Source organism: Shewanella sp. Isolate11 (genome assembly GCF_022398315.1).
Lineage (GTDB): Bacteria > Pseudomonadota > Gammaproteobacteria > Enterobacterales > Shewanellaceae > Shewanella.
In genome coordinates this window covers 1-57,138 of record NZ_JAKEVF010000002.1, presented here as the reverse complement: position 1 = coordinate 57,138, position 57,138 = coordinate 1, and the positions used below count along the sequence as shown (strand labels likewise).

Annotated in this window: 61 protein-coding genes and 1 rRNA gene (1 of these 62 only partly in view); 14 read left to right on the top strand and 48 right to left on the bottom strand. The window is 44.0% G+C overall.

Annotation, left to right across the window (positions count from 1 at the left end):
- From L1D21_RS05480 to L1D21_RS05460, 5 genes are all read right to left on the bottom strand, one after another.
- On the bottom strand, positions 1-164 hold the start of the coding sequence (locus tag L1D21_RS05480; RefSeq protein WP_239844257.1) for a molybdopterin cofactor-binding domain-containing protein. Its footprint begins 2,080 nt before the window's first position; 164 of the gene's 2,244 nt are visible here — the first part of the coding sequence; the start codon lies at positions 162-164; its stop codon lies beyond the left edge, outside the window.
- Positions 161-655: a (2Fe-2S)-binding protein gene (locus L1D21_RS05475; RefSeq protein ID WP_239844256.1), complete on the bottom strand. Its 495-nt coding sequence runs from the start codon at positions 653-655 to the stop codon at positions 161-163. The genes L1D21_RS05480 and L1D21_RS05475 overlap by 4 nt, the downstream gene beginning before the upstream one ends.
- A gap of 18 nt (positions 656-673) precedes the next feature.
- Complete coding sequence (locus L1D21_RS05470; protein ID WP_239844255.1) at positions 674-1,312, bottom strand: nucleotidyltransferase family protein; 639 nt, start codon at positions 1,310-1,312, stop codon at positions 674-676.
- The gene (locus tag L1D21_RS05465) at positions 1,309-2,346 is read right to left on the bottom strand and encodes an XdhC family protein (protein ID WP_239844254.1); all 1,038 of its coding nucleotides are present in this window, start codon (positions 2,344-2,346) and stop codon (positions 1,309-1,311) included. Before L1D21_RS05465 ends, L1D21_RS05470 begins: the two co-directional genes overlap by 4 nt.
- 268 nt (positions 2,347-2,614) lie before the next feature.
- A complete protein-coding gene (locus tag L1D21_RS05460) occupies positions 2,615-3,259 on the bottom strand; it encodes an MBL fold metallo-hydrolase (RefSeq protein WP_239844253.1) in 645 nt (214 codons plus the stop codon).
- A 158-nt stretch (positions 3,260-3,417) separates the two neighbouring features.
- Here L1D21_RS05460 and L1D21_RS05455 point away from each other — a divergent pair, with 158 nt between their 5' ends.
- Positions 3,418-4,707: an alpha/beta fold hydrolase gene (locus L1D21_RS05455; RefSeq protein WP_239844252.1), complete on the top strand. Its 1,290-nt coding sequence runs from the start codon at positions 3,418-3,420 to the stop codon at positions 4,705-4,707.
- 27 nt (positions 4,708-4,734) lie between these two features.
- Here L1D21_RS05455 and L1D21_RS05450 read toward each other — a convergent pair whose 3' ends face one another.
- From L1D21_RS05450 to L1D21_RS05440, 3 genes are all read right to left on the bottom strand, one after another.
- The gene (locus L1D21_RS05450) at positions 4,735-5,532 is read right to left on the bottom strand and encodes a class III extradiol ring-cleavage dioxygenase (RefSeq protein WP_239844251.1); all 798 of its coding nucleotides are present in this window, start codon (positions 5,530-5,532) and stop codon (positions 4,735-4,737) included.
- 51 nt (positions 5,533-5,583) lie between these two features.
- On the bottom strand, positions 5,584-6,027 hold the full coding sequence (locus tag L1D21_RS05445) for a DoxX family protein (protein WP_239844250.1): 444 nt from the start codon (positions 6,025-6,027) through the stop codon (positions 5,584-5,586).
- A 160-nt stretch (positions 6,028-6,187) separates the two neighbouring features.
- A complete protein-coding gene (locus L1D21_RS05440) occupies positions 6,188-7,093 on the bottom strand; it encodes a LysR family transcriptional regulator (RefSeq protein WP_239844249.1) in 906 nt (301 codons plus the stop codon).
- 202 nt (positions 7,094-7,295) lie between these two features.
- On the opposite strand from L1D21_RS05440, the gene L1D21_RS05435 reads away from it, so the two are divergent.
- Complete coding sequence (locus tag L1D21_RS05435; protein ID WP_345773505.1) at positions 7,296-7,490, top strand: DUF4250 domain-containing protein; 195 nt, start codon at positions 7,296-7,298, stop codon at positions 7,488-7,490.
- A 78-nt stretch (positions 7,491-7,568) separates the two neighbouring features.
- Here L1D21_RS05435 and L1D21_RS05430 read toward each other — a convergent pair whose 3' ends face one another.
- The gene (locus L1D21_RS05430) at positions 7,569-9,527 is read right to left on the bottom strand and encodes a DNA topoisomerase III (RefSeq protein WP_239844247.1); all 1,959 of its coding nucleotides are present in this window, start codon (positions 9,525-9,527) and stop codon (positions 7,569-7,571) included.
- A gap of 181 nt (positions 9,528-9,708) precedes the next feature.
- Between L1D21_RS05430 and L1D21_RS05425 the strand changes: the two genes are divergently transcribed.
- Positions 9,709-9,972 (top strand): hypothetical protein, encoded by a 264-nt coding sequence (locus tag L1D21_RS05425; RefSeq protein ID WP_239844246.1) that lies wholly within the window; start codon positions 9,709-9,711, stop codon positions 9,970-9,972.
- A 25-nt stretch (positions 9,973-9,997) separates the two neighbouring features.
- Here the strand turns inward: L1D21_RS05425 and L1D21_RS05420 are convergent, their stop codons facing one another.
- From L1D21_RS05420 to trmJ, 20 genes are all read right to left on the bottom strand, one after another.
- Positions 9,998-11,617 carry a methyl-accepting chemotaxis protein gene (locus L1D21_RS05420; protein ID WP_239844245.1) on the bottom strand — a complete coding sequence of 540 codons (1,620 nt, stop codon included), beginning with the start codon at positions 11,615-11,617 and terminating at the stop codon, positions 9,998-10,000.
- Positions 11,618-12,005: 388 nt separating this feature from the next.
- Positions 12,006-13,520 carry an amidophosphoribosyltransferase gene (gene purF / locus L1D21_RS05415; RefSeq protein ID WP_239844244.1) on the bottom strand — a complete coding sequence of 505 codons (1,515 nt, stop codon included), beginning with the start codon at positions 13,518-13,520 and terminating at the stop codon, positions 12,006-12,008.
- 111 nt (positions 13,521-13,631) lie between these two features.
- Entirely contained in the window at positions 13,632-14,120 is a 489-nt protein-coding gene (locus L1D21_RS05410) for a CvpA family protein (RefSeq protein WP_239844243.1), read from the bottom strand.
- Positions 14,121-14,339: 219 nt separating this feature from the next.
- On the bottom strand, positions 14,340-14,972 hold the full coding sequence (locus L1D21_RS05405; protein ID WP_239844242.1) for an SPOR domain-containing protein: 633 nt from the start codon (positions 14,970-14,972) through the stop codon (positions 14,340-14,342).
- A 6-nt stretch (positions 14,973-14,978) separates the two neighbouring features.
- On the bottom strand, positions 14,979-16,232 hold the full coding sequence (gene folC, locus L1D21_RS05400; protein WP_239844241.1) for a bifunctional tetrahydrofolate synthase/dihydrofolate synthase: 1,254 nt from the start codon (positions 16,230-16,232) through the stop codon (positions 14,979-14,981).
- A 70-nt stretch (positions 16,233-16,302) separates the two neighbouring features.
- Entirely contained in the window at positions 16,303-17,088 is a 786-nt protein-coding gene (truA, locus tag L1D21_RS05395) for a tRNA pseudouridine(38-40) synthase TruA (protein ID WP_239844240.1), read from the bottom strand.
- Positions 17,089-17,300: 212 nt separating this feature from the next.
- Entirely contained in the window at positions 17,301-19,838 is a 2,538-nt protein-coding gene (locus tag L1D21_RS05390; RefSeq protein WP_239844239.1) for a FimV/HubP family polar landmark protein, read from the bottom strand.
- A 187-nt stretch (positions 19,839-20,025) separates the two neighbouring features.
- Entirely contained in the window at positions 20,026-21,042 is a 1,017-nt protein-coding gene (locus L1D21_RS05385) for an aspartate-semialdehyde dehydrogenase (protein ID WP_239844238.1), read from the bottom strand.
- A gap of 2 nt (positions 21,043-21,044) precedes the next feature.
- Positions 21,045-22,175: a 4-phosphoerythronate dehydrogenase gene (locus tag L1D21_RS05380; protein WP_239844237.1), complete on the bottom strand. Its 1,131-nt coding sequence runs from the start codon at positions 22,173-22,175 to the stop codon at positions 21,045-21,047.
- Between the two features lie 99 nt (positions 22,176-22,274).
- On the bottom strand, positions 22,275-22,706 hold the full coding sequence (ndk, locus tag L1D21_RS05375; RefSeq protein WP_239844236.1) for a nucleoside-diphosphate kinase: 432 nt from the start codon (positions 22,704-22,706) through the stop codon (positions 22,275-22,277).
- 187 nt (positions 22,707-22,893) lie between these two features.
- Entirely contained in the window at positions 22,894-23,112 is a 219-nt protein-coding gene (gene iscX / locus L1D21_RS05370) for a Fe-S cluster assembly protein IscX (protein WP_239844234.1), read from the bottom strand.
- Between the two features lie 80 nt (positions 23,113-23,192).
- Positions 23,193-23,528: an ISC system 2Fe-2S type ferredoxin gene (fdx, locus tag L1D21_RS05365; RefSeq protein WP_239844233.1), complete on the bottom strand. Its 336-nt coding sequence runs from the start codon at positions 23,526-23,528 to the stop codon at positions 23,193-23,195.
- 11 nt (positions 23,529-23,539) lie between these two features.
- The gene (hscA, locus tag L1D21_RS05360; protein ID WP_239844232.1) at positions 23,540-25,402 is read right to left on the bottom strand and encodes a Fe-S protein assembly chaperone HscA; all 1,863 of its coding nucleotides are present in this window, start codon (positions 25,400-25,402) and stop codon (positions 23,540-23,542) included.
- Between the two features lie 78 nt (positions 25,403-25,480).
- Entirely contained in the window at positions 25,481-26,002 is a 522-nt protein-coding gene (gene hscB / locus L1D21_RS05355; RefSeq protein WP_239844231.1) for a co-chaperone HscB, read from the bottom strand.
- A gap of 16 nt (positions 26,003-26,018) precedes the next feature.
- Complete coding sequence (gene iscA, locus L1D21_RS05350) at positions 26,019-26,342, bottom strand: iron-sulfur cluster assembly protein IscA (protein WP_239844230.1); 324 nt, start codon at positions 26,340-26,342, stop codon at positions 26,019-26,021.
- A 14-nt stretch (positions 26,343-26,356) separates the two neighbouring features.
- Entirely contained in the window at positions 26,357-26,740 is a 384-nt protein-coding gene (gene iscU, locus L1D21_RS05345) for a Fe-S cluster assembly scaffold IscU (RefSeq protein WP_239844229.1), read from the bottom strand.
- Positions 26,741-26,776: 36 nt separating this feature from the next.
- Positions 26,777-27,991 carry an IscS subfamily cysteine desulfurase gene (locus L1D21_RS05340; RefSeq protein ID WP_239844228.1) on the bottom strand — a complete coding sequence of 405 codons (1,215 nt, stop codon included), beginning with the start codon at positions 27,989-27,991 and terminating at the stop codon, positions 26,777-26,779.
- 74 nt (positions 27,992-28,065) lie between these two features.
- Positions 28,066-28,527, bottom strand: a complete 462-nt coding sequence (gene iscR / locus L1D21_RS05335) for a Fe-S cluster assembly transcriptional regulator IscR (RefSeq protein ID WP_239844227.1) — start codon at positions 28,525-28,527, stop codon at positions 28,066-28,068.
- A 194-nt stretch (positions 28,528-28,721) separates the two neighbouring features.
- Entirely contained in the window at positions 28,722-29,543 is an 822-nt protein-coding gene (gene cysE, locus L1D21_RS05330) for a serine O-acetyltransferase (protein ID WP_239844226.1), read from the bottom strand.
- A 31-nt stretch (positions 29,544-29,574) separates the two neighbouring features.
- Entirely contained in the window at positions 29,575-30,324 is a 750-nt protein-coding gene (trmJ, locus tag L1D21_RS05325; protein ID WP_239844225.1) for a tRNA (cytosine(32)/uridine(32)-2'-O)-methyltransferase TrmJ, read from the bottom strand.
- Between the two features lie 157 nt (positions 30,325-30,481).
- On the opposite strand from trmJ, the gene suhB reads away from it, so the two are divergent.
- The 4 genes from suhB to L1D21_RS05305 all read left to right on the top strand — a co-directional run bounded on the left by suhB (position 30,482) and on the right by L1D21_RS05305 (position 33,293).
- Positions 30,482-31,285 (top strand): inositol-1-monophosphatase, encoded by an 804-nt coding sequence (gene suhB, locus L1D21_RS05320; protein WP_239844224.1) that lies wholly within the window; start codon positions 30,482-30,484, stop codon positions 31,283-31,285.
- Positions 31,286-31,553: 268 nt separating this feature from the next.
- Entirely contained in the window at positions 31,554-31,961 is a 408-nt protein-coding gene (locus L1D21_RS05315; RefSeq protein WP_239844223.1) for a phosphate-starvation-inducible PsiE family protein, read from the top strand.
- 223 nt (positions 31,962-32,184) lie between these two features.
- Positions 32,185-32,493, top strand: coding sequence for a PilZ domain-containing protein (locus L1D21_RS05310; RefSeq protein ID WP_239844222.1), 309 nt, complete (start codon positions 32,185-32,187; stop codon positions 32,491-32,493).
- Positions 32,494-32,606: 113 nt separating this feature from the next.
- Positions 32,607-33,293, top strand: coding sequence for an AAA family ATPase (locus L1D21_RS05305; RefSeq protein WP_239844221.1), 687 nt, complete (start codon positions 32,607-32,609; stop codon positions 33,291-33,293).
- A 7-nt stretch (positions 33,294-33,300) separates the two neighbouring features.
- On the opposite strand, the gene L1D21_RS05300 is transcribed toward L1D21_RS05305, so the two are convergent.
- The 10 genes from L1D21_RS05300 to L1D21_RS05255 all read right to left on the bottom strand — a co-directional run bounded on the left by L1D21_RS05300 (position 33,301) and on the right by L1D21_RS05255 (position 41,765).
- A complete protein-coding gene (locus L1D21_RS05300; RefSeq protein ID WP_239844220.1) occupies positions 33,301-33,555 on the bottom strand; it encodes a YecH family metal-binding protein in 255 nt (84 codons plus the stop codon).
- A 104-nt stretch (positions 33,556-33,659) separates the two neighbouring features.
- The gene (locus L1D21_RS05295) at positions 33,660-34,199 is read right to left on the bottom strand and encodes a YaeQ family protein (protein WP_239844219.1); all 540 of its coding nucleotides are present in this window, start codon (positions 34,197-34,199) and stop codon (positions 33,660-33,662) included.
- 97 nt (positions 34,200-34,296) lie between these two features.
- The gene (locus L1D21_RS05290) at positions 34,297-35,208 is read right to left on the bottom strand and encodes a bifunctional precorrin-2 dehydrogenase/sirohydrochlorin ferrochelatase (protein ID WP_239844218.1); all 912 of its coding nucleotides are present in this window, start codon (positions 35,206-35,208) and stop codon (positions 34,297-34,299) included.
- A 75-nt stretch (positions 35,209-35,283) separates the two neighbouring features.
- The gene (locus L1D21_RS05285; protein WP_239844217.1) at positions 35,284-35,601 is read right to left on the bottom strand and encodes a DUF2007 domain-containing protein; all 318 of its coding nucleotides are present in this window, start codon (positions 35,599-35,601) and stop codon (positions 35,284-35,286) included.
- A gap of 393 nt (positions 35,602-35,994) precedes the next feature.
- A complete protein-coding gene (gene secF, locus L1D21_RS05280; RefSeq protein ID WP_239844216.1) occupies positions 35,995-36,942 on the bottom strand; it encodes a protein translocase subunit SecF in 948 nt (315 codons plus the stop codon).
- A gap of 13 nt (positions 36,943-36,955) precedes the next feature.
- Complete coding sequence (secD, locus tag L1D21_RS05275) at positions 36,956-38,806, bottom strand: protein translocase subunit SecD (protein ID WP_239844215.1); 1,851 nt, start codon at positions 38,804-38,806, stop codon at positions 36,956-36,958.
- 38 nt (positions 38,807-38,844) lie between these two features.
- Positions 38,845-39,177 carry a preprotein translocase subunit YajC gene (gene yajC, locus L1D21_RS05270; protein WP_239844214.1) on the bottom strand — a complete coding sequence of 111 codons (333 nt, stop codon included), beginning with the start codon at positions 39,175-39,177 and terminating at the stop codon, positions 38,845-38,847.
- 27 nt (positions 39,178-39,204) lie between these two features.
- The gene (gene tgt / locus L1D21_RS05265) at positions 39,205-40,329 is read right to left on the bottom strand and encodes a tRNA guanosine(34) transglycosylase Tgt (RefSeq protein ID WP_239844213.1); all 1,125 of its coding nucleotides are present in this window, start codon (positions 40,327-40,329) and stop codon (positions 39,205-39,207) included.
- A 168-nt stretch (positions 40,330-40,497) separates the two neighbouring features.
- Positions 40,498-41,535 carry a tRNA preQ1(34) S-adenosylmethionine ribosyltransferase-isomerase QueA gene (gene queA / locus L1D21_RS05260; protein WP_239844212.1) on the bottom strand — a complete coding sequence of 346 codons (1,038 nt, stop codon included), beginning with the start codon at positions 41,533-41,535 and terminating at the stop codon, positions 40,498-40,500.
- Positions 41,536-41,606: 71 nt separating this feature from the next.
- Positions 41,607-41,765 carry a hypothetical protein gene (locus L1D21_RS05255; RefSeq protein WP_239844211.1) on the bottom strand — a complete coding sequence of 53 codons (159 nt, stop codon included), beginning with the start codon at positions 41,763-41,765 and terminating at the stop codon, positions 41,607-41,609.
- A 174-nt stretch (positions 41,766-41,939) separates the two neighbouring features.
- Between L1D21_RS05255 and L1D21_RS05250 the strand changes: the two genes are divergently transcribed.
- Both L1D21_RS05250 and L1D21_RS05245 read left to right on the top strand, forming a co-directional pair.
- Positions 41,940-42,533 carry an ACP phosphodiesterase gene (locus L1D21_RS05250; protein ID WP_239844210.1) on the top strand — a complete coding sequence of 198 codons (594 nt, stop codon included), beginning with the start codon at positions 41,940-41,942 and terminating at the stop codon, positions 42,531-42,533.
- Between the two features lie 25 nt (positions 42,534-42,558).
- On the top strand, positions 42,559-43,086 hold the full coding sequence (locus L1D21_RS05245; protein WP_239844209.1) for a protein disulfide oxidoreductase: 528 nt from the start codon (positions 42,559-42,561) through the stop codon (positions 43,084-43,086).
- A gap of 89 nt (positions 43,087-43,175) precedes the next feature.
- Here L1D21_RS05245 and L1D21_RS05240 read toward each other — a convergent pair whose 3' ends face one another.
- Positions 43,176-45,044 (bottom strand): methyl-accepting chemotaxis protein, encoded by a 1,869-nt coding sequence (locus L1D21_RS05240; protein ID WP_239844208.1) that lies wholly within the window; start codon positions 45,042-45,044, stop codon positions 43,176-43,178.
- A 395-nt stretch (positions 45,045-45,439) separates the two neighbouring features.
- On the opposite strand from L1D21_RS05240, the gene L1D21_RS05235 reads away from it, so the two are divergent.
- Complete coding sequence (locus L1D21_RS05235) at positions 45,440-45,769, top strand: hypothetical protein (protein ID WP_239844207.1); 330 nt, start codon at positions 45,440-45,442, stop codon at positions 45,767-45,769.
- Here L1D21_RS05235 and L1D21_RS05230 read toward each other — a convergent pair.
- Genes L1D21_RS05230 through L1D21_RS05220 form a run of 3 tightly spaced genes read right to left on the bottom strand, consistent with a single transcriptional unit; the run spans position 45,762 to position 48,815 of the window.
- Positions 45,762-47,285 (bottom strand): ABC transporter permease, encoded by a 1,524-nt coding sequence (locus L1D21_RS05230; RefSeq protein WP_239844206.1) that lies wholly within the window; start codon positions 47,283-47,285, stop codon positions 45,762-45,764. The genes L1D21_RS05235 and L1D21_RS05230 overlap by 8 nt on opposite strands.
- Positions 47,285-47,959, bottom strand: coding sequence for an ATP-binding cassette domain-containing protein (locus tag L1D21_RS05225; RefSeq protein ID WP_239844205.1), 675 nt, complete (start codon positions 47,957-47,959; stop codon positions 47,285-47,287). The genes L1D21_RS05230 and L1D21_RS05225 overlap by 1 nt, the downstream gene beginning before the upstream one ends.
- 1 nt (position 47,960) lies before the next feature.
- The gene (locus L1D21_RS05220; protein ID WP_239844204.1) at positions 47,961-48,815 is read right to left on the bottom strand and encodes a putative selenate ABC transporter substrate-binding protein; all 855 of its coding nucleotides are present in this window, start codon (positions 48,813-48,815) and stop codon (positions 47,961-47,963) included.
- A gap of 260 nt (positions 48,816-49,075) precedes the next feature.
- On the opposite strand from L1D21_RS05220, the gene L1D21_RS05215 reads away from it, so the two are divergent.
- Complete coding sequence (locus tag L1D21_RS05215) at positions 49,076-49,750, top strand: response regulator (RefSeq protein WP_239844203.1); 675 nt, start codon at positions 49,076-49,078, stop codon at positions 49,748-49,750.
- Entirely contained in the window at positions 49,741-51,090 is a 1,350-nt protein-coding gene (locus tag L1D21_RS05210) for an ATP-binding protein (RefSeq protein ID WP_239844202.1), read from the top strand. Before L1D21_RS05215 ends, L1D21_RS05210 begins: the two co-directional genes overlap by 10 nt.
- Positions 51,091-51,101: 11 nt before the next feature.
- On the opposite strand, the gene L1D21_RS05205 is transcribed toward L1D21_RS05210, so the two are convergent.
- Positions 51,102-51,797: a 2OG-Fe(II) oxygenase gene (locus L1D21_RS05205; protein ID WP_239844201.1), complete on the bottom strand. Its 696-nt coding sequence runs from the start codon at positions 51,795-51,797 to the stop codon at positions 51,102-51,104.
- A gap of 293 nt (positions 51,798-52,090) precedes the next feature.
- Here L1D21_RS05205 and L1D21_RS05200 point away from each other — a divergent pair, with 293 nt between their 5' ends.
- Complete coding sequence (locus L1D21_RS05200; protein ID WP_239844200.1) at positions 52,091-52,417, top strand: DUF3135 domain-containing protein; 327 nt, start codon at positions 52,091-52,093, stop codon at positions 52,415-52,417.
- Here the strand turns inward: L1D21_RS05200 and corA are convergent.
- Both corA and L1D21_RS05190 read right to left on the bottom strand, forming a co-directional pair.
- Positions 52,412-53,359, bottom strand: a complete 948-nt coding sequence (corA, locus tag L1D21_RS05195) for a magnesium/cobalt transporter CorA (RefSeq protein WP_239844199.1) — start codon at positions 53,357-53,359, stop codon at positions 52,412-52,414. The two genes, L1D21_RS05200 and corA, sit on opposite strands and share 6 nt — an antisense overlap.
- A 151-nt stretch (positions 53,360-53,510) precedes the next feature.
- Positions 53,511-53,876 (bottom strand): hypothetical protein, encoded by a 366-nt coding sequence (locus L1D21_RS05190; RefSeq protein ID WP_239844198.1) that lies wholly within the window; start codon positions 53,874-53,876, stop codon positions 53,511-53,513.
- A gap of 166 nt (positions 53,877-54,042) precedes the next feature.
- Here L1D21_RS05190 and L1D21_RS05185 point away from each other — a divergent pair, with 166 nt between their 5' ends.
- Positions 54,043-54,795 carry a DUF2057 domain-containing protein gene (locus tag L1D21_RS05185; RefSeq protein ID WP_239844197.1) on the top strand — a complete coding sequence of 251 codons (753 nt, stop codon included), beginning with the start codon at positions 54,043-54,045 and terminating at the stop codon, positions 54,793-54,795.
- 11 nt (positions 54,796-54,806) lie between these two features.
- On the opposite strand, the gene L1D21_RS05180 is transcribed toward L1D21_RS05185, so the two are convergent.
- Together L1D21_RS05180 and rrf are read right to left on the bottom strand one after the other, a co-directional pair.
- Complete coding sequence (locus L1D21_RS05180; RefSeq protein ID WP_239844196.1) at positions 54,807-55,790, bottom strand: patatin family protein; 984 nt, start codon at positions 55,788-55,790, stop codon at positions 54,807-54,809.
- A 937-nt stretch (positions 55,791-56,727) separates the two neighbouring features.
- Positions 56,728-56,843 (bottom strand): 5S ribosomal RNA (rrf, locus tag L1D21_RS05175).
- Positions 56,844-57,138 lie beyond the last annotated feature (295 nt).

The window sequence follows — 57,138 nt, the reverse complement described above, 5'->3', positions numbered from 1 at the left end:
CCTATGGCAATAAAAATATTTAATCTCGACGTTTGCCCTTGAGCAATCGCCATCGGACTCCAGCTCAAACCACTAGCGCCCAATGCTAAGCCACCACCCGTCGCGCCAAAAAGCTTCAACACATCACGACGACTAAAGTTTTGTACTGCAGTAAATGTGCTCATAGCTCAGCCTCCTGAGAATAGCTTGCTTGCTGCGCCACTTTCTGACCTGATGCAGTTTGAATCGCGGCCTTGATACGGGTATATGTCCCGCAGCGGCACAAATTGCCTACCATGGCATCTTCAATCTGTTTTTGTGTAGGCTTAGGATATTGACTCAATAATGCCGCAGCGGACATCAACTGCCCCGCCTGGCAATAACCACATTGAGGCACATTATGCTGCCGCCATGCTTGCTTGAGCTTGTCTTGGTCAAGGCCTTCAATAGTGGTTAGCTGTTTACCTTGAATTTGTTTAAGGCTGGTTAAACAGGCGCGAACGGGCTTACCATCGACATGGATAGTACAGGCGCCACATAGACCGGCTCCACAACCAAACTTAGTCCCCGTTAAGCCAATAATGTCACGGATAGCCCAAAGCACGGGCATATTGGGATCGGCATCTAAACTGTACTCTTTGCCATTGAGCTTGAGTGCTAACGGTTGACTCGCCATCCTTCTCTCCTTGAAAACTTAGTTCAGTTGCGACTGACAAAAGTGCGTTAATTGTTCTGGAGTGTCGATATCTATCTCCCCACGAGGTAGGTGTGTCGCAATCAATTTACCTTCTTGATAACGCTGTTGCAGTAAGCTTTTAGCGCCGGTATCACCGGATAACTGAGTTAAATCATCGAAGTCTTGCTGATGGAATATGGCCGGTACTGAAGGAGTTTGATCATAAAAAGCACTGACTCGGGTTTCTGGTCTATGACGTGCAATAAACAAGCGTAAATAATCATCTAATGTCAGCGCGACTTGATCGCCAAGGGCAATCATCAAAGAAGACGCCTGTTGCTGCTGAGCAAATTGCGCCGCTTTACCAATGGAATGACCTATACCTTTTTGCCAGTGCTCATTCTCTAGCACCTCGGCATCTTTAGGAAGACAGTCAATGACTTGTTCACTATGACCACCCACGACAACGACTAAACGTGCTCCGGTGATATCTGCCACCTGTGACAGGCGGTAATAAACCGTTCCAATCACGGTCTCTGTTGTTTCGGTCTCACCGGACATTGACGAACTTAAGGGCTGGGTTAATTTCACCCCGCCAAAACGCTGACTGGCTCCCGCCGCTAAAAGCGCGATCACATCGTTATTCGCATTTTTCACGCCATAACCTCCTGTAATGCTGTGAGTGAAGCGCCATGTAATACTCCGTGGCACTCAGATAAAATACTTAAAGCAACCGATTGCGGCAGTTCACCGCCTAGCGCTAACCCTGCCGGAGCAGAGAAAAATGGCTTAATCGATTGACGCTGTATATTAGCCAGTTGCAACACCTTATCGCGTCTATGTCCTGGCCCTAGTAAAGCCAGATAACGCAAGCTGCCACCATGACGATGAACTTCAACTAAGGCGTTGGCGTCTAGCTGCAAATTATGGTGCATAATAAACACCGCGTCTAAACCCCGCCAAAAATCTTCTTTTAATGAGTCAACCGATTGTTTAACAACTTGAGCTCCCTGAAAGTCATGCGATCTGGCATAACTCGTACGCGAGTCAACAACAGTGACATTCCAGCCAAGCCCTTGTGCTATTTGGCTCACAGGCTGTGCATCCAACCCTCCGCCCAAAATGGCAATACGATAGCGACTGCGCAAAGGAATAATCAACCAAGGTTTGCGCCCCTGTAAAACCCCTGTACGGCTAAAATCACTGAGCTGAATTCCCATTTCTCCAGTGTCGGCCTCGGCTTGATTGCAATAAACGGCGCTGTAAACCTGTTCCTGAGGAATATTGTGTTCAATCAGGCTCAATTGATAATAACAATGCCCTTGTTGAATTAAGGCTTGGGATAATGCAGCAAAATGCGCAAATTGATTCTCTTTACATAGCGGGATCAGCATCAAGTCAACAATTCCACCACAGCCAAGCTGATAACTGGCATCGGACTCATCACTGGCATCATAACAAACATGGATAGCTTGTTGAGTTTGCAATGCTTTTTTACTATGACGCTTAAGGTCGGCTTCTAAGCAGCCACCACTTACCAGACCAACACTTTTCCCCATGGCGTGGATCAACATCATGGCACCGGGCTTACGATAAGCTGATCCTTGCACTTTGCTCACCACCACCAAAACCCAATCATCTTCGGGAGCCTGCTGCCAAGCATTAAGCAAGTCTTCGATATGATACAACATCTTGTGAGCCTTCCCTGTTTTACTACGACTTTTATAACCTAACAAAGCTTAGTCGAAGATAACAAGCTAATCCTCTGAGAATACAACAAAAATCCCAATCTCCATCATGAGAAGTTTTAAAACGTAAGCAAAATGCAGAGCCAATGGCTACTGCTCGAAGATATTATGGAATGTGGTTTAAGGTAGGGATGACGATAAATATAACACCACCATCAACGCCCAATGCGCCGATGGTGAATAATAAAGTTGATAACTATTGGTATAATACTTAACTGAACAGTTGATCTGCCACAAAGGGGTTTTGTTCCCTTTCGATACCAAAACTGGAAATGGGTCCGTGGCCTGGAATAAAGCTCACCTCACGCCCTAGAGGCCAGAGAGTCTTAGTAATAGATTCAATCAAGTCTTTATGACTAGATTGGGGAAAGTCGGTACGGCCGATTGAGCCTTTAAATAAGACATCTCCCACCCAAGCGAGGTTATCCTGCGGGCTGAAAAACACGATATGTCCAGGAGTATGACCCGGGCAATGCAGTACCTGTAATGTTTGCTCGCCAACGGTAACGCTATCACCCGATTGCAAATATTGATCTGAGCTAAATGGCGCTACAGGCAAGAAGCCGAAATGCTTGCTCTGTTCACTCAGGGAGCTTAACCAAAACTCATCGTCTTTGTGAGGGCCAATAATGGGAACGCCTGTCGCTTCGCTCAACGCTTTGGCACCGCCGACATGATCAATATGACCATGGGTCAACAACACTTTTTCAATGGTTAACCCATGATGTTCAAGCTGTTGTTGAATACGCTCTATATCCCCACCGGGATCGACAACCGCCGCCAGTTTAGTTTTTTCACACCAAATAATACTGCAGTTTTGCTGAAACGGCGTGACTGGCACAATTTGATATTTCATCTTCGACTTCCACTCAATAAGGCTCACCCTAGGGTACGATAAGCCTACAATATTCTCTAACAACTCTTATCATAATATTGATCTAGGATAACCTATCGGGCTAAAAATTTTTTGTATACAATCGACTCGCGATTTACCTACACCCAATAAGGCTCAATATGATCCACACGCAAATTTTATCAGGCATCGAAGCAACAAAGCACACCTTTAAAATTCCTCTCGATCATCAAGCTCCCGATGGACAAACTATCGAAATATTTGCACGTGAATTGGTCGCACCTGAGCATAAAGACAAGCCGCTACCTTATATCGTTTACTTCCAAGGTGGCCCCGGTTTTGGTGCTCAGCGCCCTATTGCCAACAGTGGCTGGATTAAACGTGCATTACAAGAGTATCGAGTATTACTGTTAGATCAACGTGGCACCGGGCTATCTTCACCCATCAATTATGCCTCTTTGAGTCATTTGGATTCTGCCGAACAGGCACAATACCTGAGCCATTTTCGCGCAGATAGTATCGTTAAAGATGCCGAAATCATTCGTAAACAGCTAACCGATAATGATAAATGGAGCATTTTAGGCCAAAGCTTTGGTGGTTTCTGTGTATTAAAATACCTTAATGATGCACCAGAAGGCCTGCAAGAAGCCTATATTACCGGCGGCATTCCATCGCTGACTCGCAATGCCGATGAGGTTTATCAGGCGACATATCAACGTGTCTTAGCCAAAAACAATGACTTTTTTACCCGCTTCCCCGATGCACAGCAGTTGATCAAACAACTGGCCGATTATATTACCCAAAATGAAGTCCGTATCGCCACGGGTGAGCGGCTTAGCGTCGAAATGCTACAGCTTCTGGGGATCAATATAGGTATGGAGCAAGGTCCAGAGCAAGTCTATTACCTGCTTGAACAAGCTTTAATCGACACCGCTAGCGGCGTCCAGGTCAACCCACTTTTTATGGCGCACTTTTGCCAATTACTGGATTTTAATACCAATCCGATTTTTGCTTTACTGCATGAGAGTATCTATTGCCAGCAAGATGCCTCAAACTGGGCGGCTCAACGAGTCCGAGCACAATATAATGAATTCAACTACGGTGCCGACAAGCCATTCTTGTTTACCGGTGAAATGGTATACCCATGGTTTTTCGATCAATTTACCAATTTAAAACCACTCAAGCATGCCGCACATCTTTTAGCTGAAAAGGCAGATTGGCCTAAGTTATATGATCTGCAAAAGCTCAGCAGCAACACAGTCCCTGTGGCTGCAGCTATTTACAGTGAAGATATGTTTGTTGAGATGAAATACAGTCTAGAAACCGTCCAGCAAGTGGGCCAACTCAAATATTGGCTCACCTCTGAATATGAGCATAATGGCATACGTATCGATGGCGAACGTGTATTAGATAAACTGATCGCCCTCAATCGCGGCCAACAACTCAGGTAATGCTTAATCAAGCTTCTGAAGCTTGAGTTAAGCATCGAATCGATAGGCATCGAGGGCTAAAATCTCAAACTCGATGCCATCAAAAACCCGCTCAATCTCGCCGTTCAGCCCTTGGCTTCCAAGTACAGCAAACAGCGGAATGAAATGCTCAGGTGTAGGATGATTAAATTTCACGTGAGGCGCTAAATTTTCATAATCCAATAACGAATCAATATCTTGGCTCATCAACTTCTGATAGATCCAATCGGTAAAGGCGCTGACTTTAGCTTGCCGCCCCGATGCTGGATTAGGATTAAACACCTCTCTTAAGTTGTGACTGATCCCACCAGAGCCTAAGAGTAATATGTTCTCGCCTCTGAGCGACTTTAATGCCTCACCTATGCGATATAACTTCTCTGCTGGCGCACGACTGTTTATGGATATCTGCACCACAGGAATATCGGCAGCAGGATACATAAGACGCAGCGGGATCCAGACACCATGATCCCAACCTTGCTGATTATCAAGCTCGGCAGCGAATCCCATTGTCGCCAATAATTGAGCCACTTTATTGGCTAATTCAGGTGAACCCGGCGCGGGATACTCCAATTGATACAGCGGCTGTGGGAAACCATAAAAATCATGGATCGTTGCTGGCCGCTCACCACTGGTGATCACTATCTCATCGTCCCGGTCAAAATGAGCAGAGAAAACAACTATCGCATCTGGTTTTGGCAGTTTTGCACCTAACTGAGTGATGAAATCCCGATTATCTGACGGCTCAATGGCAAGCATCGGTGAACCATGAGAGACAAATAGCGCAGGATATTGGCTAAATTGCGGCATAAACTGCCCCCTTTTTACACGAGAGTGACTTCTTCTTTAACGGGCTTTGGCTTACTTTGCTAATCGAGCTTTAATAACATTATCGAGAGCGTAACGACCACCGCCTTGCAACACCAAAGATAATGATCCCACCAATAACATTAGGGCATATTCATACCCGTTATTGCTAACAAATAGTCCATTACCGATATGCACTTTCATCGCAACTAACATGGTAAATGCTGTTAATAAAGCTGCTGGGCGCGTCAATAAACCTAAGGCAATCGCAAGTCCTCCGAAGAATTCGGCACTACCAGCAAGTAACGCCATAAGGTAGCCTGGCTCAAAACCTATGCTCGCCATCCACTGCCCGGTACCTTCTAAACCATAGCCACCGAACCAAGCAAAAAGTTTTTGCGAACCATGGGCGGCAAAAATGAGTCCCATAGGCACACGTAGTACTAAAGGTGCGAAGCCTACTTTGCTATCGAGTAATTTAACTAAACTGTTTTTCATGATCTGTTCCTCACTTATCTATTAATAATGCCACTGCATAACTGTCAGTGTGCTAGCGATGAAGCTACTCTAACTCTCACCATTAAATTGATAAATATGAGTCTCGTTGCAAATTTAACAACAAAATGTTGTTAATAATGTTAAGCCTCATCAATAGGTCTTAGGCCAACTCATCCCAGTAGGGCTTATCTCCAAAGTATTGACTAAGAAAATTGATAAAACAGCGTACTTTACTGGCAAGAAATTTACGGTGAGCGTATACCCCATAAAGCCCTAGCGGCTCAGGAGTATAGTGCGGCATCAGTGTCTGTAATTGGCCGTTTTTCAATGCCTCGCAGACCAAAAAGGTTGGCTGCAGTGCAATACCACGACCTTTAATCGCCGCAGCAACTATCATATCCCCATTGTTACAGGAGAAATCACTCGGTACTTTCAACGCAGAGAATTGTTCACCAAAACGCGAAAACACATAATTGAGATCAGAATATTGGAAATGCAGAAAATTATGCTCAATCAAATCTTGTGGCGTTTCAGGCGTGCCATGCTGTTGCAGATAACTCGGTGAAGCACAGATCACCAACTTAATCGGCGCCAACTTCTTAGCCACCAATGAAGAACTGGCTAAACGACCTATGCGTAATGCCACATCGACACCATCTTCCAATAGATCGACCTTCTTATCGGTCAAGGTAATATGTAGTTTCACCTCAGGGTATTGCTGTTGAAACGCCGTTAACGCATCGGGAAGATGACCAATAGCAAAGGACATCGGCGCGCTAATCTTTAAGGTACCTGAGGCATTATCACTCAAATCCGTCAGCGCATTATCCATCTCTTCGATATCAATCAACACTTGCTGGCAACGCTCGAAATAAGCTAACCCCGCTTCGGTCACATTAACTCGCCTTGTGGTGCGGTTAAGCAAACGCACTTTCAGCTGCTCTTCCAGCTGCGACACATATTTACTCACCAGCTGTGGCGAGATGCCTAATTTTTCTGCAGCTTTGGCAAATGCACCCTCCTGCACAACCGCAGTGAAGGCTCTCATGGTATCTAATTTATCCATATCTTGGCTTATTTCGTTGTTAATATAACTATATATGAAGTATTAGCAACGAATCATTGGTAAATCAATGGCTAAATTGCCTCAAGGCGATAAAGAATTAAAGATAAGCCTAATAGTCTCCATACCGCTGAATCCAATGGCAGCTCCGCGGCATTTAGACTAAAACTAAAGGAGAAGTGTTAGTGAATTTGGGGAGTAAATGATGGACTATCAACTGTCACAATTAAGCGGTGAGATTCTAGTGGGTATCGTGAATGAACAACTGAGATTACACTGTGATAATAAACAGGCACTCTACTACGAGTTGGATATTCCCGTCGAAAGATTGGAACAAAAACTGTCAGAAGCAGGGTTTCGCTACGATCCTATCAGTAATCAATATCGTGAAATAAAATAGCGCTTAACAGCAAGCAATGTCGAGCCACATTTGATAAACCCGCTCAACGTTCGCTTGCTCATTTAGTCATTCTCGCTCTCATTTTCTAATTTTTTTATCATTATTATCCTTGCTTGTTGAGCTGCTTGTACGTTTATTAGTACTGCGACGTTTAGGAAAGCGTCCCTGTGGGGCCTTAACCCCCTGCAAGGATGTCGGCAACTGTTCACCAGCCTGGGTTATCAACTGAGTTAATGAATCAATCAACGGCATCATAAAACTTTGGTACTTGGTTTCTTTACGACAAATAGCATTAAGATGACTCTCCCATAACGCTGTCATATCCGGTGTCGTTGCCGATTGAGGCAGGCTATTAATCAGGCCTTGCCCAACTTGAGTCGAGATAATCGCCTTCCCCTGACGCTGCAAGTATCCTCGTTTGAAAAGCAACTCGATAATACCGGCACGAGTCGCTTCAGTGCCTAAACCGTCGGTTTCTTTCAAGATTTTTCTGATCTCAGGATCGGTAACATAGCGACCAATTCCCGTCATCGCACTCAGCAGCGTTGCATCAGTAAACGCCTTAGGCGGCTGGGTCTTTTTCTCAATCAGGCTAGCTTGGCCCGAATGTAATAGCTGATCTTTAATCAGATGAGGCAGCTTCTGCTGTGCCGATTCATCTTCCTTGTTACTTGATGCTGGAAACAGTTGTTTCCAACCCAAATACTTATCTTGTTTAGCCTTAGTTTTGAACTTCCCCTTTTGGATCTCAACTTCCACTTCAGTTTCATCAAACTGGTAAGCGGGATAAAACTGCGCTAAATATTGCCGTGCAACTTGCAGATAGATCTGTTTCTCCCCTTGAGATAATTGCCCTAAATTAGCCACTTTTTCGGTAGGTATAATCGCATGATGAGCATCGACTTTACTGTCATTCCAGGCCTTGGAGCGTAAAGTGGGATTAGGCTCGGCTACACCTTGAGTCAATTCACTCGCCCCTTTTTGCACCGCATCAATTACCTTAGGCGCCAAGGCAAACTGCTCTTTAGGAAGATAACGACTATCTGAGCGTGGATAAGTAATTAACTTATGCTTTTCATATAAAGCCTGGCAGGTATCCAGCACGGCTTTGGCACTCATGGAAAAGCGTTTGGCCGCATCAATCTGCAATGCCGACAAGCTATAGGGTAAAGGTGCCGCTTGTTGTTTACTTTTCGATATAACCTTAGTGACCCTTGCTGGCTGATCTGTGATCCTTTGCACCACGTTTTCAGCCAGTCCTTTGGCTAACACTCTACCTTCTTCATCCATATAAGGTTGACACGGTTCACTCGGTTGCCATTTCGCGGTAAAAGTCTGTTTTTCCTCAGTGATCAGATTGGCTAAGACTTCGTAAAAAGGTTTACTGACAAAATTAGCTATCTCCTGGTCACGGCGAACCACAAGACCTAACAATGGTGTCTGCACTCGCCCTACAGACAGCACACCTTGGTAACCCACCTTACGCCCTTGTATGGTATAAGCCCGTGTCATGTTCATACCATAGAGCCAATCGGCCCGAGAGCGGGCTAATGCCGAAGTCGATAACGGGATAAATTCACGATTCGAACGTAATTGACCTAAAGCTCTTTTCACCGCCTGAGGATTGAGATCGCTGATCAACAAGCGCTGTGTTTGATTTAGTTTGTCGCCTTTGACTCCTAGATGAGCAATAACTTCATCGACCAGAAGTTGGCCTTCTCTATCAGGATCGCCAGCATTTACCAATTGGCTGGCTTTTTTAACCAATCCGCGCAACACAGCTAATTGACTGCGAGTCTTGGGCTTAGGTTTCATTTTCCATTGCGTGGGAATAATAGGCAGATGTTCAAATTTCCAGGACTTATAAACGGCATCATAACTGTCGGGTTCAGCCTGCTCTAAAAGATGACCAACACACCAAGAAACACAGTCACCATTGGCGGCAGTAATAAATCCATCGCCTTTTTTTAATGGCTTAGGTAATACTTCGGCGATCGCTCTGCCTAAACTGGGTTTCTCTGCAATATAAAGGATCATGCTGAAATGAGACTCAATTAAACACTGTATAAATTAACAGTAACTGTAACTCAGCTTGGGCTTAGCTGCAAACAGGAAACGAACAATATCGCGCACTATAGCTCTCACATTGTAAATTTAGTTGATAACCATTCTCATTTAGGCGTAATGTGACAAGATAAAATTTGTAAGGAAAACCATTATGAATAGCCTAGCATTAACCGGACAACGCTTAGATAAGTTACTCATCTATCATTTTTTATTGGTTGCAGGCTTACTACTGCTATTAGCCCCCCTGCTACCGCTGTCTGCGGGGATGCAGATGTTGCTGCTGTTCAATTTACAGATACTACTCACCACCTTAACCACTATGCTTGCCATATTTAGTGGTCAAACTTTAGGTAAAAATGCCCTATCCAGCTTGTTTGGGATCTGGATACTGGTGTGGTTGCTTCACCTTGTCTAACCACACCAGCCTTATCCGCCTAAAGCTAGACCGAAAACTTCTGAATTTCCGCTTCTAAACCCTGAGTGAGCGATTGGATCTGATCGCTTGCCTCATGGGCACGTTGAGACACTAAAGTGGTGTTCTCCGCCGTTTCAGAAATGGTCACGATACGTTTAGCGCAATCTTCACCGGCTAACAGTTGCTCTGTCGCAGCTTGTGAGATCTGCTCGCTCATCGAAGATATTTCAGACAGAGAATGAGCAATATTTTTAAGCTCAGCAGCCACCTGATGCGATTTACTCACAGTGATCTCACTGGTACTAATACTTTCGCCAACTGAGCGGGTTGCATCTGACGCTGCCGATTGCAGCTTAGCGATCATCAATTTAATCTCTTCAGTACTGCTCTGAGTGCGCTGTGCCAGTTGCCTCACTTCATCGGCCACCACAGCAAAGCCGCGACCTTGCTCACCTGCTCTCGCCGCTTCAATGGCGGCATTGAGTGCTAATAGGTTGGTTTGTTCGGCAATACTCTGAATAACAGAAAGCACAGTAGCTATGCTATTGACCTCTTGATCTAAAATCTTAATGTTATGTCCTGCACTGTCAATTTGGCTTTCTAACAAGCTAATGGTTTTGCTCGCTTCTTGAGTTAACAAATATGCATTTCGCCCCTGTTTTTCAGCTGCTATCACTGAATCTGCCGCTTGCCTTGCATGTTCTGCAACGGTGGATGAAGATGCGGTTAACTCTGTAATAGTCGATGCCACCAGTTGAGTTTCTTCGTGCATTGATCCCGTCAAGCTATCGAGCTCGATAGCGCGCATCTCGGCATCCTGAGTCTGAACATTTAAAGTTTCAGTCACCGACTTAATACTTTGTACCACTCCTTGCAGCGCCACTTGCATGTAATTCATCGCACCGACAACGCTGTCATTTTTAGCCTGTTTAAAGTTGGCATTTTGTTTTAAGTCACCACGAGAAACACTCAAGACAAAACGGTGAACATCATCAATTTCCGCCCCAAGTGAATGATGAAGCTTCAAGCCAAAGCGTGCCAAGCTAAAAGCCATTAACAATGCAATAATAACCGACAGTGTTACTAACCATTTAGCCTGACTCCAGTAGCGTGCATCAGCTTCGGCATAGCTAATACCAGTGCCCACATACCAGCCCCAAACTGGAGTCTTCTGTACCACAGAAGTCAGATCAACCACTTTACCTTCGCGCTCTGAGTCCCAATGATAAGTGATTATCTGATCGGTTTTTTTACCCACCAGCTGCTGCACCATCTGGCCAATACTGTTACCCGATGCATCTTTAAAATCATTAAAGCTTGTGCCGTGTAACTGAGGATCATGAGGTGCTGCAACAAAATTCAAATCATTATCGACGATATAAACATACTCAGATTCATGGTATTTGTTTTCACGCAGAATTTGCGTGGCGTATTGTTTCGCCTGAGCTTCACTGAGTTCCCCCGATGAAGCCAAATGCTCGAACTGTTCAACAATATTCACCGTGCTTTTCATCAATTGATTGATACGTGCAATATTGTCACTCTCGCTCGACTGAGATAAGGCTTGTAAGCCCAATATGGCAATCACTAATAACGCCAGAAAAAGTGTACTGGCAAAAGCAATAATTTTGCTTCTCAATGTCATGGCTACGTCCTGTTATAAAAATTATTATTTTTTTGATAATAACAACTCACCTGTAGAAAGACACCAAAAACAACATACCGTTAACATTGACAGATTAATGCTATCAGCCTGTCTTTCCTAAGTCTTTATCGGCATTTCTGTGCTTAACATTAGGGTTTAAGTGCAAAAAAACCATCAATTTGTTAGCATTATGTTCTATTTTTTGCTGTTGCTGATTTCAAAAAAAGTGTGTTTTTACCACTATAGTCCCAAGCCCTCATCAAATCGCTCAGTAACATAATTGATGTCGCAATTAAGCCATCTCTGCTCAATCATTAACCATAAAAAAACCGACTACTATGAGTCGGTTTTTAATCACTGAAGTCGCTACAGTATTAGCGTTTATCGATTAAGGATGACAAACGTTATGTAGCTCTAAGTTAGTACCAATATCTTTGATGCGAATGGCTTTGGCATCATCATTGCGTAACTTAGTTAAGTGATCAAGGTAGGCTTGGTCAACATCGTTAGTGATGTACTTACCGTCAAATACCGATGTTTCGAAACGCTTAATTTCAGGGTTTTCCTGACGTACAGCTTCGATAAGATCGTGTAAGTCTTGGAAGATAATGCCATCGGCACCAATCAACTTACAGATTTCATCGGCGTCACGGCCGTGAGCAATCAATTCGCTTGAGGTAGGCATATCAATACCGTACACGTTAGGGAAGCGAATTTCAGGCGCTGCAGAAGCGAAATAAACCTTCTTCGCGCCCGCTTCACGTGCCATTTCAATGATCTGCTCAGAAGTGGTACCGCGAACAATCGAGTCATCCACTAACAACACATTTTTATCTTTAAACTCTGCATTAATGGCATTGAGCTTACGACGTACAGATTTCTTACGCTCTAGTTGACCGGGCATAATAAAAGTACGGCCGATATAGCGGTTTTTAACGAAACCTTGACGATATGGTAGGTCCATATGACGAGCTATCTCTAATGCGATATCACATGAAGTTTCTGGAATAGGAATAACCACATCAATATCGTTATCTTCCCACTCTTTCTTAATCTTTTCGCCAAGTAAAGTCCCCATGTTGACGCGACTACCATACACAGACACTTTATCTATGGTCGAATCTGGACGGGCAAAATAAACATACTCGAAGATACATGGAGAATAGCTTGGAGATGCTGCACACTGGCGAGTATAAAGCTGACCATCAAGCGAGATATAGATAGCTTCGCCCGGGGCCACGTCACGAACAGTTTCAAAACCAACTGCATCTAAAGCAACACTTTCTGAGGCTACCATATATTCGGTACCGTGCTCTGTCTCATGCTTACCAAGCACAAGTGGACGAATACCAAATGGGTCTCTGAATGCAACCAGACCTTGTCCGATGATCATTGCCGCAACCGCATATGCACCACGGGTAAAGGTGTGCAGATTAGTGATAGCTTCAAACACTTCATCGGCAGTCAGAAACTGGCTCTCGGTGGTTTGCAGTTCATCGGCAAGCAGGTTAAGCAAAACCTCTGAATCTGATGTGGTATTGACGTGACGACGTTTCTTAACCAAACGTTCTTGCAGCTCAAGGGTATTGGTTAAGTTACCGTTATGAGCCAATGAAATACCAAATGGAGAGTTCACATAAAATGGCTGTGCTTCAGAAGCACTGGAGCTACCCGCAGTAGGATAACGCACATGGCCAATACCCGCATTGCCTTGTAAACGTTGCATGTGCTTAGTTTCAAACACATCTTTAACCAACCCATTAGCCTTACGCAATCTAAATGCGTTGCCATCAACTGTGACAATACCCGCAGCGTCTTGGCCACGGTGTTGTAGTACAGTTAACGCATCATAGATTGTCTGATTAACCGAGCTTCGGCCAACTATTCCGACGATACCACACATGGGTAGCTTTCCTCATTTTAAGATGTTTTGATAATTATAATTGCTAATGTATCTGTATCTGCATGATCACCAGAGGCATTAACCAAGCACCAAGGTCTGTAACCTTGATATTTATATTTTGGGTACAAAGCTTGAGGTGTTTTCCACATAGTTAAAAAACCATTGGATAACCACTCCAAATTCAGGCACGAGTTGTGAACTTCGCCACCACTCAGTGTTGGGTGCTCCCGTAAAAGCATCCATAAAAAACAGTATCGCACTCGCGATAAGCGCACCACGTAACGCGCCAAAACAGAGGCCGAGCACCCTATCGGTACCGGATAAACCTGTTTTAGCCACAAGCTGGCCGACGAGATAATTAACGAGTGCCCCAATGATCAAGGTAGCAATAAATAAGATGGCAATGGCAACGCCATTACGCACGAGCTCATCTTGCATCTGGGTGAGATAAACGGCGAGGTCTTGATAAAACTGACTCGCAATGAAAAATGCTGCAAACCATACCACGAGTGACATAGCTTCTTTGGCAAAACCACGGAGTAAACTAATTAAAGTTGAAATTCCGATGACAGTAAGAATGGCGTAATCGATCCAAACCATTGAATTAGGTGATCCAGCATTAGCGTTAAGACGGCGCGATCTTATCAGAGACTGAGGATATTCTCACCCCTTTGTCCCATTTAAAATCAATTAAGTTTATTCGTAAAAATGGATACTGAATTTCCTATTTAAACTAATGCGAAATATAGTTAAATAGTGCATTAAAAAAGCCCAAAGTAACGACTTCGGGCTTCATCTATTTACCAGGATCAATTTCCTCTATTCAACCGGATTATAGCTAACTACCGCCGATTTCAATCCCGTCAATTGATCTACTTTCTTCTGTAACTTTTGCAGCTTACTCATCGACACATCTGGCCCCACAAAGACTTTAGTCAGGCTGCCATCCACAGGCTTATTGGGCAAGGTGTAAGCGCGAAAGCCATTATCTCTAAGACGTTTAACCAAGCCATTAACATTAGCCGCATTCTTAAAACTACCTAATTGCAGCGTATATGCTGGGCCTGAAATAGCCTCGGCTTGATGTTTTGGAGCAGTCTCTTTGGCTACAGGCTCTTGTGACTTAACCTTTTGCTGAGTGTTAGTCGGGGTTACTTGTGATTTATCTTCACTTAAGCTGACCTCATCACTGGTCTGCTCATTCTCAGGCTCAGAAAATTGCGCCTCGGTTTGACTCAAGTCGATAGCTTCGATATCGGGAGTTTCAGCAAATGAATCAGCTTGGGTTGGCCTAAGTGGAATTTCAGCAAACTGCTCTTCCTGATGCTGCTTTTTGCCATCGAGAATATCAGGTAAAAAAATCACCCCTAGCGCCACAATAACGATGACCCCAACGAGACGATTTTGAAACTGACTTGATACTTTTTTTTGCTTAACTTCTACTTCGTCCAAATTGATTCACCCAAGGTTTAATTGTTTAAACTCTGCCACAGTGTAAAAGGAGCCAAACACAATTACCACATCATCGGCACAGATTTTCTCTGCAAGTGCACCATAAGCTTGTGTAATTGATTCAAATGCATAACCCATTTTATCACTGGGTAAATAACTTAATAGCTGCATAGCACTTGCACTACGTTCACAATCAAGAGTAGTAAAATACCACTGGTCAATAATATCACTTAAGGTCGCAATAACTGCTTGGCTGTCTTTATCTTTTAGCATACCGCATAAGGCTATAATGTTACGCCCTTGATATTGAGCTAAACACTGCTTCAAATAGCTCGCTGCATGGGGATTATGCGCCACATCTAGCAAGGTCGTTGGGCTCTGCGAAAATAGTTCCAGCCGCCCAGTTAGCCGCGCCTTTTGCAAACCGCTTTTTACCATATCGGCACTTACACTTGGCAGCAGTTGTTCAATCACCGCGAGCGCTGTAACCGCATTTGGCAAAGGTAAACTGGGATAAGGCAGGTTGCTGAAACTTAAATGCTGACCTTTATAGCTCCAACTCTGCTGCTGTTGCTCAAGGTCGAAGTCTTCTGCCACTACCAATAACTCGGCACCGACTTGACTCGCCACCTCTCTCACCGAATCTGGCAACTGGCGATCGCCAGTAATCGCTGGACGACCACTTCTGAATATACCGGCTTTTTCTCTGCCGACTAACTCTCGGGTGTCGCCGAGGTATTCTTGATGATCGATATCAATAGCCGTTACCACACTAATATCGGCATCGATAATATTGGTCGCATCTAAGCGCCCTCCCAGACCGACCTCGAGTAATACCACATCCAAATGACTTCGCTTAAAAATAAACAAGGCCGCTAAGGTGGCATATTCAAAAAAGGTCAGCGAAATATCACCTCGAGCCTTATCGATAGCACAAAATGCCTCGATAAACTCGGCATCATTGGTATCTACTCCGGTGATACGGACTCGCTCGTTATAATGCAGTAGATGCGGAGAGCTATAAACCCCGACCGTTTTGCCTGCTTCGATCAGTATCTGTTCCACCATTGCGCAGGTAGTACCTTTACCGTTTGTTCCTGCGACCGTAATGACCTTGGTTTCACCAAGATTGAGCAAGTCGAGCTGTTTAGCCACAGCCGAAACTCGGGTTAATCCCATATCAATCTCAGTTGGATGGATTGATAACAGGTGCTCTAACCAGCAAGTTAAACTCGATTGATGATCAGGTGCTGTGGACATGGTTTTTACTCACACAAAATTTAAGTGACAAAAGTGGATACAGTAAAACGATAAAGTATGTCTGTTAGGGTTAATCCAGCATAAATAGCGGCCCCAGTGCCAACTTAGGCAACTGATAATCCTCAGGATAAGTCACGTCCACCAGATATAAACCATTAGGTTTGGCGGTCGCCGCAGCTTGAGTGCGATCTTTCAGGGCTAACAAGTCGTTAATCCATTCGATGGGTTGACGACCATAACCCACTTCCAGCAGCGAACCGACGATATTACGCACCATATGATGCAAGAAGGCATTAGCTTTAATATCGACGCAGATATACATGCCTTGCCGAGTGACATTGACCTCGTGCACACAACGAAATGGCGTATTTGATTGACACTGAATGGCACGAAAACTGGTAAAATCTTGCTCGCCCAAGAGGTATTGCGCCGCTTGATGCATCTTCTGTTCATCGATATCACCGGGATAGTGACTCACTCCAGAACGAAGAATACCTGGACGAAATTTGTGATTGTAAATCATATAACGATAACGACGTGCCGTGGCACTAAAGCGCGCGTGAAACTCATCATCGACATCTTTAGCCCAGCGTACGGCAATGTCATCGGGCAGATTAACATTAACCCCTAAGGTCCATGCACTCTCTTTACGCACGGCATTGGTTTCAAAATGAATCACCTGCCCTGTCGCATGCACACCAGCATCTGTTCGTCCAGCACATTGAATGACAATAGGCTCGTTGGCCACTACGGAAAGTGCCCGCTCTAGCTGTGCCTGAACTGAATCCACCTCAGCCTGACGTTGCCATCCAAAATAGCGACTACCATCATATTCAATGCCTAATGCGACGCGCATGCCATACAATCCTTAAAAGCTAAATTTATCAATAGGCGCGCGATTCTAGCACAGCGCAACCTCTTTGCAGATCTCAATGTCTGCATATATTGAAAATTATGCCGTTCCCCATCAAGTGATGAGTTGGCAGCCCTTCTCAACAGTAAATTGTTTTGATTATTGATAACGGATCAAAAACGGCGCCTAAGCGCCGTTTTATTATGCTAGCTGGATTATAATTTTTTCAACAACCCCAGAGCCTCTTCTTGCTGACGATCATTGCCATCCATTTCAACCTCTTTTAGTAAAGCGGTCGCACTGTCGATGTCATCAATTTCGATATAAGCCCGAGCTAAATCCAATTTGGCATTCACGGCGTTTTCTTCATCATCGACATCGACCATAGAGGTGTTGCTCATCAAGTCGTTGAGCTCGCCCATATCAACATCAATCTCTTTATACTGATCAACATCGGTTTGCTCTTCATCGGCTTCATTGAGCAGTTTGTCTATGTCGATAAAACCATTGTCTTGCTGGAATGCAGTTAAGTCATGCTCGGCAACACTAGCTCTTGGTTTGGTGTTGGCGGTTTTATCTAATGCGGCTAGCGCTTCATCGACCGATAGTTCGCTGTCATCAGATAGGTCTATTGCCGCTTCGTCGGCATCATCTACCACAACAGGATCAGAGCCTTCTGGTGTGATCCCTAAACTTTCCCAATCTAAACCACTTTCTTGGCTACGCTTGCTACCTTTGAGATCGTCAAAAAAGCCAGACTCTTTTTTATCACTCTCTTTTGGCTCTACCGACTCCAAATCTGCCAGTAAGGCATCAAGAGCAACATCTTCAGAGCTACCTTCGAGTTTCACCTCTACAGGATCTGTATCATGCTTATCATCGATAGCGAAAGATTCAAATTCAAGTGGGGCCTTATCAGCTGCAGTTTCTTGTGCTCCAAGTGTTTGTTCAGAGTCCTCTTCAGCAAGCTGTTCTTCAACCACTTCGGACTCAACTTCTACTTCATTCGCAGCAAGCAGACTATCCAAGTCATCTAATTCTTGCTTTGGTTCTGACTCTTGTTCTGGCTCAGCTTCCTGCTCTTGCTCTACTTGCTCAACGCTTGCAGTTGCTGAATCAAAACTTGCCAGTAAAGCATCTAAGTCTTCATCATCGACGTCATCTTCTTCTGACGCTAACTCAGCCGCAATTTGTGCGGCAATATCGTCATTATCATCCTGAGTTTCAGAGTATTGAGTGTCGACGTCTTGAATTTCAACATCTTGGCTGTCATCTTTAAGTTCTGGTTCTGAAGCCGTTTCAGGGAGATCAAAATCAGTTAAGAGTGCATCTAAATCTTCCGTCTGACTTTCGGTCTCAGTTGCAGTTTCTGGCGTAGGTTCAAAGTCAGCCAGTAAATCATCAAGCTCATTATCCGTAGCCGTCAACGGCTCTAGCTGGGCGGAAGCCTCCTCGGTATCGTCTGAAACGTCCAAGCTTTCAGATAATGATTCATCACTATTGGTATTATCTAATTCGGCTAATAATGAATCGAGATCATTGTCTTCCGGGTCAGAAGGCGTTTCATATTCATCTTGTTCGCCCATGGCTTCAGCCCATAAATCATCAAGTGACTGACCTTCTTCCTCTTCTGCCGATTTAATCGCTTCATAGGTTTCAGATAGTTCGGGCTCAAGCTGAGCAGGTAGCATATCGTCATCAAGATTTGCCGTATCGAGCTCTGTATCCATCACGGGGACGATGGGTTCTAAACTATCCGCTTCATCATCGGTATCAAGATGCACCGCCATTGATTCATCATTGCGATCTGCTGCGACAGCAAGATCATCAGGTGCCGATGGAGCAGTAACCTCTGGGGTAGTTTCTGGCGCAATAGTCGCTTCAGGCTGATTATTACGGCCTCGAATAAACAGCCAAAACAGGAAGAGGATCAACAAGCCTGGCACGGCAACCAATAAGGCAAGATACAATGGATTATCTAATAAGGAACGCCAAAAATCTGTAGACTGCTGCACTATGGGCTGCTTTGCCGTCGCAAGCTGCTGACCTAGTTGCTCAGCCCGCTGAGTTAATGCGGTGTTCTGTTCTTTTTGCTCTAATAAGGCTTGTTCAAGCTCTTCGATACGCTGATTAAGTTCATCAATTTTACTTTGGAACATATCAACGTCACTCAAACCGAGATTGAGCTTATCTTGCGCTCTGGCTAGTTCATCAGTTAACGCCAGATTTCTATTCTGCTGCGCTTCCAACTTAGCGGTCAGCTCTTCTATCTGTTTCTGACTCTCAACTGTGGCTTTCATCGCCGGAACATCAACTTGAGCGGCTGGAGGCTTAGGAGAGGTTTTGGCCACGGTATTTGAAGCTTGTTTCCAGCCTTTATCACTTAATTCGGCCTGTTTTTTTGCCAAGCTCTTAGGAATAGCAGCCATCACTTCTTTGCTAGGGATCAGCAAAATCATGCCTTTTTCAAGGCTATTATAATTATCACGGCTAAATGCATGAGGGTTCGCATCGTAAATCGCCGCCATGACTTGATAGATGGTAACGCTATTATCGGGGCGGGTTTTCTGAGCAATACTCCAGAAGGTATCACTGGGAGTCGTTGGGCCATATTGACTTAGTGTTTGGCGACTTTGTCCATCTGGACCGGTAATTTTTAGCGGTTCTGCCGCTGATAAAACCCCTGAGGTTGAAGAAAATATAACCAGCGAGCTGGCCAGAAGAGCAATAAGATGCGATGTGCGAAAGTTCATCAATCCTTCCCTTTCAAGCGATGTTATGCCGTAATACCACAGCATGCTTTAGGCAATTGTAATTATTGAGATTACTATAAACTAGAATTCAATGCCCTGCTACTGTTGCCATTTCAAAAGCCCGCATAAAATAAAAAAAGCCTGCCGAAGGCAAGCTTTTTAACTCAAATATTTGAAAAATCAGTAATTAGTAATAATCGCGGATCAAGACTTCAGCAATTTGAACACTGTTCAATGCCGCACCTTTACGGATATTGTCCGAGACTACCCAAAGGTTAATACCGTGAGAGTGGGAGATATCTTTACGCACACGACCAACATAAACAGGATCGTTACCCGCAGATTCTGTTACCGCAGTTGGATATTCGTCATCAGACTCAAATAGTTCAACCCCTGGTGCATCGCGCAATACCGCTTTAACATCTTCAGCATCGACTGGCTGTACTGTTTCGATATGTACCGCTTCCGAGTGTCCATAAAATACTGGAACACGCACCGCAGTTGGATTAACCACGATTTGATCATCGCCAAAAATCTTCTGGGTTTCCCACACCATCTTCATCTCTTCTTTGGTGTAGCCATTTTCCATAAACACATCAATTTGTGGCAAGACGTTAAATGCAATCTGCTTCGGATATGCTTTAGGCTTTACAGGAAGACCTTGTAGTAATTTAGCACATTGATTAGCAAGCTCTTCGATGGCTTGTTTCCCTGAGCCCGAAACCGACTGATAAGTTGCTACGTTAATACGTGAGATCCCAAATGCATCATAAATAGGCTTAAGTGCCACTAGCATTTGGATGGTCGAGCAATTTGGATTAGCAATAATATTACGATTACGGAAATCGGCTATCGCTTGAGGATTAACTTCAGGCACGACTAAGGGCACATCGATGTCATAACGGAAATGTGAAGTGTTATCGATAACCACACAGCCATGCTCTGCGGCAATCGGCGCCCACTTGGCAGAAACATCACCACCAGCAGAGAAGAAACCAATTTGGGCTTGAGACCAATCAAAGGTATCAACGTCTAAAATTTCGACCTGTTTACCGTGGAATGTGACCGTATTACCAGCACTGCGGCTACTTGCTAATGGGTACAAATTCGCAACGGGAAAGTTACGCTCCTCGAGGATCTCAATCATTGTTTGACCCACTGCGCCCGTTGCACCTAATACGACTACGTTAAATTCCTGCGACATAATTACAGACCGACTCCTGAAAATCCTAATTTGAGCAACCAATCTACATCAGAATGGCCAGTATTGGCTAGCCTTAACGCACTAAATTCACGTCGATGTTTGTGATTTTTTCTCATAAGGTCAAACCCATTGTTATTTAAGAAGCACTGACGGAAAACTTCATCATCGTCACGCACATCATAAACCAGTCTCGATAGGCTTAATAACGCCTGCTCTGTAGGTACAGAAAGCGGAGAAAGTTGATGACTCCACAACGGTGGTAACAAGCTGTCCATCGACTTATCCGCAGCCTTGCCAAGATGTGCCATTAAAGCCTGATAGAGCATAAATGTGCCTCGCGCTTTGCCCTCGAGGCTATAACCCGCAATGTGTGGTGTTGCAATCTCCACTAATGGCACTAACTCCGCCATAGGGTGAGGTTCGCCTTCCCAGACATCCAGCACCACTTTAATATCATCGCGTTGCCGCTTTATGCTGATTAAGGCCCGATTATCAATCACCTCTCCACGGCAACAATTTAGCAGCCACGTATTGGCTTTGAGAGAGCTCAATCGCTGCTGATCAAATAAATACCAAGTAGGGTAATCGCCTTGCTTAGTTAATGGTACGTGCAGAGAAATCACATCGCAGCGCTCAACTAATTCATCTAGGCTAACAAAAGCACGCTGGTCGTCACAGCTGGCTAAAATGGGATCGTGTAGTAACGTTGTGACGCCGTAAGCTTGAAGACATTTCTGTAATGCGCTGCCGGTATTGCCTGCACCTACTATTCCTACGGTTTTTTGCTTAAGTGGCTGCTGAAAACGTCTGGCTAATTCCAGCATGGCAATAAATGCGTACTCGCCTACGGCTGTTGCATTACAACCGGGAGCGTTAGTGTAGCTGATATTACGTTGGCGCAAATAATTTTGATCGAGATGATCTAACCCTATGGTCGCACTACCGACAAACTTTAACTGCGTGTTGTGCGCTAATAGCTGCTGATTGACCTTAGTAACCGAACGCACTAACAGTATATCGGCATCACGAACCTGCTCGCTGCTCAGATGACGGCCGTCAACTCGGATAATGTCACCCAGATCAGCAAACAATGCCTCGACATAAGGCATGTTTTCATCGGCTAAAATTTTCATTACATTCTCGATTAAAAAGCATTACGACTATTTTGCCCGAAAAAACAAATACAAAAAAGGAGCCATTAGGCTCCTTGTTTGTTTTGCAACACACTCAGATTAACGAGTACGTGGGCAAAGTTCTTCAGTGCTGAAGAAGTAAGCGATTTCACGCTCTGCAGAAGCTACAGCGTCAGAGCCGTGAACTGCGTTTTCGTCGATGCTGTCTGCGAAATCAGCACGCAGAGTACCGCGAGCAGCTTCAGCTGGGTTAGTTGCGCCCATGATTTCACGGTTAGCAAGAACAGCATTTTCGCCTTCTAGCACTTGAACAACAATTGGACCAGAAGTCATGAACTCAACAAGTGCACCGAAGAAAGGACGCTCGCTGTGCTCAGCGTAGAAACCTTCAGCTTGTTCTTTGCTTAGGTGAACCATTTTAGAAGCGATGATTTTAAGGCCAGCTGTTTCAAAACGGTTGTAGATAGCACCGATGTGGTTTTTAGCAACAGCATCAGGCTTAATGATAGAAAAAGTACGTTCGATAGCCATGTCTAGCTTCCTTTAGTAACAGGTTTAAAAAATTCGCGCGGATTATACGAAATTAAAAACAAAAAACCTACCTTTAAAGCTAGATGAATGAGAGATAGATCCCATCGACACTCGTGGCGCAGTTGAACTTACTCCGATTTTATTTCCAAATCCCTGTTTATGATGACTTGTGCTAACGTGTCTTAGGTTAATCACATTCATCTATCCAGCACTGCTGAATTGCTTCGAGAATACGTTCGTTACAATGAGCCGGATCATCATTAAACTCTTCCAGGGCGATAATCCAATCATAAAGATCGGTAAAACGTACCGAACTTGGGTCAACTTCGGGATGCGTTTCTAACAAGGTTAACGCGATATCCAGTGAATCTATCCATTTCATCGCTAACTCCAGCCAATTACTCATGCTATCAGCATAGCCGTTATCAAAATTGCGCGCATAAAAAAGCCAGTCATAATGACTGGCTTAATGAATACAGCGGAAAATTAACCTTCACTCACCATGTTAATGGTGTATTTAGGAATTTCGACCACCAAATCACTATCCGGCACTTTTGACTGACAAGAGAGACGGCTTTCAGGCTCTAGTCCCCACGCCTTATCTAGCATGTCATCTTCAAGTTCATCGCTTTCTTCTAGCTCGTCGAAGCCTTCACGAATAATTACATGACAAGTGGTACATGCACATGATTTTTCACAAGCATGCTCAATATGAATACCGTTACGCAATGCAACGTCTAATACCGACTCCCCTTGTTGCGCTTCGACAACTGCCCCATCTGGGCATAACTCTTCATGGGGTAAAAATACAACCTGTGGCATATAATATTGACCTATATATTGTCTACAGATTGGCCTTTAAGTGCCAATCGAATAGAGTTATCCATACGTTTTTCAGCGAAGGTTTGACTCGCATCATCGAGTGCTTCGATCGCCTTTTCTATTGCATCGACATCATCTTGAGTCGCAGTGTTTGCTAGATGAGCCATGCCTTGTTCAATCGTTTTTGTTTCTGCCTCACTGAGTAACTCACCATCTTTGGCCAGTGCAGCAGTTAAAGATTCTAATACCCGTGCAGCTTCGACTTGCTGCTCAGCTAACATACGACGCTCAATATCTTCTTTGGCATGAGCCATTGAGTCTTTGAGCATAGCGCCAATCTCTTCATCGGTCAGGCCAAATGAAGGTTTAACCTGGATAGTGGCCTGAACTTCAGATGATTTCTCCATCGCTGTCACGCTAAGCAAACCATCGGCATCTACTTGGAACGTCACGCGAATGTGTGCAGCACCTGCTGCCATTGGTGGAATACCTTTCAAGGTAAAACGTGCCAATGAACGACAATCATCGACTAACTCACGCTCGCCCTGCACGACATGAAATGCCATTGCGGTTTGACCATCTTTAAAAGTGGTAAACTCCTGCGCTCTAGCAACCGGGATTGTGGTATTACGCGAGACCACTTTTTCTACCAAACCGCCCATGGTTTCAATACCCAATGACAGCGGCAGCACGTCTAGCAGTAACAGATCAGAATCCGGCTTATTGCCAACTAAAATATCGGCTTGAATGGCAGCACCAATAGCGACGACGCGATCAGGATCGATTGAGGTTAATGGGGCTTTGCCGAAAAACTGCTCTACTTTTTCACGGACGAGAGGAACACGAGTAGAACCACCCACCATAACGGTTTCGAGGACTTCATCGGCTTTAATGCCCGCATCACGCAGGGCACGACGGCAACTGGCAATGGTCTGCTTAACCAGTGATTCGATAATACTATCAAAGGTTGCTTTCGACACCGTATAGTCAAATTGTTGTCCGCTCGCGCTTGTCAACTTAGCCACGACATTGTCTTCATGGGTTAGCGCTTCTTTTACTCGACGGCTTTCAATTAATAAAGCGCGGCGCTCTTGCGAGGTTAAACTTGCTAGTTCCCAAGCCTGTTGAAGGTATTCAGCCAGCCCGTGATCGAAGTCATCGCCACCTAGCGCAGTATCACCACCGGTCGCCATCACCTCAAACACCCCTTTATTGAGGCGTAAAATAGAAATATCGAAGGTACCACCACCTAAATCGTAGATGGCAATAATCCCTTCCTGGCCTGAATCCAAGCCATAAGCGATTGCTGCGGCAGTCGGTTCATTTAATAAACGCAACACTTTAACACCGAGTAAACCTGCGGCGTCTTTGGTACCTTGACGTTGTGCATCATCGAAATAAGCCGGTACAGTGATCACCACGCCTTCTAATGCACCACCTAAGGTTCGCTCAGCACGGTCAATTAGCGGCTTTAAGATTTCTGCAGAAATTTGGATAGGATTAAATTGACCTACGTCGGTATTAAACAGAGGTAAGCCATTTTCGCTGGCACTAAACTGATACGGCAAAGAGGCGTCTTTAGCTTGAATATCACTTAAGCTTCGGCCCATAAAACGTTTCACCGACACCACGGTATTCAATGGATCTTGTGCCGAATACTTTTCAGCCTCGACACCGACCTGAACACCATCGGCGGTATAACGCACCACGGAGGCTAGACCATGACGCTGAGATTCATCGGGAAGTGTATCAGCCACACCGCTTCGTACGGCTGCAACAAGAGAGTTGGTTGTACCTAAATCGATACCAACGGCGAGTCGATGTTGATGAGGGGCTGCGGTTTGTCCGGGTTCAGCAATCTGCAAAAGTGCCATATGTTTCCAACTTATAAAATAAAGGCTCAATCATCTATCAATCGGAAGACATTGAGCCAGTTCAGCATTAATCACACCTTAAAAAAGCGCGTCTTCGGCTCGAGCGAGTTCATCTTGTAATTTTGCCATAAATTTCATCTTGCGTATAAGATCTGCAGCCTGTTGTAGCACAGGCAGTTCGTCACTGGTGACGCGCTCACTCAACTGTGAAGTGAATTCGGCTTGATGTTCGCTAAATGAATCATGGAGCTGATCAATTAATTCACCTGGGTCATCGCTATGCTTGAGATCTTCAAGTGACTCACGCCACTCCATCTGTTGCATCAAAAACTGGGTATCTTTGACCGTAGTAGATTCATGGCTTAAATCGATCCCTTTTAGACTGAGCATATGCTCTGCCCGTAAAATAGGATGCTTTAAGGTGTTGTAGCCATCATTAATCTGCGCGGTACGCTGCACGGCAAGACGCTTATCTTGTTCGCTAGCGTTGGCAAATTTATCGGGGTGAACAGCCCGTTGCAGATCGCGATAGCGTTCTGCAAGTAAGGCAGTATCAATGTCGTATCGGGGCGATAAACTAAACAGCTCGAAATAGTTCATGTATTAGATTCGGTAGTTAGACTGTAAAGCTTTCGCCGCAGCCACACTCCCCTTTCGCGTTAGGGTTGTTGAACTGAAATCCTTCGTTAAGGCCTTCCTTAACAAAATCGAGTTCGATACCTTGCAGGTAGATAAAGCTTTTGGCATCGATAATGATTTTCACACCATCAATCTCATAAACTTCATCATCGGCATTAAGATCATCAACAAATTCAAGTATGTAAGCCATACCAGAACAGCCAGAGGTTTTAAGCCCTAAACGTAATCCAATACCCTTTCCACGGCTGGCAAGAAAGCTTCTTACTCTATCTGCCGCCGCGGGAGTCATTGTTATTGCCATTGTTACTCCGGAAATTACTGGTCGTGCTTAGCCTTGTAGTCTTCTAACGCTGCTTTAATCGCATCTTCTGCCAAAATAGAACAGTGGATTTTTACAGGCGGTAGTGCAAGCTCTTCAGCAATATCGGTATTTTTAATCGCACGCGCTTCTTCGACCGTCTTACCCTTAACCCATTCGGTCACTAGCGAGCTTGATGCAATGGCGCTACCACAACCATAAGTCTTAAACTTAGCATCCTCGATAATGCCGTTATCGTCGATCTTAAGTTGTAGTTTCATCACGTCTCCACAAGCAGGTGCACCCACCATACCCGTGACCACTGATGGATCGTTTTTATCGAATGAACCAACGTTACGTGGGTTCTCATAATGATCAATTACTTTTTCGCTATAAGCCATGATTCTACTCCAATCTTTTTACGTACATTAGTCAGATTAATGGTGTGCCCATTGAACCTGTGACAGGTCGACACCATCTTTGAACATCTCCCACAACGGAGACATCTCCCTTAATTGACCAATAGACTTGGTAATGGTCTCTATGGCGTGATCAATTTCTTCTTCAGTGGTAAAACGACCGATTGAGAAGCGAATTGAACTGTGCGCCATTTCATCGTTAAGTCCTAACGCGCGAAGTACATAGCTAGGTTCTAAGCTGGCTGAAGTACAAGCTGAACCCGAAGATACCGCTAAATCTTTTAGCGCCATCATCAGTGACTCACCTTCGACGAAGTTAAAGCTGACGTTGAGGCTACCGCAATATCTTTGCTCAGCATCACCGTTGATATAAGTCTCTTCGATATGTTTGATACCATCCCACAATCTGTCACGTAGACGACGAATGCGTGTGTTATCAATTTCCATATCTGCTTTAGCAATTGCAGCCGCTTCGCCCATACCCACAATCTGGTGAGTCGCAAGCGTACCACTTCGCATACCACGCTCATGTCCACCACCATGCATAGTCGCTTCAAGGCGAATACGTGGCTTACGGCGAACATAAAGTGCACCAATCCCTTTAGGTCCGTACATCTTATGAGCAGAAATAGACATTAAGTCGACTTTAGTTTGTTGCAAATCAATAGGTAATTTACCCGCGCTTTGCGCTGCATCTACGTGGAAAATCACTTTCTTAGCACGACATAACTCACCAATAGCATCGATATCGTGGATCACACCGATTTCGTTATTGACATGCATTAAGCTCAGTAAGATGGTGTCTTCACGCATCGCCGCTTCGATATTTTCAATTGGGATAATACCGTTAGCCACAGGCTCTAAATAAGTGACTTCATAACCTTCACGTTCAAGCTGACGACAAGTGTCTAATACCGCCTTGTGTTCGGTCTTGCTGGTGATAATGTGCTTACCTTTTTTATGGTAAAAACGAGCGACACCTTTAATAGCAAGATTATCAGACTCGGTTGCACCCGAAGTAAATACAATCTCTCTAGGATCGGCGTTGAGCAGCTCTGCAACCTGGTTACGAGCAATATCAACCGCTTCTTCAGCTTGCCAACCATAACGATGTGAACGCGATGCTGGGTTACCAAAGTTACCGTCCATTGTTAAACATTGCATCATCTTCTCTGCAACACGAGGATCAACTGGCGTCGTTGCAGCATAATCTAAATAAATAGGAAGCTTCATCTCACACTCCGTACTTAGGGGCCTAAAGCGACCTCATACCACGTACATTTAAAAAATTTAATAACAAAGTTAACTTATAGAGTTACTCTTTGTTCCTGTTGGATTTTATCCTGTTTGATTGAGATAAACTGGACATCTCTTTTGTTCATCAATCCAGCTAGACTAATCCCATTCAAAAAATCTGAAATCTGTTTACTTAAATCGCCCCAAAGTGAGTGGGTTAAACAACGCGTTCCACTTTGGCAATTACCTAACCCCTGACAACGAGTCGCATCGACTGATTCATCAACAGCGCGAACCACCATTCCTACCGAAATCTCACTGGCATCGTAACCAAGACGATAACCACCACCAGGGCCTCTTACGCTGGACACTAATCCATGTTTTCTTAATTTAGCAAAGAGTTGTTCAAGATAGGAAAGAGAGATGCCCTGACGCTCGGAGATGTCAGCTAATGGGACTGGCCCAGAGGTAGAATGCATCGCAACGTCAAGCATTGCTGTTACTGCATACCGACCTTTTGAAGTTAGTTTCATAGCTACTACTGCTCTCTAAAATGCTTAAGTGTATTCAATCATACTTGAGTATTTTGGTCAAGTATTTAACCTAGTATTTTAGTCAGGTATTAAAGGCGATAATGAAACAGAAAATACCCTGTTTCTTTGCTGGGGTATTTAACCTGTTTCAACCCAAATATTCAACGCTGAAATGCAATTAATCTCACTATTGGTTAAATAATGGGATCAAATTCATCAATCGCGCCTTGGCGTTTCTCTGCAGCGGCTTGTTCAACATCGCTAAACTCGCCAACTTCTAACTCAGGTAAGCGCTCGGTACAAACGCTGCCGCCCATGTTACGCACAGCTTGACATACCTCTTGCACTTTGGAATCCATCAAGTGCATATGGTCTAGCATCTGACCGATGGCATTCGCCACGGGATCCGGATTATCCGGTGACACAGCGTAAGCATCGAAGCCATACTTTTTAGCCATTGCGGTACGGCGCTCAGCATGTTCTTTAGACTTCTCTGTCGGTTTTGCCACCACACGAGCTGGAATGCCAACAACTGTAGTGTCTTTCGGCACTTCTTTCACCACCACCGAATTTGAACCGACTCGCGCACCATCATGCATGGTGATTGGGCCTAAGATTTGCGCTCCTGCGCCAACAACCACATTATTGCCTAATGTGGGATGACGTTTACCTGATTGCCATGTAGTGCCACCCAAAGTCACCCCATGATACAAGGTACAGTCATTACCAATTTCTGCGGTTTCACCAATCACCACACCCATACCATGGTCGATAAAAAACCGATCACCGATTGTAGCACCAGGATGAATTTCCACACCGGTTAACCAGCGTGCAAATGTCGAAATACATCGCGCAGTTAAACGCCACTTACGTAACCACAACTTGTTACTGACACGATGGATCCAAATTGCCTGCATACCAGGGTAATTTAGCAGGATCTCCAACGTCCCCGTAGCTGCGGGATCACGATGGTAAATCGACTCGATGTCATCTTTAATTCTGGATATTACGCCCATGTAATTGCTGTTTCCTTCTAGCGCTACTGATTTACTTTTCTTGCGAAGATGAATCCACTTGCTCCGCAATTGCCGCTTTCTTGTCAACTGAAGTTAAAATACCACGCAAAATATTCATCTCTTGGCTTTCAATTCTGGCACGACTGAATAGACGACGCAGCTTGGTCATCACCTGACCAGGGTGTTGTTTAACAATAAAGCCGGTTGATAATAGGGTCTGTTCTAAATGAACAAAGAAGTTCTCTTGCTCTTTAGCCAAAGGGTATTCTACGTCCTCAACCAACTCAGGTGTTTGATTTAAAAACGCTACTCGTGCTTCATAACAGATAATCTGCACCGCCTGAGCCAGGTTAAGAGAGGTGTATTCAGGATTCGCTGGAATTGCGACATGATAATTACACTTCTGAAGCTCTTCATTGGTGAGGCCGTTATTTTCTCGACCAAACACAATCGCAACTGGGCCATTAATGGCCGAACCAACCAACTTCTCACCTGCTTGGCGCGGATCAAGCATAGGCCAATCTAAGGTACGACTTCGCGCGCTGGTTGCAATAACTAGACTGCAATCGGCAATCGCATCGGCCAATGAATCTACGGTGACGGCATGTTTTAAAATATCGGAGGCGCCAGCGGCTAATGCGACCGAATGTCCATCGGGCTCGACTTTAGGCTCAGCCAGATAAAGAGTTGATAACCCCATGGTTTTCATTGCGCGAGCGGTTGAACCTATATTGCCCGGATGGGAAGTTCCTACGAGAACGACACGAATATTACTAAGCATGTAACGACTTCAATTTCTTTATATAGAACAATGATGCCGATGTTACCACAGCGCCATGAGATCCCTTAAATAAAAAACTCTATTTGATATAACCATAAAATTTCGTATAATACGCGCCGATTATTTATATCTGTTCTTTAACATCCAGGGGATTGTAATGCATCCGATGCAGACTATTGCTGTGCGCGCTGCCCGCGCTGCCGGCCAAACAATTATGCGTGCTTATATGGAACTCGACCGTATTGAAGTAAGCAATAAAGGTATCAATGACTACGTAACTAACGTAGACAAAGAAGCTGAAGCTGCGATTACATATCAAATCCGCAAGTCTTACCCAGATCATACAATTGTTGCCGAAGAAGGTGGCGAAAATAAGGGTGACAATAAAGACTATATGTGGATTGTAGATCCCTTGGATGGCACTACTAACTTCGTTAGAGGCATCCCACACTTTGCGGTTTCTATCGCAGTTCAATATAAAGGCAAGACCGAAGTTGCTGTCGTTTACGATCCTGTTCGTGACGAGTTATTTACAGCTGTTCGCGGTAAAGGTGCCAAACTCAATGACTTCCGTATCCGTGTAAGCAAAGCCAATGATTTAAATGAAACCATTATCGGTACTGGTTTCCCATTCAAAGCTAAGCAACACAGTGAAACTTACATGAAGCTTTTTGCTTCAACCTTTAGCCAATGTGGTGACCTACGTCGTGCAGGTTCTGCTGCACTTGATCTAGCCTATGTTGCTGCTGGCCGTATGGATGCATTCTTCGAAATCAGTCTAAAGCCATGGGATATTGCTGCAGGCGACCTTATCGTTCGTGAAGGCGGCGGTACGGTAACTGATTTAACCGGTAACCATAACTACCTCACTTCAGGGAACATCATTGCTGGTACTCCAAAAGCGACTATCTCTTTAGTTAAGAGCTTCCGTCCTTTATTAAGTGAAGCATTAAAGCGCTAATCCATTTTGATATAGTACTAGTATTCCTTCCCTTAATACGCCACTCATAGATTTCATTCTAATGAGTGGCGTTCTTATTTACGCCACTCAAATGATCAACCTTGACTTTATATGGGCCACGCCTGCACAGTTATTTCAATATTATGACGCCTTAAAAACACGACCTATTTAACAACTTAACAATCATAATGTGACTAAACGCACCGACATCTGCTAGCCTAAATCTAAATAGTTGATACCATCAATAAAAACAATTACGAGAATAGTTATGGGCAAACTCTATAGCCGTTACGGCTCAAAAAGTCTCAAAGCGGTAGAACATTTTGTATTGATCATTATTGCGGTTGCGACGATTATTGCGATCGGTCAAGAGATAGTGCATATCATCAAGATGGGGGAAGTTGCCCTTGCCGATCTACTCTTGCTGTTCATCTATTTGGAAGTCTTAGCCATGGTGGCTAACTACGCCGAATCGGGTAAGTTACCGGTACGAATGCCACTGTATATTGCCATTGTTGCTTTAGCTCGTTATCTCATATTGGATATGAAGGGCATGGATGATTGGCGTATTATCGCAATTTCGGTATCAACTCTGGTACTGGCTTCAACCGTAATTGTTATTCGCTGGGGGCAACTAAAACTCCCCTACCCCAGAAAAGAAGAAGACGATTTATAATTTCCCAAACGGCGCTAATAACAGCGCCGCTTTATTCACCCCTTGCATTAAACTGTAATAACCTTATATGTAAATCTCCTAAGTTACTGGTTATATTAACGATGGTGAAGTATAAATAGAGACGAATCTTGTAATTTAGACTACTCTGAGCTTTATTGTACCAGAGTAAATTTGTGCTAAATTTAATCTTACTGTGCTCTGCCATTATCTTAGGGAATAACAAATGGGCCAATACCAACATCAATATGACGAACGTCGACAATCTCAGCGCGTCGACTTAGAAGCCGATCGGATCTTCTTGTCTTGGACTGATATACAGGGTAATTCTCGAACCGATAATGCCATCTGTCTCGATATCTCTCGCCAAGGCATATTGATTGAATACAGCGCTCCGTTCGTATTAGGCGATGAACTTCAAATCACCTTTAATCCCAATTCAGACACGCAAAACAGCGTTAGAGCTCAAGTTTGCCGTTGTAATGAAAGTGAGAACAATGCTAAAAAATTTCAAATTGCACTACAAATCCTTTAACTTTTCAGGTAACTAGTGTGTCATCATTTGAGCAACTGCGATAACCCTGCTCTATACTAATTGCACTTGATGTAGCTTAAATAAAGTCAAACTGGCTTAAGGGAGAAAAACTGATGATTCTGCTTGTGGGCGGCGAAAAAGGAGGAGCAGGAAAAAGCTGTATGGCGCAAAACCTGGCGGTTTATATTACTCAAGCTAAACAGGCAAATGTGCTGATGGTCGATTGCGATCCACAACGCACCACATCGGACTGGATCCAAGCACGAAATGAAGATCCCAATTTACCTTTAATCAACTGTATTCAGCTATATGGGAAAATTCGTAATGATCTTCTTGGCTTAGATCAACGATTCGATTACATCATTGTCGACTGTGGTGGCCAGGATAACTTAGCCATGAGAGCCGCCATGTCAGTCGCCAGCTATGTTGTCTTACCACTTAGGCCCAAACGCCGTGATTTAAAGACCCTCCCACACATGGAAGATATGCTCAGTACTTGCAAAATGGTTAATCCTAAGATGATTGCCACAGTGGTAATGACACAATGTCCGCCATTGCCAACACAATTTAAACGTATTTTAGAGGCCAAAGAGGTGGTCAATTCGTTTAATTTGAAGGTGCTAGATCATGTCACTTTTAATCGTAATATTTACGATGATAGTGAAGAGAGTGGTTCATCAGTGCTAGAAATTGAGCCCGACGGCAAAGCGGCTAATGAAATTCGCGCGATTGCCGAAGAGCTATTTGCTATTCCGCCGGAAAACGCATACGAATTCCAACAAGCAAAAGAAGGATCTTGACCTTAGTCTAGTGGTTACAGATCCTGTCTGCTGAAGTTTCAACACCTGTAGCTGATTCAGTAAACTTACCCTTCTTTTCCAAAAAAGCGATAAGTTGTTTCGCATCCATCTCACTCGCTGAACAAGTATGGAAGCGCGCTTGCTCACCAAAACGTTCTGCAATGAGATGTTCTAATTCCAATTTTGAAACCGCACGACCTAATGAAATCATAAACTCCATCACTTGATGACCATGAATAGATTCAGACACAACTTGCGACATAGCAACCTCTTTAAAGATACAAATAATTTATACCTTTATAGCGTAAAGCTTGTTACTAAACTTTGATCTGTGACTCACACTCTGAAAATGCCATCAAATAACACTTATTCTTTTAAGATTTCAGGAATGATCTGCACACTCCCTAAATCATTAGACATCCAAATCTCACCTTCACAGATATTAAACTGAACTATCATGCTGCGGCTGACCAAATCTCCCATCGCCTTAACGGCCTTTTCTGGGATATTCCACACTTTTAAATTATTATAGCGAGAAAAAGCTTGTTGGTTTTGCTGCCACCAAATTGGCACACTACGACCACCATAAGCAAATAGCTGCACCTGCTGTGATCGGCCACATGCTTTCCTTACCCATTTTTCATCACTTTGACCAAAATCGATCCACAGTTCAATCTCATCGCTGAGGGATTTTTGCCATAACTCGGGTTCATCTTCGACACACAATCCCTTACTGAATTGCAAGCTATCGCTAGCGTTTAAGGCAAAAGCCAATAAACGCAACATCATACGAGCATCAGTTTCAGAAGGGTGTTGAGCGAGTGTCAGATTATGATCTTGATAGTAACCACGATCCATATCCGCAATCTGTAATTGCGCTTTGTAAACGGTTGATTTGAGTGCCATGTAGATCTAATTGAAAAAATTTTGCTTAGTCTACCCTAAAGCACTGTGGAAAACAGATTAACTCGAAATGATGCTTAACAATTGGCTTAAATAAGCCTTAGATTGAACCCACCTTTAAGTGTTTTGCCATCGGAAAATATGCCACCAACTTACTTATGGCCTCCTTGTTAGCATAAATCAAACTGCGCTGGCCTTTGTCATATAACTCTGATAATTGGCTCATACTGATCATGGCTTCTCTGGAAGCATCACGGCGACATAATTCCAACAATGAATGAGGCAGTGCGAGCTCACTATAAACAACATCCAATTTTTGTAGCAAAGGCATAGCAGCAATTGGCAGTAAACTAAATTCCGTTAACTCATCAATCAATAAGATCTCACCTTGACTGGATAACTGATTAAAAGCATTAGCGTAATGCACCGATGTCTTGTCGTCGAAACCGTCACCATTAGCCTCGAAAAAATGCTCCCAGAACAGTTTACGCTGATGAAAAACGGGTAGCTTTTGTTGTACCTCGACTCGGCGTTCTGCAATAAAATCCAATAAAGGATTAAGTGAATGAGGCAGTAATGTTTCAATGCGAGAACGCAAGTCACGGGCAAATACTGGCGCGGCACCCGCAGTGCTAATGGCCACCTGCAATTTGCCTCTATCAATAATGGAAGGGGTGATGAATCGACATAATGCAGGCGAGTCGACCACATTAACCCAAATCCCGTGCTGATGCGCATATAAAGCAAAGCGCTGATTTAACTCATCATCTGCGGTTGCAAGATACAAAAGGTCAATATCAATAATATCCTCAACATCGGCTTCTCGCTGCAATAGCCTAATGCGTTGAGATTGTTGATAAGCCAATACTTCATGACAAACATCTGGCGCTATCACCGTGATATGTGCGTCGGTACGAGATAGCAGATCAAGTTTACGACTGGCAACTTCTCCGGCGCCGATAAGCAGAACTCGCAGGGATTGGGTATCAACAAACAGTGGGAAATATTGCATGTTAGGCTTACTCGTTAATTATCCAGCCAATATTCAAGCTGGTAGGCATGATAACAACAGACCATCAAATCAAAACTAACTTATTAATTCGCTTCGCTCAGCACAGCAGTTCCAGCAAAGCTCAAAATTACCTTCATTTATTTCATGGCATTTAACACATTGCCATTTAGGGCTCACACTATTGAGGGTTTCAAGTTGCGCTAATGCCTGATCATATTGGGATTCACCGACCCAAAGCTCAACGTCTTGTAGATCAGCAGGAAGCTCACCCACCCCCCCTAATAAAGCTTCACCGCGAAGTTCAACGGTAATGCCACAAGTTTCTAACATCCCTTTCCAACTATGAGCCTGCAGCAAGTTACCGCTCGCGACCAGTCGACTTCTCTCTTCCATGCTTACCTCGTTATGCCCAGCTAAGATTGCCTTTCAGCTCATCGCCATACATCCTAACGTCAAAGCGACTCGATTGTCGATAACTCTAGCGGATCATTTACATTTAATACCAACCAGCATGAGAAAGTGATCTACTCAACGTGTTTTTTGGCTACTAATTCAAGGCGAATGGATGGTGCAATGGTTTTCCCTTGTAAGGCCATTCAACGTAGAAATAAGAACTCAAAAGCACGCCTAACAGACGAGTTTAACCGTAGAACAACCATGCCCTTCACTCGTTGCCTTGCCTCAGCAGCGCTTAATTCTCGCTGAACGATAACATCTTTATACTGATGGATATTACAGATATAAAAAAAGCCACAATCTGTGGCTTTTTATTGATGAATCTTGAGCTTATGGCATCAGAGCGTCTTGATCTGCGCCTTCTTTCTCAATCTCAACTGGCATCATATGTTCACGATTGATCCCAAGCTTAATCGCTAGGAAACTCGCGACATAAATCGATGAGAAGGTACCCACAAAAATACCCATTAGCAATGCGGTAGCAAAGCCATGGATCATGGTGCCGCCTTTAAGGAACAAGGCAATGACCACCACTAAAGTCGTTCCTGTGGTAATAATGGTACGGCTCATAGTCTGAGTAATAGATACGTTAACGACTTCTTCAGGGCTTCCCTTTCTCATTTTCAAGAAGTTCTCACGAATACGGTCAAATACTACAATCGTATCGTTAAGTGAGTAACCTACAACCGTTAGCACACCGGCTAATACAGTTAAGTCAAATTCCAGTTGGAAAATAGAGAACACACCTAGCGTGATGATAACGTCATGAGCTAGTGCCGCTACTGAACCTAATGCTAACCGCCATTCGAAACGGAATGACACGTAGATAAGAATACAGATAAGCGCGACTAATACTGCTAAACCACCTTGTTCAGCCAGTTCCTTACCTACTTGTGGGCCGACAAACTCGACGCGCTTTTGCACAACACTTGGATCAACTGTCGCCGCCCCTTCCATCACGTGTTGAACTTGTAAGTCGCTCTTAACACCCGCTTTAACCGGAAGACGGATGAGTACATCGCGGCTTGAACCAAAGTTCTGCACTACAGCACCGTCAGTCTCTTCGGTATTCAATAAGCTACGAATCTTATTAAGGTCAACCGCTTGAGAAAACTCCATCTCGACGACAGTACCGCCGGTAAAGTCTAATCCCCAGTTAATGCCTTTCACTGCAAGTGAGCCCAATGAACCCAACACTAAGATCAGAGACAAGATACTGATCGGCACAGCATGACGTAAGAAGTTGATCGTGCCTTTTATTGATAAAATCTGGAACATGGTCAACTTCCCCTTAAATCGACAGTTTCTTCACACGCTTACCGCCCCACATCGCGTTCACGATTGAACGTGTACCGACAATGGAAGTAAACATAGACGTTGCAATACCTATCATCAGTGTCACCGCGAAGCCTTTAACGGCACCGGTTCCCACAGCAAACAGGATTAACGCTGTCATAAAGGTGGTAATGTTAGCATCGGCAATGGTTGAAAACGCGTTGCCGTAGCCTTCATGAATAGCTTGCTGAACGCTACGACCAGCACGTAACTCTTCTCGAATACGCTCGTAAATAAGCACGTTACCATCAACAGCCATACCAACAGTCAGTACCATACCGGCAATACCTGGCAGCGTTAAAACCGCGCCAGGGATCATCGACATAACCCCAACAACCATGACTAAGTTAGCTGTCAACGCTAGATTAGCGATCAGACCAAATCCACGGTAATAAACCAGCATAAAGATAAGTACAACCGCCATCCCCCAAATCATCGCCTGAACACCGTTTTCGATATTCTCGGCACCTAGGCTTGGGCCAATGGTACGTTCTTCTACAATCGAAACTGGCGCAATCAATGCACCGGCACGAAGTAGTAACGCGAGGTTTTGAGCTTCAGAATGGTCTAGACCGGTAATAACGAAGTTACGACCAAGACGGGCTTGAATTGTCGCGACCGAAATCACCTCTTCAATCTTATCCATCTTGACGCTACCATCTGGGTTTTTAGCACCGTTATCTTTATATTCGATAAACAGTGTCGCCATTGGCTTGCCAATATTGTCTTTAGTGACATTTGAGAAGATAGATCCGCCTTTCGCATCGAGATTAATCGATACTTGAGGACGACTATATTCATCGAAACTTGGCTGGGCACCTTGGATATGATCACCAGTGAGCATAACGGCTTTTTGCAACGCAACTTGACCACCTTGACGACGGTTGTAAATTTGCGATGTGGCAGCAATACGACCACTAGCAATAGCCGCTGCATCAGCTTTTTCATCAACCATATGGAATTCGATTGACGCTGTTGCACCTAGAATGTCTTTAGCGCGGGCTGTATCTTGTACACCAGGCAGTTCGACGATGATGCGTTCTGCACCTTGGCGTTGTACCACAGGCTCAGCAACACCCAATTCGTTTACACGGTTACGCAATGTGGTGATGTTTTGCTGCAGCGCCTCTTCCTTAATCTGCTTAAGGTAGACCTCGCTCATGCTTGCCAGTAACTGGTAATTATCACCAGCAGTGACATCAGTAAACACCATGTCATTACTACGTGTTTTTAGGAATCGTTCTGCTTTAGTGAGGTTTTCTGCATCACGGAACTTAATCTCAATCCCTTTAGGGGTATTGCGAATGCCCGCGTAGCGAATCTTTTCACTACGAAGATCGGCTCTAAAATCGGCGATTTTAGCTTCGGTCATCTTGCGAATTGCTTCACTCATGTCCACTTCCATCAAGAAGTGCACACCACCACGTAAGTCGAGACCTAGTTTCATTGGACTACCGCCCATAGACTCTAACCACTTAGGTGTCGCAGGCGCTAAGTTTAACGCGACGATATACTTATTACCGAGTGAATCTGCAATGGCCTCTTTCGCTAACAATTGCTGCTCTGCGTTCGCCACACGTACTAATAACTGACCATTTTCTAGCTCAGAACGTTTAACCGTGATCCCTTTTGCAGTCAATATCTCGTTGACTTGCGTCTGAGTCGATACATTGACTTCGGCACCACGACTTGCAACGACCTGTACAGCATGGTCTTCACCAAATAAATTTGGTATTGCGTAGAATGCACCTACGGCGATAATAATTATCACCATTAGGTTTTTCCACATTGGGTATTTATTTAACACACCATCGCCCTCTTGGCTTAAAGTGACTTAGATATAACTTAAAGTGACTTAATAGACCCTTTAGGCAACACAGCCGCGATATAATCCTTTTTAATCGTGATTTCTGTTGTTTCGTTAATCGCTAACAAAACGTAATCATTCTCGTCGCTGATCTTGGCGATTTTGCCTAAGATCCCACCGCTCGTTAATACCTCATCACCTTTGCTCAATGAGCTCATTAGGTTTTTATGCTCTTTAACACGCTTTGACTGAGGACGGAAAATCATGAAATAGAAAATCAAACCAAAAATGACCAACATGAAAATCAATTCCATGGTGCCACCACCCGCAGGTGCCCCAGCTGTATTTGCGTATGCATTTGAAATGAACATATTTCTCTCTTCTTATTAGCAGTTGTATTAATCGGATAACTTAGGGACTTCACGACCTTGACTGGTATAGAACTCCTCAACAAAGGCGTCTAATGTACCTGTCTCGATTGCGCCACGCAAACCTTCCATCAACATTTGATAATAACGTAGGTTATGGATGGTATTTAAACGCGCTCCCAAAATTTCGTTGCAACGATCTAAATGGTACAAGTATGCCCGTGAGTAGTTCTTACAGGTATAACAATCACATTTAGTATCGAGTGGTGAAGTGTCATCACGATGACGCGCATTGCGGATCTTGATAACGCCTTCACTGGTAAACAGATGACCATTACGAGCATTACGTGTTGGCATGACGCAATCAAACATATCAACGCCACGACGTACGCCTTCAACCAAATCTTCTGGCTTACCGACCCCCATCAAATAACGTGGTTTATCGGTTGGGATTTTAGGACAAACATGCTCCAAAATTCGGTGCATATCTTCTTTTGGCTCACCAACGGCTAAACCACCAATAGCATAGCCATCGAAACCTATGTTAACTAAGCCTTCAAGACTTTCATCACGCAGATCTTCATAGACACCACCCTGAATAATCCCAAACAATGAATTAGGGTTTTCCAGTCGGTTAAACTCATCGCGAGAGCGTTTAGCCCAGCGCAATGACATCTGCATCGATTTGCGCGCTTCATCTTCAGTTGCAGGATACGGTGTACATTCATCAAAAATCATCACCACGTCGCTGCCTAATGAGTCCTGGATCTGCATCGACTTTTCAGGATCCAAGAACACTTTCTCACCATTGATGGGCGAACGGAAATGCACCCCTTCTTCGGTGATCTTACGAATATCACCAAGGCTGAAAACCTGGAATCCACCAGAGTCAGTCAAAATCGGACGCTGCCAGTTCATAAAATCATGCAAATCACCATGCTTACGCATGATCTCTTCGCCTGGACGTAGCCAGAGATGGAAAGTATTACCCAACAGAATATCGGCACCGGTCGCTCGAACTTCTTCAGGTGTCATTCCTTTTACCGTACCGTAGGTGCCAACCGGCATAAATGCTGGCGTTTCTACAGTGCCACGTTCAAACACTAAGCGACCACGACGTGCACGGCCATCGGTCGTATCTAATTCAAATTTCATAATTCACCTCGCCAGAGAAACAGTCTGACTTTGAGTTACGCAAACTTTTGTTGCGCCATTAAACAACAGATAAGGGCAAACAATTCAGTATCAACCCTAAATCACAAAAAAATCTAAAAAAATACCCACCGCGTAAGTGGGGTGGGTATTTTAAAACAAAATCACTTGTTAATTCGCTTTTTTAGTCACAAACATGGCATCACCATAGCTAAAAAAGCGGTATTTTTGTTCGATCGCGTGCTGATAGGCATTTTTTACTTCATCAAAACCGGCAAACGCACTAATCAGCATAATCAACGTCGACTCTGGTAGATGGAAGTTTGTCACCATGGCATCGACCACTTGGAACTCATATCCAGGGTAAATAAAGATATCGGTATCACTGCTGAAAGGTTTAAGTTTACCAGCACTGGCCTTAGCTGCACTTTCCAGTGAACGAACTGAAGTTGTTCCCACGGCTATCACTCGATTACCCGATGCCTTCGTAGCATTAATTTGATCGACAACCTCTTGTGAAACCTGAGCCCACTCTGAATGCATCTTATGTTCGAGAATGTTGTCAACACGAACCGGCTGAAAGGTGCCAGCTCCCACATGCAAAGTCACAAAGGCGGTGTTAACCCCTTTCTCTTTAAGCTGTTCCAGCAAGTTATCGTCGAAATGTAAACCCGCTGTCGGCGCAGCGACTGCACCTGGATTTTGGTTATAGACAGTTTGATAGCGCTCTTTATCGGCATCCTCATCAGGACGGTCGATATAGGGAGGTAATGGCATATGCCCTACCTCTTCCAACACTTCTAAGATAGTTTTATCACTGTTTAACTCAAGCTCAAATAAGGCATCATGGCGCGCGACCATGGTCATTTGATAATCGCCATCTAAAACAATGATACTGTTAACTTTAGGGGATTTTGAACTACGAACATGAGCGAGAATACGCTTTTCATCTAGCATCCGCTCAACAAGAACTTCCAGTTTGCCGCCGGTCTGCTTCTGGCCGAATAGTCGTGCAGGGATCACTCGCGTGTTGTTAAATACCATTAAATCGCCAGGATTAACCATGGCCAAAATATCGGTAAACTGCTTATCGGCAACTGCACCTGTCTCACCATCTAAAATGAGCAAACGTGAAGCAGTTCGCTCTGCCATGGGATATCTGGCAATCAGTTCATCAGGAAGATCAAAAGAAAAGTCGGCAACTCGCATAATTAGTCTCTGCTTAACATAAATCGGCCGCTAGTCTATTGGCTGAAACGCAGAAGATCAAGGAACACGCACTAGTTAACGCCTTTGTCTTTACCGTGATGGCGACTGTCTTTGGGGGAACCTGCAGAAAAACCGCTGTAACGACTCTGCTCTATGGGAATGTCAACCTGCACACGCTTTCGTTTAGGCTGAGATTTTTGGGCATATAACTGTGATAACCAGCTCCACATCGTCCATGATCCTATAACCGATATACTTGATTAATAAAGTGTCATCATGCGCACATCCTTAAGGCCAGCCTAATTTGTCTTCTCAAACACAAGCACAAAATAAAAGGTTCCTTAGCACATCAGGCCATGATAACGTGAAAACAGAGATTTGATAAAGACAAATATAGACTATTCATGAACTTTCTGGCACACCTTCATCTTGCAGATAATAGCAACACGAGTCTTGGCGCAAATTTGGCTGGTGATTTTGCCAAAGGCAATATTGCCGATCACCCCAAATCGCTTCAACAAGGGATCTGGCTACATCGACAAATAGACTCGCTTACCGACAGCCATGAGCTCACTAAAGAGTTAAGGGCTGCGTTTCCAACAGCTTTGCAACGCGCAGCGCCCATCTTAATTGATTTGTCATTTGATCATATGCTTGCCAAATATTGGGACGAATACCACAACCAATCTCTAGCGGATTTTGCCCTAAAAGCTTATAGCCAATTAGACAACACGCCTGATTTGCCAGAAAAGCTCAATACGTTGATACCTAGAATGCGCAGTGAAAATTGGCTCACCGGCTACCAGAGCCGCCAAGGATTAAATCAAACCATCGAATCGGTCGCTAAACGCATATCTAAACCCGAAATTTTTAAAGGGGCGACTAAAGCGGTAGAGAAAATGGATATCGACATCGAGATTGCCTTTCGCACCTTCTACCCACAACTGATGGCCTACACTCGAATCTGGACTCGCCAAACCCCTAGCGAATTCCTCTAATCGCTAATAGTCTGCGTAAATTGATGTGTCTTGGCTCAATCGAAAACTCGCTATAAGCTCTTGGCTCACGCCAAAACGTAAACGCTATCGTTATCTCAGAGACTTTATCTTTCTGGCTCTGTTTGCTTTTGCCCTACTCAGCTATCAACAGAGACACATGCTCAGTGGCCAAGCACCGGCAATTGATGCCATCAGCACTCAGGGAGAGGCCATTCACTTTGCCAACGTTCAACCAACCCTAGTTTATTTCTGGGGCACTTGGTGCCCGGTGTGCCGAATCACCTCGCCCATGGTCAATAGTCTTGCGCCAGGTGCCAAGGTGATCAGTATCGCAGTTGGCTCAGGAACCGATGAGCAGATAAATCAGTTTATGCTTGAACATCAATATCAATTCGATGTGATAAACGATAAGACTCAGTTGCATCAAACCTGGGGAGCCATGGCATTTCCATCTATCTATATTGTCGATGCCGAAGGTCAAATCCGCTATAAAACCTCTGGTGCCACCAGCAGCTGGGGAATGAAGCTTCGACTTTGGTTAGCCAAGTTCTAACTCTCCATAGGCAATAAAAAACCTCATCATTTGATGAGGCTTTTATTCAATTTACTTGGCGCGATTAGCTCCCACGCCAATTGTAACGCTTAAGCTTGGGTCTTAAAGCGGCTAACCGATTCATTTAATGACTCACACTGAACTTCAAGTTCCATAGATAACTGCTTGTTATTGAGTGAGGTATTAGCGGTTTCTTGTGCTACATCGCGAATACTGCTGATGTTCTTATTCACTTCACTCGCTACCGTACTTTGCTGCTCAACCGCTGCTGCAATCTGGGTACTCATGTCGAGAATCTCAGTAATGTCGCTATTGATCTGTTGCAACAATCCACCAGCAGATGCCGCTTGCTGTGAACTATCCTGCCCCTGAATCTGAGTTTCTTGCATCAGTTCAACAATATTTTTGGTTCTGCTTTGCAAGGTATCGATAATCTTAGAGATCTCTTCGGTAGACTCCTGAGTACGAAATGCTAGGCTACGAACTTCATCGGCGACCACCGCAAAACCTCTACCTTGCTCACCGGCTCTTGCCGCTTCAATCGCCGCGTTAAGCGCAAGTAGGTTAGTCTGTTCGGCAATAGCACGAATAACATCAAGTACTGTACCTATGGTTTGACTATCTTTATCGAGCTCTGCAACCACATCAGCCGACTGCGACAACTTGTCAGTCAATGATTGGATCTTACCAATTGTCTGCTCGACACTATTCAAACCATTTTGAGTATTCTGATGGGCTTTTTCGGCACGTTCGGCGGCTAGCTCAGTATTTTGCGAGATATCATCAATGGTCGCCCCCATCTCAGTGATAGCCGTTGCCACCATATCGGTTTCTTGTAGTTGTTGCTCAACACCTTGCGATGTACTTTCTGAGTATTGCTGCAGTTGATTACTCGAGTCTCTCACCTGCGCAATCGAGTTAGTAACTTCATTAATTAATGCGTTAAAACTAGCAAGCATCGCGTTAATTGAGGCACCAATTTGACCAAGTTCATCGTCACTGGTCTCACAGCGTAATGTTAGATCGTTACTGTCTTTAATCTCTTCAATAACTTTGGTAATACCACTAATGCTGTTAACAATATTTCGCGAAAGCAGTATCGTCAGCATTCCAAGTAAGATAACGATAAAGACGAAGAACAGAATGTTAATAACCCAACCATGCTGCTCTGCTTCCACGATAGCGATATCTGAGGTTTCACTGATTTCTTCGATAGTTCTTTCAGCATTGGCCGCTGTTTTGCTCATATTAGCAAGTAGCCCCTGAGAACCATCAAGACCTAACGTTTGCTCAGCCTCAGTTACCGCCAAGAACGACTTAATATAAATACCTAAGTTAGCTTTTTTACTGTCGACACTAAGCTGTCCACGCTCAAGCTCAGCAAGTTGCGAGTAAAGCTCATCAACATAGTCCTGTACTTTAGCGGCATATTTCATGTCATGACGTAATAAGAAATCTTTTTCTGCACGGCGAATTTGCAGTAATGTCACTTTTAAACCTTGAAGTTCACCGGACACATCAAATTCTTTTTCAAGGGTATGGGCAGCATTACGAAGTACTCCCATCAAACCATCGGTGGGAGAAAGACCAATTTTTTCTTGTAAATCAAAGACAGAGACTGCTGCGTCTTCATAAGACTTTAGCGCACGAGACAAATCATCAAAATGACGCGTATCTAAATCATGCTCAATAAAAGTGGCTTTTAACACCTTAATATCGGCTTCGACACTTTGTAATGCCTCTTGATGCACCGACTTTAGCTTAATATCTTTGCTGCTGAGGAAGTTTTTCTCCGCATTGCGAACCGCTAATACTTTAGCTTCAAGGTGCGCCGTTGTTGTAAGGGCATGGCTCAGCGATTTCACGGTTCCATTTGAATACTGTTGCAGGCCAAAAACTGCAAATAAGACAGTGATCGTAACAACAGTGTTGAGCAGCAGTTTAGTTTTTAATTTCATACTTACATCTTCCGAAGGACTTTATATCCCATTTATATGGCTGAAATAGCCGGAACCTAGCGTATTACACTATTTCTATCGGAAAACTTTCACTGTCCTTTAGCTCTTTTTATTGTTTTAAAGATCCCTTAATTAGATTAAACAACTTATAATCTTGATATTAAAAGAGATGTTTAGCTCATTCTTATTTAGCACAATTCAATAACTGCCCAAAAACCAAACCTACGCTGAAGTTTGTGCCAACATCAATCACGAAAACAGATATGGAATATGTGAATATTGACTTGGGTAAGATATGCTCAGAGACCAAATTGCATGACAACAAAGACCTGTCCAGCAAGAGTTAAAACAAACTCTATTCCATGATCATGAAGAGAAAGTATGGAGAAAAAAATATGTGGTGGCGCAATTTAATCGTATTTTTAGCCTACGCACTCCTCGGGGCGCACTTTCTCAGATACGGCCAAACGATGCTGTGTATTGCCTATGTCATCGCGCCTATCCTGCTTTTTATGCGCCAAGTTTATGCAATTCGCCTATTACAATTGGGTTTACTGGTAAGTGCTATTTTTGTGTGGGGAAGCAGCACCTTTGACTATGTGCAAATGCGCCAATCGATGAACGCACCTTGGCTCAGGCTGGCGGCTATCATGTCTGGCGTGATTGTATTTACCTTAATCGCAGCCTACTACTGCCAAGCCTTGATAAAGCGTCGAATTAACTAATACAGGAGGGTTGCCCAAGGTTCACACCTTGAGGCAGCTGTCTAGCCAATAATCGCCGGGCAACGACATCAACAACAACATTAAGTAAGGCGGTGATCATTAACAGATATAGAGCATTGCTATAACGGATCTCGGCAAAGGCACTGTCGATATAAAACCCCAGCGTAGCAATACCCAGCACACCAAAAATTGCGGTTTCTCGCAAAATCACTTCAAAACGATAAAACAGCAACGACATAAGGTTTGGATAAATACGCGGTAAGATCTCAAAAGCAAAATGATCACTGTTGGCCTTATATGTATTACTGGGTATAAATGATGCGTCTTGCCGAGAAACCAGATAAGCGATTAACGCGCCATTATGTAATGCCAATGCCGCAATGGCTGGCAGCATCGAAGGCCCCAGCAGCATCATAAAAATAAAAGCTAATAAATATTCAGGAGTTGAACGCAGTAATAACAGAACCAACTGCCCAGCCCCTGCGCCGATATTGCCACAACGATGACGACTGGCACAGGCATAACCTGTTAGCGCGAGCAGATGAGTCGCCCCCAGCGCGGTAATGGCAAGTACCAGGGTGGCCGCGGTTGCGGGCAGTGCTTGTTCTATGGTTAATCTCTGCCACCAATGAAAACATTGGACTAATCCATCTGTAAAAGCAACGTGGCCATATACTATGGCTTTAATCCCTGGCGGCAACAGATCGTGGCTAACAAATTGCCAAATCAACATGCCATCAATGGCACCCATTGGCGGAAGGCTAAACAGTGCCAATAATAGGTAAATAGGCATTAATGCGCGTTTGGCCCAAAATGAGATACTGCCGACTAGCAATATCAACAAAATTAATAGCGCCGCACCTTCGTGATAATTCCCTTGCCTAAATGCCGTTTCTAGATAAAAGCCTACCGTGGGCATGCCGACAAACCCCAGCACGGCACTACTTCTAAGGGCGCATTCGAAGCGGTAACGCACATAGGCAAAAACAAGCGGATAAACATGGCCTAACTTGCCATAAACATAGCCACTGACTCTATCGATATTGGACGGTAAGTTTTGCCCAGTCTGACTCGGAGCCTGCTGCAAAATATCGTGAAACACCCGCGCAAACGTGGCGCCATAGGGTAAGGCTATCGCCACTATCCCTGTGATGGGCGATAAACCAAACAACTGCAGAAACAGCAAGGCCCAGAATATCTCATGTATGCCACGCACCATGGCACATATCCCGGCAACTACAGCGGATTGATAAATAAAAGCCAGCGGAATGCCAATCAGCAGCCCACACACGACTCCCAACAGCGCAAAACTCACCGTGAGCCATAAGGCATGAAATAGCGATTCAGTAGCAAAGAAGTCGGGAGTGATAAAGCCAAGCAACATACGAGAAAACTCGTTCCAAGGCTCGAGAGAAATGACATCGATATCGGCGAAATATAACCCCAATAACGCCATCGACCAGACAGTAAGAGTTAAACGTTGCCAAGGCCCAATAAAGTGCAATTTTGAAGTCATTAAGATACAGCTTCAACGAATTGATTATCAAAGAACTCACTCAGCATCTGCTCGTTAAGTTCGCACGCCAATTGGTTTAAAGCCACCTTGCCCTGTTTGAGGCCGACAACTCGGTCAAAGTGCCCTAAGGCTAAACGACAATCATGCAGCACCATTACCACGCTGGTATGTTGAGCTAAAACATACTCAAGTAAGCGGCTGGCCATCACAGGGTCCAGCGCCGAAAACGCTTCATCCCCTAAAAAGGTATTTTTTTGTTGATAAATTGCCCGAGCAATAGCGACTCGTTGACGTTGGCCGCCAGATAAAGCAGACACTCGAGTATTAAGCGCAACAGGTAATTCAAGCAGATCGCAGAGGGTTTTCACCTCCGCCAAATGACGCTTAAAAGGCCAAACTAGGTTAGCCAGATTATAGGGCCAACCATGACGGCATAAGGCCCCCATATAGATATTATGGAAAATACTTAAGTTTTCGACCAAACCTTGGGACTGAGAACACAGCGCGGCATCAGACTCGAGTTGATGAAAGATATGAGTCAACAACGTGGATTTACCCGCCCCCGAAGCACCGACAATAGCAAGTTTCTCTCCTTGATTGATGCTCAGAGATAACTGATCAATAACCGGCTTATCGTCATAATAAAGCGAGACAGAATCGAGGGCTAACAGCATATTAATCTAATAAGCCAATGGTTAAGGCTACCGACTCGATCGGTTCATAATCCTTATTGGTGGCAGGCACAAAAGACTGACGGGGGAAGCTGGCGAGCAGATCAGGATCTTTCATATTCAGTAATGCCGTTTTAAGTTTCTCACTAAAGCCAGCCCCATAGGTGTTATCAACGCCCGCACGCACCGTCCATTGATAATCAGGATAAGCTGGACTTTCCCAAATCACTTTGACTTTATCTGTGTCGATCTGTCCTTTCTCAACCATGCTGTCCCATACTTTATAATTAACCGCGCCAATCTGATACGCCCCCGCTTCCACTTGGGCTATAGTTCGGCTGTGATCGCCAGAAAACCCCACACGAGAGAATATCTGATCGACCTTTTTACCCATGTTACGTTCGATATAAAACTGCGGCATTAGTCGACCTGATGTCGAACCTTTAGAGCCAAAGGTAAAGCTATAGCCGTTTAGGTTGGGGAAATTAGTTGAATAGTTCAATTCAGTAGAGCGATGAGCAATGAAATAACTCTTAAAGTATTGATCCTCAAAACCTTGAGCAATGGCATTTGAACCGGGAACTAAACGTCTAGCCTGCACACCCGATAAACCACCAAACCAAGCTAATTGCACCTGGTTATTACGAAACGCAGTCACTGCCGCCGCATAAGATTTTACGGGAATATAGTTAACTTCTACACCTAATTCCGATTCTAAATAACGCGCCACCTTTTCAAAACGGGTCTTCAGCTGACTCTCGTTTTCGTCGGGAATCGCAGTAAAAGTAAAGCTTTGTGCCCAAGATGCCGGCATAACAACACAGGCCAGCAGTAAACACACCGTTTTAATAAATGACATCAAATATATTCCTAATTGAAAGTAGAATGATTTTAACCATTAAGCATAACTAATCCTACCAACTTACTCGATTTTTAATCGTGGATCGACGCCTGAGTTTAAATTGCCTTTATGTCAGTGCCTGTTAAGCTAACCAGTTATAAACTGGCATTATTCAGCGGGTCTGAACTCGACTGTCTGAAGCTAAAAAACAGGCCATAAAATATGGCAATATAAGCGGACTACAAAAGTTCAACACTTGATTAATTAGGCGAACGCAAATGAGAATTTTGGTGGTAGAAGACGATCCTATCCTGTCGCACCATTTAAAGGTACAACTTGGCGAACTCGGTAATCAAGTTCAAGTCGCATTAACCGCTAAAGAAGGATTCTTCCAAGCAACCAATTACCCCATAGACGTAGCAATTGTCGATTTAGGCCTACCCGACCAAGATGGTATGAGTCTAATCAGAGGCCTCAGAGAAGCCGGTTTAAAAGCCCCAATTTTAATACTTACGGCGCGAGTCAATTGGCAAGATAAGGTCGAAGGCCTTAACGCCGGAGCCGATGATTATCTAGTTAAACCTTTTCAAAAAGAGGAACTCGTCGCAAGGTTAGATGCTTTAGTGAGACGCAGCGCAGGTTTCGTAAAACCCATCATCAGCAGTGGCAGTTTAGAAGTAGATCTTGCAGCCAAACAGGTATCGCTCAACGAGCAAACCATGGAAGTCACTGCATTTGAGTATCATATCCTAGAATACCTCATGCGCCATTGTCATGAGGTTGTAGCAAAACAGCGCCTGCTAGATGTAATTTATGGCGATAAAGAAGGCGATCCTAACACTATTGAAGTCATGGTCAGCCGTTTGCGTAAAAAGCTGACTAAAGGCGGCCTTGATAACGCCATTGCAACGATCCGTGGCCAAGGTTACAAATTCAATTTACCATGCAACTAAAATTTCCATTTAGACGCCGATTACTAACGCGGATGTTTGTCACCGCGTTATCCCTTATCGCGCTGGTCGGTTTTGGTTTGGCCTGGTTAATCAATATTCTGTTTGCTCAAAACCATTACAATGAAGAAACCGCCAAACTCATCGCCGAGATCCCCAAAGTCGCAGCAGAGCTCAAAGAACACAATATCATCCCAGAAAACACCAACTGGCTCGAAGAAAATACCACGCCACAAAAGTATATCCTCGCCAGCTGCGATCAAGATTATCGCCAAATTTGGAGCTCTTCGCGCGCGACCGTTCTGGGTTTATTCGATACCTGTGAGCGTTTTAATAGCATTCGCTTTGATTCGCCCCCTTACTACCTCACCTTGGCCGACAGCAAAAACTACTTTTTATACTTATTGCCAGTAGAGCTTGGTAAGCAGCAATACAACCTACTGGTCATAAAAGATGCCCAAAACCTAGAGCAGGAACTGGATAAATTCAGCCATAGAACCTACTGGCGATTGGGAATGATCATCGCTTTAGCGTTATTTTTATTGATCAGTGCAGGTTATTGGGGAATGCGCCCATTAGTGCGTCTTCGCAACGAGCTACAGCAAGTAAGCAGTGGTAAAGCGCAATCGCTATCGCAAGATTACCCCGTTGAACTCGAAGGCGTCACCCAAGCACTAAACCAGCTTTTGGTGCAATCTAACGCTCAGCAAGAACGTTACCAAAACGCCATGAATGATTTAGCCCACAGTTTGAAAACTCGCCTTGCCGCTGTGCATGCGATAACCGATGACAACAGCCTGAGTAAATCATTGGCAAATGACAAAATAATGGAACAAATTAGCCAGATGGATCAACTGGTTAAATATCAGCTAAAACGCGCTATGCTTGGCCGCAAAGGTTTAAAACAACAGCAAACCTTGGTCGCGCCTTTAATTGACCAACTGTCACAGATGTTATTTAAAGTGTATCGGGATAAGCAGGTACAATTGCACTTAGCGGTCTCAGCAGAACAGGTATTTCCCGGTGATGAAGGTGACTTGATGGAACTATGTGGCAACTTGATGGAAAACGCCTTCAAGATGTGTATATCTCAAGTCGGTGTCAGCGCCAGTTACAGCGACAATGGGGAATTTGTATTGATAATCGAAGACGATGGCCCTGGGATCGCCGAAAACATCCGTAAGCGTATCCTGCAGCGAGGTGTGCGCGCCGATACACAAAGGCCGGGACAAGGGATCGGCCTCGCCGTATGCCATGAAATCGTCTCGAGCTACAACGGCACCCTGAATATTGAAACCTCAGAACTGGAAGGTGCCAAATTTATCATCCGTATTCCGCTGTAACTCAAGCAGCCTTATTTTGCCGGGGTATATAACTTTTCAGCACGATTAAACATCACCCATGAGGTGGCAATATACTTATCGCCACTAATTGGCATATTACCTCTATGGCTATGGGTAAAACCCGCAGGGGCGATCACCATAGTGCCTTTTTTCGGCTTAACCTTACGTTGTTGGTAATAAAACTCGGTTTCACCACCTTCCTCAACATCATTGAGGTAATACATGTACAACACAACACGATGCAAGGCCTCATTATGGCCTAGTTGCGGAAATTGCTCAGAATGCCAATGAGGATAACCGCCCTTCTGCTTTTGATATTTTTGAATGTTGATGCTGCCGCTACGATACAGATATTGCACTAAGGGCTGAACACGAGAACGCCCAAGACGCTCAAAATTGTCCGGGGTTAAGGTTTGCGGTTGGCCTTTTTCATCGGCAACCGCTACTGCTACAGCCCCCATTAAGGCCATGGGATACTTTTCGAAATAAAGGGCACTATTTTTCAAAGTGTAATTAAGCAGCTCATGTCTTAAAGGCGTTAGATCTTCGAAAGCATCCATGGTGATATCATGGCTAACCTTCTTCTCTAAATCGACACCTTGTCCGGTTTGTCCATCAGTTACACCTGGATGCTGATTAAAAGCGGTCATCAAACGGTCGCACAATTCATCTGGGATGGCGTTAGGATAAACTTCGATAAAATCCATTAAAAACTCTCTAGCTGAGGTTATTCATAAACTTGGTTATGCTGACATAGACCCCTAGGCATTGCAAAGCAAACGAAGAACTCAAATATCAAAACCCTATTTGTGGTGCTCGGGATATTAACCAATCGGTATAAGAAAGTGATTGGTATTAGTAGATCCATTCAAACAGTAAAACTAAAGCAGCAATAATCACTAGCAAAGCCATAAAAAAGACTTTTTCTGCAACATTTTCATCAGCAACTAAAATTAATAGAAGTGCTAAGTATTAATACTACTTAATACAGGGAGAACCCATGGTTGAATTACCTAATTTTGACACGCTGAAATGGTTAGCCAAACACGATCCAGACAAGCTAGCTGCATTGCAAGATGAGCTTAGTCAAGCAACAATTGAACAGGCGAGTGAACATCATCGACCTCAATTACGGGCTCGTCTCTATAACTTTAATTTGAAAATGTCGCGTTGCAACAATCCTTTAGAACGCTGTATTCTTGCGGCTAAAATGGTCAATGATAAAGTGGTCTTTCTCAACCAAGTGGTTACCAATCCCGATGCCTATATAGAACAAAGGGCAAGTATCTTGCCCTATTCCGTTCAGAAAAAAGATCAAGCGTTATAGCCAGCCTTTACGCTTAAAGAAAAAATAAGTTGAAGCGGCGCTGCCGAACATCATTAATATCGCCATTGGATACCCTAACTGCCAACTGAGTTCCGGCATATTGGCAAAGTTCATCCCATATGCACTAGCAATTACCGTTGGCGGTAGGAAAATCACCGCCGCAACCGAAAATATTTTAATAATTTTATTTTGTTGTAAACCACTAAAACCCATAGCTGCATCGAGCAAAAAGTTTAATTTATCGAAAATAAACTGGCTGTGGGGCATCAAAGACTCGATATCCGATAACATCTCACGCAGATCTTTTAAATCTTCATCGGTCAACTTACCGCGATAATAACGCTGCATATAACGTAACGAGCGCTGAGTATCGAGCAAACTCAAACGAATTTTACCGTTTGAATCTTCCTGCAAAGTGATTAACTTGAATACATCATCAAGCTCGTCACTTTCAAAAACTTGTTCACCCACATTCTCCAGTACCGAATACACATCTTCAATTAAATCAGATAGGTAATCCACTTTGAGATTAAATAGCTCCAAAAAGAGAGCCTGAGGTGTTTTAACATCTAGACGTCCTAGACGCAGGTAATTACGCAGTAAACGAATCAAACCCACATCATCTTCTCTAAGCGTCACCAGAAACTGTGAGCGCAGGTTAAAAGAGATGTTAACCCCTTTTACATCCTGTCCCACTCGCTGCGGAAACAATGAGTTAATGTGCAGACCATCCTTGTTTTGATAAAAACGTGCCGAGGCTTCAATCTCATTGATATCCTCCTCTTCAGGCAGTTCCTCAACAGAGTAGCCACGCAACCATTCACGTTCATCATCTTCAGGTTTAAACAGATCTAACCATAAGGTGCCAGCAGGAACACTATCTTCAATATTAAGCTCAACAATAGATAGCTGACTATCTTGGTAAACATAAGCGGTGATCATAGGGCCTCCTGAAAAAACACTCTGATGAAAAGAGCCAAATCAAAGCGCAGGGAAAAATATTGTTTATTCTACCGAATAAAGTGCGCTTGAACAGCTTTGTTAGCCTTTAATGAACAAGCAGGTGCAATCGCAAAACTATTCAACATTGATACTATTGAGATAACGCAGGTGCTATTACAACTCGCTCTTGATTAGATAAGCGCACTTTAATGCCATCAACCGTGGTTATCTCATTAATACCGATATCACGCTTGTGTACTCGATAGATATTACTGTTCCCATCATTGGGAGAAACTATGGTGACATTGACAATTTCATTACCTGATTGCCATGACCAGTACCAATAACCACCACTGCCAAGCAGAGCCAAGGCCACAATAGCCATGGCAATATATTTAAACAACAAGCGTTGCCCTTGCTGCGTCGCCGTTTCACGTCGCGATTCAACCTTAGGCTTTCTGATATAAAACAGCGCGCCAGCGATAATAAGCAAGGTAATAAGAAGTTTGGTAAGCAAAACACACTCCAAAGCAGGGTTTTTAAAATTATAACCCTAGCAAAAGGGTTTAACTGTTATAAAGACCGCATCTAACAGAAAAATATCATAATTATCAAGCTAACACATTTGCAAACCAAAGCAGCAATGCTATAAAACAACTACCGAGTCCCCAAGCTACAGTCCTATGAAAATTATCTTATTAATCCTAATTAGTAGCCCACTATTGTTTATATCCAGTGCCTCTGCTGCGGTAAATATTCATCTTCCCAGTGAAACTGAGCCACTACTGCTCAATGGCAAAACTATCGATCAACGTCAGCTTCAAACTGAAAATGGCCAGCAGCAACTTGTATTCAAATACCTTGAAAGTTATCGCCAATTCGGCAGTCAACGACGCTTCACTTCCGAAGCCATCATTCTCACCTTTAGTGCAAAGGATGATCACTACCAAATCAAACTCCCTGAGATAAACTCGGCCAAAGAGGCTGAACGATTCAATAACAAGCCAATGGTAGAAATTATCGATAGCAAAGGCGTCAATTTGGATTATCAAATCGATACATTGCGTAAGCAAGGAATGCAGGTTGGACGTAACTATCCACTTGAAATAAAGCAGTACAATAGCCAAGGTAAAGTTGCTGCGATCAGCCAGCCACAATCGAGTACGATGACATCAACACACCATACCGAAATAAAAAGTACATCAATTAACAATACAACAGTAGACAATCAGCCTAAACCGCAAGCTTCAACAACGACAACGGCTTCCACAGCTGCGATTATTGCGGCAACAGACGCTAATAATACTCCGCTATCTGAAGACGTTAGCAATAACAGATCACAGTATGATATCGGCAAGATGCTCGACTTTTGGTATCAACAAGCCGATGAGCAAACCCGCAAAGCCTTTAAAGAACGGATCGGCGTCGATAAATAAATGCAGTTAAACTAGTGATGTTTTAATTGGCCATATTGATTAATAAACTCAACACCCGCTTGTCGCCCCATTAAGTAATCATTATTTAACTCATCATCTGAACTGCCTAATAACTTACTGTGTAGCTCAGTCTGTGGAAATATCTGAACCACCTCAACCCCTTTAGGTGGAGAAGCAATAAAAGACAATGATCGCTTATACTCAGCTTCATGGTGCACATAATAATATAGCGCTTTGGGACAACGATTAGATGAACAAATCCAACCTTTCAGGCGGTTTACCCATGGCGTATAAGCGGCGTAGGCCTTAGGCATGGTCCTTATCACAACGATCTTAGTTGCCCCTCTGCGATATGCCTCCTCAACCGGCAGCGGCGCAGACAAGCCACCATCAACATAAAAGTCATCTTCTACCTTCACCCCTTGACGATACAGAAACGGCAGGGCGCTGGATGCTTTTAATAATTTAAGCCAATTCTCTTTTGTTGGTTTCCTAAACTCAGCCAGATAGCTTGAGCTATTTGTCATGCTAATCAGCAGCTCTCGATTATGGAGCTGAGCTACACCCGAATCCATATTCAAACTAAACTCAGGCCGCTTAACCTGATCAAAATACCAATCTAAATCGACAGTATGCTGGCCCTTTATTCCTCTAGCTAGATTAAAAAACTGCGGCTTGCGAGAAAGCTGAGTAATTGATGTTCGAGCAAAACCTATCTGCCCCGTAAGATAGCTAGATAGATTTTGCGCGCCTGCAGATGTACCAATCAATAATGAAAACGGGTTGAAGCCTTGCATTAGCCACTCATCGAGAACACCTGCGGTAAAGATGCCACGCTGCCCACCACCTTCAGCAATCAATGCAGTCGTCGCTTCAGGCGAAGAAAAGGAGCGTCCCTCATCATTCGAAGCTTGAAGAAAATCAAGATGGCCAAAACGATCTAGTAAATTATGATCATTAAGCGTCTTTATTTCATCATTAAATACCGCTGACATCTTCAAATTTCCAATGTTAAAACCAATATACTAAATTTAATCCAGTCAAGGCTGACTGTATAACGGATAGTTTCAATCGAGGAGATAGGAAAAGTCTATTAGATACTGCTAAGCAAACAAAAATTCGGGTTAAGAATTTCACATGTGACTAAACGAAAAAATCCCCAACAAATAACGCTGGGGATTTATCGACTCTCTTACGAGTTAATTTTTGTCTTCACTACTTCTCTTATAAAGAGGAAAAGTGAAAACCAAATAGGCGCCTGGAAATGACCTACTCTTTATTATCCTTCAAAGGGGACACATGGGGAGACCCCACACTACCATCGGCGCGATTGCGTTTCACTTCTGAGCACCAGCGGCGATAAGGAGCGGATGGGAGCAGGTGTTTTAGTAAGTATTTCAAAAGTCCTTAAACGAAAAAATCCCCAACAAGTAATGCTGGGGATTTATCGACTCTTACGAGTTAACTGTTGTCTTCACTACTTCTCTTATAAAGAGGAAAAGTGAAAACTAATTAGGCGCCTGGAAATGACCTACTCTTTATTATCCTCGAAGGGGACACATGGGGAGACCCCACACTACCATCGGCGCGATTGCGTTTCACTTCTGAGGCGCCCGCAGCGATGAGGAGCGGATGGGAGCAGGTGTTTTAGCAAGTATTTCAAAAGTCCTTAAACGAAAAAATCCCCAACAAATAATGCTGGGGATTTATCGACTCTTACGAGTTAACTGTTTGTCTTCACTACTTCTCTTTATAAAGAGGAAAAGTGAAAACCAATTAGGCGCCTGGAAATGACCTACTCTCACATGGGGAGACCCCACACTACCATCGGCGCGATTGCGTTTCACTTCTGAGTTCGGGATGGGATNACGAGTTAACTGTTTGTCTTCACTACTTCTCTTTATAAAGASGAAAAGTGAAAACCAATTAGGCGCCTGGAAATGACCTACTCTCACATGGGGAGACCCCACACTACCATCGGCGCGATTGCGTTTCACTTCTGAGTTCGGGATGGGATCAGGTGGGGCCACAATGCTATGGTTTCCAGACAAATTCTGTTTTTTAATCGCTTGCTACTGCCTCGTTTGTCGGCCTTACTCGGCGCTGCACTTCTCATGTACTAAAGTACACTGCGAGGCTCGCTTTGTCGTAGCGTTGCCAACCAAGCCATTAGCTTCGCTGACTGCAATTAAATAATTTGAAAAGCTGCTCTCGTCTCTATTTCAAAAACAAGAGATATAAAATGGGTTCACACTCAATCAAGTGCCTGTATTCTTTTGTTCAAGTATCACCATCACGACCTCCATGGATGGAGGAAGTGCCGAGAAATGATTGGACTCATTT

What these genes read in the sequence shown, in the direction of transcription:
- L1D21_RS05475 (WP_239844256.1), bottom strand. Translation starts at nt 655, where the DNA reads ATGGCGAGTCAACCGTTAGCACTCAAGCTCAATGGCAAAGAGTACAGT.
- L1D21_RS05465 (WP_239844254.1), bottom strand. Translation starts at nt 2,346, where the DNA reads ATGTTGTATCATATCGAAGACTTGCTTAATGCTTGGCAGCAGGCTCCC.
- L1D21_RS05460 (WP_239844253.1), bottom strand. Translation starts at nt 3,259, where the DNA reads ATGAAATATCAAATTGTGCCAGTCACGCCGTTTCAGCAAAACTGCAGT.
- L1D21_RS05455 (WP_239844252.1), top strand. Translation starts at nt 3,418, where the DNA reads ATGATCCACACGCAAATTTTATCAGGCATCGAAGCAACAAAGCACACC.
- L1D21_RS05450 (WP_239844251.1), bottom strand. Translation starts at nt 5,532, where the DNA reads ATGCCGCAATTTAGCCAATATCCTGCGCTATTTGTCTCTCATGGTTCA.
- L1D21_RS05445 (WP_239844250.1), bottom strand. Translation starts at nt 6,027, where the DNA reads ATGAAAAACAGTTTAGTTAAATTACTCGATAGCAAAGTAGGCTTCGCA.
- L1D21_RS05440 (WP_239844249.1), bottom strand. Translation starts at nt 7,093, where the DNA reads ATGGATAAATTAGATACCATGAGAGCCTTCACTGCGGTTGTGCAGGAG.
- L1D21_RS05435 (WP_345773505.1), top strand. Translation starts at nt 7,296, where the DNA reads ATGGACTATCAACTGTCACAATTAAGCGGTGAGATTCTAGTGGGTATC.
- L1D21_RS05430 (WP_239844247.1), bottom strand. Translation starts at nt 9,527, where the DNA reads ATGATCCTTTATATTGCAGAGAAACCCAGTTTAGGCAGAGCGATCGCC.
- L1D21_RS05425 (WP_239844246.1), top strand. Translation starts at nt 9,709, where the DNA reads ATGAATAGCCTAGCATTAACCGGACAACGCTTAGATAAGTTACTCATC.
- L1D21_RS05420 (WP_239844245.1), bottom strand. Translation starts at nt 11,617, where the DNA reads ATGACATTGAGAAGCAAAATTATTGCTTTTGCCAGTACACTTTTTCTG.
- purF (WP_239844244.1), bottom strand. Translation starts at nt 13,520, where the DNA reads ATGTGTGGTATCGTCGGAATAGTTGGCCGAAGCTCGGTTAATCAGACA.
- L1D21_RS05410 (WP_239844243.1), bottom strand. Translation starts at nt 14,120, where the DNA reads ATGGTTTGGATCGATTACGCCATTCTTACTGTCATCGGAATTTCAACT.
- folC (WP_239844241.1), bottom strand. Translation starts at nt 16,232, where the DNA reads ATGTCCACAGCACCTGATCATCAATCGAGTTTAACTTGCTGGTTAGAG.
- truA (WP_239844240.1), bottom strand. Translation starts at nt 17,088, where the DNA reads ATGCGCGTCGCATTAGGCATTGAATATGATGGTAGTCGCTATTTTGGA.
- L1D21_RS05390 (WP_239844239.1), bottom strand. Translation starts at nt 19,838, where the DNA reads ATGAACTTTCGCACATCGCATCTTATTGCTCTTCTGGCCAGCTCGCTG.
- L1D21_RS05385 (WP_239844238.1), bottom strand. Translation starts at nt 21,042, where the DNA reads ATGTCGCAGGAATTTAACGTAGTCGTATTAGGTGCAACGGGCGCAGTG.
- L1D21_RS05380 (WP_239844237.1), bottom strand. Translation starts at nt 22,175, where the DNA reads ATGAAAATTTTAGCCGATGAAAACATGCCTTATGTCGAGGCATTGTTT.
- ndk (WP_239844236.1), bottom strand. Translation starts at nt 22,706, where the DNA reads ATGGCTATCGAACGTACTTTTTCTATCATTAAGCCTGATGCTGTTGCT.
- iscX (WP_239844234.1), bottom strand. Translation starts at nt 23,112, where the DNA reads ATGAGTAATTGGCTGGAGTTAGCGATGAAATGGATAGATTCACTGGAT.
- fdx (WP_239844233.1), bottom strand. Translation starts at nt 23,528, where the DNA reads ATGCCACAGGTTGTATTTTTACCCCATGAAGAGTTATGCCCAGATGGG.
- hscA (WP_239844232.1), bottom strand. Translation starts at nt 25,402, where the DNA reads ATGGCACTTTTGCAGATTGCTGAACCCGGACAAACCGCAGCCCCTCAT.
- hscB (WP_239844231.1), bottom strand. Translation starts at nt 26,002, where the DNA reads ATGAACTATTTCGAGCTGTTTAGTTTATCGCCCCGATACGACATTGAT.
- iscA (WP_239844230.1), bottom strand. Translation starts at nt 26,342, where the DNA reads ATGGCAATAACAATGACTCCCGCGGCGGCAGATAGAGTAAGAAGCTTT.
- iscU (WP_239844229.1), bottom strand. Translation starts at nt 26,740, where the DNA reads ATGGCTTATAGCGAAAAAGTAATTGATCATTATGAGAACCCACGTAAC.
- L1D21_RS05340 (WP_239844228.1), bottom strand. Translation starts at nt 27,991, where the DNA reads ATGAAGCTTCCTATTTATTTAGATTATGCTGCAACGACGCCAGTTGAT.
- iscR (WP_239844227.1), bottom strand. Translation starts at nt 28,527, where the DNA reads ATGAAACTAACTTCAAAAGGTCGGTATGCAGTAACAGCAATGCTTGAC.
- cysE (WP_239844226.1), bottom strand. Translation starts at nt 29,543, where the DNA reads ATGGGCGTAATATCCAGAATTAAAGATGACATCGAGTCGATTTACCAT.
- trmJ (WP_239844225.1), bottom strand. Translation starts at nt 30,324, where the DNA reads ATGCTTAGTAATATTCGTGTCGTTCTCGTAGGAACTTCCCATCCGGGC.
- suhB (WP_239844224.1), top strand. Translation starts at nt 30,482, where the DNA reads ATGCATCCGATGCAGACTATTGCTGTGCGCGCTGCCCGCGCTGCCGGC.
- L1D21_RS05315 (WP_239844223.1), top strand. Translation starts at nt 31,554, where the DNA reads ATGGGCAAACTCTATAGCCGTTACGGCTCAAAAAGTCTCAAAGCGGTA.
- L1D21_RS05310 (WP_239844222.1), top strand. Translation starts at nt 32,185, where the DNA reads ATGGGCCAATACCAACATCAATATGACGAACGTCGACAATCTCAGCGC.
- L1D21_RS05305 (WP_239844221.1), top strand. Translation starts at nt 32,607, where the DNA reads ATGATTCTGCTTGTGGGCGGCGAAAAAGGAGGAGCAGGAAAAAGCTGT.
- L1D21_RS05300 (WP_239844220.1), bottom strand. Translation starts at nt 33,555, where the DNA reads ATGTCGCAAGTTGTGTCTGAATCTATTCATGGTCATCAAGTGATGGAG.
- L1D21_RS05295 (WP_239844219.1), bottom strand. Translation starts at nt 34,199, where the DNA reads ATGGCACTCAAATCAACCGTTTACAAAGCGCAATTACAGATTGCGGAT.
- L1D21_RS05290 (WP_239844218.1), bottom strand. Translation starts at nt 35,208, where the DNA reads ATGCAATATTTCCCACTGTTTGTTGATACCCAATCCCTGCGAGTTCTG.
- L1D21_RS05285 (WP_239844217.1), bottom strand. Translation starts at nt 35,601, where the DNA reads ATGGAAGAGAGAAGTCGACTGGTCGCGAGCGGTAACTTGCTGCAGGCT.
- secF (WP_239844216.1), bottom strand. Translation starts at nt 36,942, where the DNA reads ATGTTCCAGATTTTATCAATAAAAGGCACGATCAACTTCTTACGTCAT.
- yajC (WP_239844214.1), bottom strand. Translation starts at nt 39,177, where the DNA reads ATGTTCATTTCAAATGCATACGCAAATACAGCTGGGGCACCTGCGGGT.
- tgt (WP_239844213.1), bottom strand. Translation starts at nt 40,329, where the DNA reads ATGAAATTTGAATTAGATACGACCGATGGCCGTGCACGTCGTGGTCGC.
- queA (WP_239844212.1), bottom strand. Translation starts at nt 41,535, where the DNA reads ATGCGAGTTGCCGACTTTTCTTTTGATCTTCCTGATGAACTGATTGCC.
- L1D21_RS05255 (WP_239844211.1), bottom strand. Translation starts at nt 41,765, where the DNA reads ATGTGGAGCTGGTTATCACAGTTATATGCCCAAAAATCTCAGCCTAAA.
- L1D21_RS05250 (WP_239844210.1), top strand. Translation starts at nt 41,940, where the DNA reads ATGAACTTTCTGGCACACCTTCATCTTGCAGATAATAGCAACACGAGT.
- L1D21_RS05240 (WP_239844208.1), bottom strand. Translation starts at nt 45,044, where the DNA reads ATGAAATTAAAAACTAAACTGCTGCTCAACACTGTTGTTACGATCACT.
- L1D21_RS05235 (WP_239844207.1), top strand. Translation starts at nt 45,440, where the DNA reads ATGTGGTGGCGCAATTTAATCGTATTTTTAGCCTACGCACTCCTCGGG.
- L1D21_RS05230 (WP_239844206.1), bottom strand. Translation starts at nt 47,285, where the DNA reads ATGACTTCAAAATTGCACTTTATTGGGCCTTGGCAACGTTTAACTCTT.
- L1D21_RS05225 (WP_239844205.1), bottom strand. Translation starts at nt 47,959, where the DNA reads ATGCTGTTAGCCCTCGATTCTGTCTCGCTTTATTATGACGATAAGCCG.
- L1D21_RS05220 (WP_239844204.1), bottom strand. Translation starts at nt 48,815, where the DNA reads ATGTCATTTATTAAAACGGTGTGTTTACTGCTGGCCTGTGTTGTTATG.
- L1D21_RS05215 (WP_239844203.1), top strand. Translation starts at nt 49,076, where the DNA reads ATGAGAATTTTGGTGGTAGAAGACGATCCTATCCTGTCGCACCATTTA.
- L1D21_RS05210 (WP_239844202.1), top strand. Translation starts at nt 49,741, where the DNA reads ATGCAACTAAAATTTCCATTTAGACGCCGATTACTAACGCGGATGTTT.
- L1D21_RS05205 (WP_239844201.1), bottom strand. Translation starts at nt 51,797, where the DNA reads ATGGATTTTATCGAAGTTTATCCTAACGCCATCCCAGATGAATTGTGC.
- L1D21_RS05200 (WP_239844200.1), top strand. Translation starts at nt 52,091, where the DNA reads ATGGTTGAATTACCTAATTTTGACACGCTGAAATGGTTAGCCAAACAC.
- corA (WP_239844199.1), bottom strand. Translation starts at nt 53,359, where the DNA reads ATGATCACCGCTTATGTTTACCAAGATAGTCAGCTATCTATTGTTGAG.
- L1D21_RS05185 (WP_239844197.1), top strand. Translation starts at nt 54,043, where the DNA reads ATGAAAATTATCTTATTAATCCTAATTAGTAGCCCACTATTGTTTATA.
- L1D21_RS05180 (WP_239844196.1), bottom strand. Translation starts at nt 55,790, where the DNA reads ATGTCAGCGGTATTTAATGATGAAATAAAGACGCTTAATGATCATAAT.